General features: G+C 43.2%; 62 protein-coding genes and 2 riboswitches (2 of these 64 running past the window's edge). All 62 genes read left to right on the plus strand.

All coding sequences use genetic code 11. The annotated features are described in order from the left end of the window. Nucleotides 1–431: the 3' portion of a type I methionyl aminopeptidase gene (gene map, locus PHG87_01100; GenBank protein MDD5476798.1), read on the plus strand. 313 nt of this gene lie to the left of the window's left edge; the window shows 431 of its 744 coding nt (coding positions 314–744); its start codon lies beyond the left edge, outside the window; its stop codon occupies nucleotides 429–431. Between the two features lies 1 nt (nucleotide 432). Beyond that, complete coding sequence (gene infA / locus PHG87_01105) at nucleotides 433–651, plus strand: translation initiation factor IF-1 (GenBank protein ID MDD5476799.1); 219 nt, start codon at nucleotides 433–435, stop codon at nucleotides 649–651. After that, entirely contained in the window at nucleotides 652–765 is a 114-nt protein-coding gene (gene rpmJ, locus PHG87_01110) for a 50S ribosomal protein L36 (protein MDD5476800.1), read from the plus strand. It begins immediately after the preceding gene. Nucleotides 766–813: 48 nt separating this feature from the next. Continuing rightward, nucleotides 814–1224, plus strand: a complete 411-nt coding sequence (gene rpsM, locus PHG87_01115; GenBank protein ID MDD5476801.1) for a 30S ribosomal protein S13 — start codon at nucleotides 814–816, stop codon at nucleotides 1222–1224. A 14-nt stretch (nucleotides 1225–1238) separates the two neighbouring features. Then, entirely contained in the window at nucleotides 1239–1628 is a 390-nt protein-coding gene (gene rpsK / locus PHG87_01120; protein MDD5476802.1) for a 30S ribosomal protein S11, read from the plus strand. A gap of 3 nt (nucleotides 1629–1631) precedes the next feature. Continuing rightward, complete coding sequence (gene rpsD / locus PHG87_01125; GenBank protein ID MDD5476803.1) at nucleotides 1632–2261, plus strand: 30S ribosomal protein S4; 630 nt, start codon at nucleotides 1632–1634, stop codon at nucleotides 2259–2261. A 47-nt stretch (nucleotides 2262–2308) separates the two neighbouring features. Further along, complete coding sequence (locus tag PHG87_01130; protein MDD5476804.1) at nucleotides 2309–3301, plus strand: DNA-directed RNA polymerase subunit alpha; 993 nt, start codon at nucleotides 2309–2311, stop codon at nucleotides 3299–3301. Between the two features lie 5 nt (nucleotides 3302–3306). Beyond that, nucleotides 3307–3879, plus strand: coding sequence for a 50S ribosomal protein L17 (rplQ, locus tag PHG87_01135; protein ID MDD5476805.1), 573 nt, complete (start codon nucleotides 3307–3309; stop codon nucleotides 3877–3879). Between the two features lie 17 nt (nucleotides 3880–3896). Then, nucleotides 3897–5072: a pyridoxal phosphate-dependent aminotransferase gene (locus PHG87_01140; GenBank protein ID MDD5476806.1), complete on the plus strand. Its 1176-nt coding sequence runs from the start codon at nucleotides 3897–3899 to the stop codon at nucleotides 5070–5072. After that, on the plus strand, nucleotides 5069–6325 hold the full coding sequence (locus tag PHG87_01145; protein MDD5476807.1) for a 3-isopropylmalate dehydratase large subunit: 1257 nt from the start codon (nucleotides 5069–5071) through the stop codon (nucleotides 6323–6325). Before PHG87_01140 ends, PHG87_01145 begins: the two co-directional genes overlap by 4 nt. A 105-nt stretch (nucleotides 6326–6430) precedes the next feature. After that, a complete protein-coding gene (locus PHG87_01150) occupies nucleotides 6431–7477 on the plus strand; it encodes a type IV pilus twitching motility protein PilT (protein MDD5476808.1) in 1047 nt (348 codons plus the stop codon). Next, nucleotides 7474–7974 (plus strand): 3-isopropylmalate dehydratase small subunit, encoded by a 501-nt coding sequence (locus PHG87_01155; protein MDD5476809.1) that lies wholly within the window; start codon nucleotides 7474–7476, stop codon nucleotides 7972–7974. Before PHG87_01150 ends, PHG87_01155 begins: the two co-directional genes overlap by 4 nt. Further along, nucleotides 7975–9057: an isocitrate/isopropylmalate dehydrogenase family protein gene (locus tag PHG87_01160; protein MDD5476810.1), complete on the plus strand. Its 1083-nt coding sequence runs from the start codon at nucleotides 7975–7977 to the stop codon at nucleotides 9055–9057. 10 nt (nucleotides 9058–9067) lie between these two features. Then, entirely contained in the window at nucleotides 9068–9988 is a 921-nt protein-coding gene (locus PHG87_01165) for a malate dehydrogenase (protein MDD5476811.1), read from the plus strand. 9 nt (nucleotides 9989–9997) lie between these two features. Then, on the plus strand, nucleotides 9998–11281 hold the full coding sequence (lpdA, locus tag PHG87_01170; protein MDD5476812.1) for a dihydrolipoyl dehydrogenase: 1284 nt from the start codon (nucleotides 9998–10000) through the stop codon (nucleotides 11279–11281). A gap of 15 nt (nucleotides 11282–11296) precedes the next feature. Further along, nucleotides 11297–11533, plus strand: coding sequence for a lipoyl domain-containing protein (locus PHG87_01175; protein MDD5476813.1), 237 nt, complete (start codon nucleotides 11297–11299; stop codon nucleotides 11531–11533). 74 nt (nucleotides 11534–11607) lie between these two features. Then, nucleotides 11608–12774, plus strand: a complete 1167-nt coding sequence (locus tag PHG87_01180; GenBank protein MDD5476814.1) for an HD domain-containing protein — start codon at nucleotides 11608–11610, stop codon at nucleotides 12772–12774. Nucleotides 12775–12781: 7 nt separating this feature from the next. Continuing rightward, entirely contained in the window at nucleotides 12782–13897 is a 1116-nt protein-coding gene (locus tag PHG87_01185) for a glycosyltransferase (protein MDD5476815.1), read from the plus strand. Between the two features lie 2 nt (nucleotides 13898–13899). Then, on the plus strand, nucleotides 13900–14757 hold the full coding sequence (locus tag PHG87_01190; GenBank protein ID MDD5476816.1) for a lysophospholipid acyltransferase family protein: 858 nt from the start codon (nucleotides 13900–13902) through the stop codon (nucleotides 14755–14757). A gap of 2 nt (nucleotides 14758–14759) precedes the next feature. Continuing rightward, the gene (locus PHG87_01195; protein MDD5476817.1) at nucleotides 14760–15416 is read left to right on the plus strand and encodes a glycosyltransferase family 2 protein; all 657 of its coding nucleotides are present in this window, start codon (nucleotides 14760–14762) and stop codon (nucleotides 15414–15416) included. A 10-nt stretch (nucleotides 15417–15426) separates the two neighbouring features. Beyond that, nucleotides 15427–15930, plus strand: coding sequence for a cob(I)yrinic acid a,c-diamide adenosyltransferase (locus tag PHG87_01200; GenBank protein MDD5476818.1), 504 nt, complete (start codon nucleotides 15427–15429; stop codon nucleotides 15928–15930). Between the two features lie 2 nt (nucleotides 15931–15932). Further along, nucleotides 15933–16598: a diphthine--ammonia ligase gene (locus PHG87_01205; GenBank protein MDD5476819.1), complete on the plus strand. Its 666-nt coding sequence runs from the start codon at nucleotides 15933–15935 to the stop codon at nucleotides 16596–16598. Nucleotides 16599–16680: 82 nt separating this feature from the next. After that, nucleotides 16681–17181, plus strand: a complete 501-nt coding sequence (locus PHG87_01210) for a hypothetical protein (protein ID MDD5476820.1) — start codon at nucleotides 16681–16683, stop codon at nucleotides 17179–17181. After that, nucleotides 17165–17364: riboswitch (cobalamin riboswitch) on the plus strand. Its footprint overlaps the gene before it by 17 nt. A 119-nt stretch (nucleotides 17365–17483) precedes the next feature. Then, nucleotides 17484–19541 (plus strand): TonB-dependent receptor, encoded by a 2058-nt coding sequence (locus PHG87_01215; protein ID MDD5476821.1) that lies wholly within the window; start codon nucleotides 17484–17486, stop codon nucleotides 19539–19541. Nucleotides 19542–19674: 133 nt separating this feature from the next. Further along, the gene (locus PHG87_01220) at nucleotides 19675–21774 is read left to right on the plus strand and encodes a sodium-translocating pyrophosphatase (protein MDD5476822.1); all 2100 of its coding nucleotides are present in this window, start codon (nucleotides 19675–19677) and stop codon (nucleotides 21772–21774) included. Between the two features lie 94 nt (nucleotides 21775–21868). Continuing rightward, entirely contained in the window at nucleotides 21869–22468 is a 600-nt protein-coding gene (locus tag PHG87_01225; protein ID MDD5476823.1) for a sigma-70 family RNA polymerase sigma factor, read from the plus strand. A gap of 41 nt (nucleotides 22469–22509) precedes the next feature. Beyond that, a complete protein-coding gene (locus PHG87_01230) occupies nucleotides 22510–23217 on the plus strand; it encodes a hypothetical protein (GenBank protein MDD5476824.1) in 708 nt (235 codons plus the stop codon). A gap of 4 nt (nucleotides 23218–23221) precedes the next feature. Then, on the plus strand, nucleotides 23222–25417 hold the full coding sequence (locus tag PHG87_01235) for a tetratricopeptide repeat protein (GenBank protein MDD5476825.1): 2196 nt from the start codon (nucleotides 23222–23224) through the stop codon (nucleotides 25415–25417). 152 nt (nucleotides 25418–25569) lie between these two features. Further along, the gene (locus tag PHG87_01240) at nucleotides 25570–26010 is read left to right on the plus strand and encodes an Rrf2 family transcriptional regulator (GenBank protein ID MDD5476826.1); all 441 of its coding nucleotides are present in this window, start codon (nucleotides 25570–25572) and stop codon (nucleotides 26008–26010) included. Between the two features lie 10 nt (nucleotides 26011–26020). Then, nucleotides 26021–26206, plus strand: coding sequence for a YezD family protein (locus tag PHG87_01245; protein ID MDD5476827.1), 186 nt, complete (start codon nucleotides 26021–26023; stop codon nucleotides 26204–26206). Nucleotides 26207–26321: 115 nt separating this feature from the next. Then, nucleotides 26322–27026, plus strand: coding sequence for a phosphoadenylyl-sulfate reductase (locus tag PHG87_01250; protein MDD5476828.1), 705 nt, complete (start codon nucleotides 26322–26324; stop codon nucleotides 27024–27026). 122 nt (nucleotides 27027–27148) lie between these two features. Further along, nucleotides 27149–28429, plus strand: a complete 1281-nt coding sequence (locus PHG87_01255) for a putative porin (protein ID MDD5476829.1) — start codon at nucleotides 27149–27151, stop codon at nucleotides 28427–28429. A 10-nt stretch (nucleotides 28430–28439) separates the two neighbouring features. Continuing rightward, nucleotides 28440–29378, plus strand: coding sequence for a substrate-binding domain-containing protein (locus PHG87_01260; GenBank protein MDD5476830.1), 939 nt, complete (start codon nucleotides 28440–28442; stop codon nucleotides 29376–29378). A gap of 12 nt (nucleotides 29379–29390) precedes the next feature. Continuing rightward, a complete protein-coding gene (gene pstC / locus PHG87_01265; protein ID MDD5476831.1) occupies nucleotides 29391–30317 on the plus strand; it encodes a phosphate ABC transporter permease subunit PstC in 927 nt (308 codons plus the stop codon). A gap of 43 nt (nucleotides 30318–30360) precedes the next feature. Further along, nucleotides 30361–31170 (plus strand): ABC transporter permease subunit, encoded by an 810-nt coding sequence (locus PHG87_01270; protein ID MDD5476832.1) that lies wholly within the window; start codon nucleotides 30361–30363, stop codon nucleotides 31168–31170. A 2-nt stretch (nucleotides 31171–31172) separates the two neighbouring features. Then, nucleotides 31173–31994 carry a phosphate ABC transporter ATP-binding protein PstB gene (pstB, locus tag PHG87_01275; protein MDD5476833.1) on the plus strand — a complete coding sequence of 274 codons (822 nt, stop codon included), beginning with the start codon at nucleotides 31173–31175 and terminating at the stop codon, nucleotides 31992–31994. Between the two features lie 8 nt (nucleotides 31995–32002). Continuing rightward, nucleotides 32003–32968, plus strand: a complete 966-nt coding sequence (locus PHG87_01280; GenBank protein ID MDD5476834.1) for a hypothetical protein — start codon at nucleotides 32003–32005, stop codon at nucleotides 32966–32968. Then, on the plus strand, nucleotides 32910–33584 hold the full coding sequence (gene hemC, locus PHG87_01285; GenBank protein MDD5476835.1) for a hydroxymethylbilane synthase: 675 nt from the start codon (nucleotides 32910–32912) through the stop codon (nucleotides 33582–33584). Before PHG87_01280 ends, hemC begins: the two co-directional genes overlap by 59 nt. Next, nucleotides 33574–35013, plus strand: a complete 1440-nt coding sequence (gene thiS, locus PHG87_01290; GenBank protein MDD5476836.1) for a sulfur carrier protein ThiS — start codon at nucleotides 33574–33576, stop codon at nucleotides 35011–35013. Before hemC ends, thiS (PHG87_01290) begins: the two co-directional genes overlap by 11 nt. Then, nucleotides 35013–35819 (plus strand): molybdopterin-synthase adenylyltransferase MoeB, encoded by an 807-nt coding sequence (moeB, locus tag PHG87_01295; protein ID MDD5476837.1) that lies wholly within the window; start codon nucleotides 35013–35015, stop codon nucleotides 35817–35819. The genes thiS (PHG87_01290) and moeB overlap by 1 nt, the downstream gene beginning before the upstream one ends. Continuing rightward, nucleotides 35816–36214 (plus strand): M67 family metallopeptidase, encoded by a 399-nt coding sequence (locus PHG87_01300; protein MDD5476838.1) that lies wholly within the window; start codon nucleotides 35816–35818, stop codon nucleotides 36212–36214. Before moeB ends, PHG87_01300 begins: the two co-directional genes overlap by 4 nt. Then, nucleotides 36207–38585: a sulfurtransferase TusA family protein gene (locus PHG87_01305; protein ID MDD5476839.1), complete on the plus strand. Its 2379-nt coding sequence runs from the start codon at nucleotides 36207–36209 to the stop codon at nucleotides 38583–38585. The genes PHG87_01300 and PHG87_01305 overlap by 8 nt, the downstream gene beginning before the upstream one ends. Beyond that, nucleotides 38582–39985 (plus strand): uroporphyrinogen-III C-methyltransferase, encoded by a 1404-nt coding sequence (cobA, locus tag PHG87_01310; protein ID MDD5476840.1) that lies wholly within the window; start codon nucleotides 38582–38584, stop codon nucleotides 39983–39985. The genes PHG87_01305 and cobA overlap by 4 nt, the downstream gene beginning before the upstream one ends. 2 nt (nucleotides 39986–39987) lie before the next feature. Then, a complete protein-coding gene (hemB, locus tag PHG87_01315) occupies nucleotides 39988–40920 on the plus strand; it encodes a porphobilinogen synthase (GenBank protein ID MDD5476841.1) in 933 nt (310 codons plus the stop codon). Continuing rightward, nucleotides 40890–42131, plus strand: a complete 1242-nt coding sequence (locus PHG87_01320) for a glutamate-1-semialdehyde 2,1-aminomutase (protein ID MDD5476842.1) — start codon at nucleotides 40890–40892, stop codon at nucleotides 42129–42131. The genes hemB and PHG87_01320 overlap by 31 nt, the downstream gene beginning before the upstream one ends. Before the next feature lie 110 nt (nucleotides 42132–42241). Beyond that, nucleotides 42242–43534: an O-acetylhomoserine aminocarboxypropyltransferase/cysteine synthase gene (locus PHG87_01325; GenBank protein ID MDD5476843.1), complete on the plus strand. Its 1293-nt coding sequence runs from the start codon at nucleotides 42242–42244 to the stop codon at nucleotides 43532–43534. Nucleotides 43535–43597: 63 nt separating this feature from the next. Beyond that, on the plus strand, nucleotides 43598–44533 hold the full coding sequence (gene cysK, locus PHG87_01330; GenBank protein MDD5476844.1) for a cysteine synthase A: 936 nt from the start codon (nucleotides 43598–43600) through the stop codon (nucleotides 44531–44533). Then, on the plus strand, nucleotides 44530–45687 hold the full coding sequence (locus PHG87_01335; protein MDD5476845.1) for a homoserine O-acetyltransferase: 1158 nt from the start codon (nucleotides 44530–44532) through the stop codon (nucleotides 45685–45687). The genes cysK and PHG87_01335 overlap by 4 nt, the downstream gene beginning before the upstream one ends. After that, a complete protein-coding gene (metW, locus tag PHG87_01340; protein ID MDD5476846.1) occupies nucleotides 45671–46270 on the plus strand; it encodes a methionine biosynthesis protein MetW in 600 nt (199 codons plus the stop codon). The genes PHG87_01335 and metW overlap by 17 nt, the downstream gene beginning before the upstream one ends. A 19-nt stretch (nucleotides 46271–46289) precedes the next feature. Further along, nucleotides 46290–46469 carry a 4-oxalocrotonate tautomerase family protein gene (locus PHG87_01345; GenBank protein MDD5476847.1) on the plus strand — a complete coding sequence of 60 codons (180 nt, stop codon included), beginning with the start codon at nucleotides 46290–46292 and terminating at the stop codon, nucleotides 46467–46469. Next, nucleotides 46470–46579, plus strand: a riboswitch (TPP riboswitch). 39 nt (nucleotides 46580–46618) lie between these two features. Next, nucleotides 46619–46819, plus strand: a complete 201-nt coding sequence (gene thiS, locus PHG87_01350; protein MDD5476848.1) for a sulfur carrier protein ThiS — start codon at nucleotides 46619–46621, stop codon at nucleotides 46817–46819. A 1-nt stretch (nucleotide 46820) separates the two neighbouring features. Then, entirely contained in the window at nucleotides 46821–47648 is an 828-nt protein-coding gene (locus PHG87_01355) for a thiazole synthase (GenBank protein ID MDD5476849.1), read from the plus strand. Continuing rightward, complete coding sequence (gene thiH, locus PHG87_01360; protein MDD5476850.1) at nucleotides 47645–48772, plus strand: 2-iminoacetate synthase ThiH; 1128 nt, start codon at nucleotides 47645–47647, stop codon at nucleotides 48770–48772. The genes PHG87_01355 and thiH overlap by 4 nt, the downstream gene beginning before the upstream one ends. 57 nt (nucleotides 48773–48829) lie before the next feature. Next, nucleotides 48830–50401, plus strand: coding sequence for a hypothetical protein (locus PHG87_01365; protein ID MDD5476851.1), 1572 nt, complete (start codon nucleotides 48830–48832; stop codon nucleotides 50399–50401). 345 nt (nucleotides 50402–50746) lie between these two features. Continuing rightward, the gene (gene trxA, locus PHG87_01370; protein ID MDD5476852.1) at nucleotides 50747–51067 is read left to right on the plus strand and encodes a thioredoxin; all 321 of its coding nucleotides are present in this window, start codon (nucleotides 50747–50749) and stop codon (nucleotides 51065–51067) included. Beyond that, nucleotides 51067–52155, plus strand: a complete 1089-nt coding sequence (locus PHG87_01375; protein MDD5476853.1) for an AAA family ATPase — start codon at nucleotides 51067–51069, stop codon at nucleotides 52153–52155. The genes trxA and PHG87_01375 overlap by 1 nt, the downstream gene beginning before the upstream one ends. A gap of 1 nt (nucleotide 52156) precedes the next feature. After that, entirely contained in the window at nucleotides 52157–53086 is a 930-nt protein-coding gene (locus tag PHG87_01380; GenBank protein ID MDD5476854.1) for a phosphate acyltransferase, read from the plus strand. Beyond that, complete coding sequence (locus PHG87_01385; protein MDD5476855.1) at nucleotides 53086–54144, plus strand: acetate kinase; 1059 nt, start codon at nucleotides 53086–53088, stop codon at nucleotides 54142–54144. The genes PHG87_01380 and PHG87_01385 overlap by 1 nt, the downstream gene beginning before the upstream one ends. A gap of 1 nt (nucleotide 54145) precedes the next feature. Next, nucleotides 54146–54496: an aspartate 1-decarboxylase gene (locus PHG87_01390; GenBank protein ID MDD5476856.1), complete on the plus strand. Its 351-nt coding sequence runs from the start codon at nucleotides 54146–54148 to the stop codon at nucleotides 54494–54496. Next, a complete protein-coding gene (gene def, locus PHG87_01395; GenBank protein MDD5476857.1) occupies nucleotides 54471–54989 on the plus strand; it encodes a peptide deformylase in 519 nt (172 codons plus the stop codon). The genes PHG87_01390 and def overlap by 26 nt, the downstream gene beginning before the upstream one ends. Before the next feature lie 20 nt (nucleotides 54990–55009). Beyond that, on the plus strand, nucleotides 55010–55921 hold the full coding sequence (gene trxB / locus PHG87_01400; protein MDD5476858.1) for a thioredoxin-disulfide reductase: 912 nt from the start codon (nucleotides 55010–55012) through the stop codon (nucleotides 55919–55921). Beyond that, on the plus strand, nucleotides 55922–57671 hold the 5' portion of the coding sequence (locus PHG87_01405) for a phosphoenolpyruvate carboxykinase (GTP) (protein MDD5476859.1). Its footprint extends 47 nt past the window's final position; the window shows 1750 of its 1797 coding nt (coding positions 1–1750); its start codon is at nucleotides 55922–55924; its stop codon lies off the right edge, out of view.

The raw sequence follows: 57671 nt of genomic DNA on the forward strand, positions 1-57671 counted from the left end.
ATATGGCGGTAACTTTGGTAGTCGGTAAAATAGATGAAGGCAAGAAAAAGTTAATCGCGGTAACAAAGCAGTCGCTTGATATAGGCATCAAACAAGCGCGGGTAGGAAACAATTTAACTGATATTTCTCATAGTATTCAAAGTTTTGTTGAGGCGCAGGGATTCTCGGTGGTCAGGCAATTTGTCGGCCATGGCATCGGAACTGCTTTGCATGAGGATCCTGAAATTCCTAATTTTGGACAGCCGCACTCAGGCCCGCTTTTAAAAAGCGGGATGGTCTTGGCTATTGAGCCGATGATTAATATGGGCGGCTGGGAGTGCCTTATTCTTGATAATGGTTGGACAGCAGTAACTAAAGATGGCGCTGCATCCGCGCATTTCGAACACACTGTAGCCGTTACCGATAAAGGGCCGTTAATACTGACAGAATAGTATGCCAAAAGAAGAACTGATTGAGACAGAAGGAAAAATTATCGAAGCGCTGCCCAATGCCATGTTTAAAGTTGAACTTGAGAATGGGCATGTGGTTTTAGCGCATGTCTCAGGAAAAATGCGGATGAATTTTATCAGGATCCTTCCGGGTGATAAAGTCAAGTTAGAGCTTTCTCCTTATGATTTAAGCCGGGGGAGAATTACTTTTAGGGTGAGGTAGATGAAAGTTAAAGCGTCGATCCGTAAAATTTGCGATAAGTGTAAAATAATAAAAAGAAGAGGGGTAGTGCGGGTTATTTGCGTAACTACTAAACATAAACAGAGGCAAGGATAACACCCCGCGCTAGGCAGCGCAGTGTGCACTTGTGATCAAGGAGTAGATATGCCAAGAATTATCGGTGTGGATATACCTAAAGAAAAAAGAATTGAGATTGCCCTTACTTATTTATATGGTATAGGCCGGGCGCTTTCAAATGTTGTGCTTAAAGAAGCCGGGATCAATCCGGATAAGCGGGCCAAGGATTTGAGCGAAGAGGAGGTCTCCCGGATTACCAATATCCTGCAAAAGGGGTCATTAAGAGTCGAAGGGGATTTACGGCGCGATATATCGCAGAATATTAAGCGTCTTATGGATATCGGTTCTTGGAGGGGCATGCGCCATAAGAAAGGCCTTCCGGTTAGAGGGCAGCGCACGCGTACTAACGCGCGCACCAGAAAAGGCAAGAAGAGAGTAAATCTTGCTCCGATAAGAAAAGCCGAACCGGCAAAAGCTGCTAAACCTGCCGCTAAATAAGGAGTATAAATAAAATGGCGACAAAAGATAACGCAAAGAAGAAAAAAATCGCACGGGGCATAACCAGCGGTATTGCCCATATTCAGGCAAGTTTTAACAATACGATTATTTCAATAACCGACAAGCAGGGAAATGTTTTGGCTTGGAGCGCTCCCGGAACCGTTGGTTACAGCGGTTCTAAGAAGTCTACTCCGTTTGCCGCCCAGGTTGCGGCAACGGATGTTGCCCGCAAGGCCAAAGAAGTCGGTGTCAAGGAATTGGAAGTTTATGTGAAGGGTCCGGGGTTCGGCAGAGAGTCGGCAATCCGGGCGCTTCAGGCAGCAGGTTTGGTGGTAACTTTGATTAAGGATGTAACTCCTATTCCTCATAATGGTTGCCGTCCCAAGAAGAAAAGGAGAGTCTAACTTATGGGCCGTTATACTGGTGCAGTTTGCAGGTTATGTCGCAGGCAGGGAGAAAAACTGTTTTTAAAGGGGACCCGGTGTCAGACTGAAAAGTGTGCCGCCAGCAAAAGAGCGTATCCGCCGGGCCAGCATGGGCAGGGCAGAAGGCAGAAGCTTTCTAACTACGGAGTGCAGCTGAAAGAGAAACAGAAGGTTAAAAGGATTTACGGGGTTTTGGAAAGGCAGTTTCGTAAATATTTCAAGATTGCCTCAAAGACTAAAGGGGTAACCGGTAAGGTGCTTTTGCAATTGTTAGAGCGCAGGCTGGATAACGTGATCTTCCGTATGGGCCTGGGTATTTCCCGTTCACAGGCGCGCCAGATTGTCAGGCACAATTTAGTGGCGGTTAATTCCCGCAGGGTAAATATTCCGTCATATTTAGTGGATAAGGATGATCTGGTTGAAATTAAAGCTAAGGATAAAGCTAAAATTAAGATTAAAGATAATCTGGAGCTTTCTAAAGACAGGACTGTTCCCGGCTGGCTTGAATTCAACGCAGCGCAGATGAGAGCAAAAGTTGTCAAGCTTCCTGAGAAAACCGATATTCAACAGCCGATACAAGAGCAGTTGATCGTTGAGTTGTATTCCAAGTAAAAATAGAATCAATCTGTAGTTTTATTAAATACAATTGGGGGGATAATATGGGAATAAAATGGAGAGATTTTCAGTTTCCTAAGAAACTTGAATGTGATGAGTCGACATATACTGAGACATATGGAAAATTTCAGGCGGCTCCTTTTGAAAGAGGATACGGGGTAACCCTGGGTAACTCTTTAAGAAGGGTCTTGCTTTCATCCATCGAAGGCAGCGCGGTTACGGCAATTAAAATTGCCGGAGTCTCCCATGAGTTTTCCACTATACCCGGGGTACTTGAGGATGTGCCGGAGATTATCTTAAATATCAAAAGCCTGGTTTTGAATTCCCACTCCAAGATCCCCAAAACAATTTATTTGAAAGCGGATAAAAAGGGGGAGGTTAAGGCCAAGGATATCCAGGCGGATGAGACAATCGAGATCATTAATCCCGAGCTGCATATCGCCACCCTTACCAAGGATACCAAGCTTTATATCGAAATGGAAGTCTCCCGCGGCAGAGGTTATGTTGCGGCTGAATTGAATAAAAAAGAAGATAAAGTCGCCGGTTTCATTGCCGTGGATTCAATATTCACGCCGATTAAGAAGATCAACTATTATGTCGAAAATACCCGCGTAGGCCAGCGCACGGATTACGATAAGCTGATCCTTGAGATCTGGACCAATGGCAGCATTAGCCCTAAAGATGCCCTGCTCTATGCTTCCAATATTTTACAAAGGCATTTGGATATTTTTGTAAGTTTTGGCCAGCTTCCCGAGGATGTCGCTGAAGAGGAACCGGAGATGACCAAGGAAGATACGGCTTTGTATGAAAAATTAAGGCTGCCGATTTCTGAGCTTGAGCTTTCCGTGAGAAGCTCCAATTGCTTAAGAGAAGCCGGAATAAAAACTATCGCTGATCTGGTTAAGAGAACTGAAGATGAGATGCTCAACTTTAAGAATTTCGGCAAGAAGTCGCTTACCGAGATTCAGGAGCTGCTTATGGGTATGGGGGTTAGTTTAGGGATGCAGGTCGATCCCAAGAAAATGAAGAAGGGCTAAATAAAATGAGACACGCAAAGAAAAGGCTGCAGCTCGGACGTTTTACCAGCTGGCATGATGCGACAATAAGAAGCTTAGCCAGGAATATGATCATTTGTCAGAGTATTAAAACTACTTTGACCAGGGCCAAAGCCAGCAAACAAATGGTCGATAAGCTGATAACCTTGGCTAGGAGAAACACGCTTTTTGCCCGCAGGCAGGCGCAAAGAGTGCTCGGTGAACATAAATTAGTCAACCTGCTTTTTAATGAAATTGGGCCGCGTTTCGCTAACCGTAACAGTGGTTTTACCAGGATCATCAGCATCGGCAAACGCCGCGGCGATAATGCGGAGATGGTTATTTTTGAACTTACGGAATTAAAGAAAAAAGAACCTAAAAAAACTAAATTGGCCAAAGAAGCCAAACCGCAGGCAACCCAAGAAGTGGAAGAGGTTAGCGAAGAGAAAATCGCCCAGGAAGAGAAAAAGCAGGCGCCCAAGGCGGTAACTAAAGAAGCTCCGGTTGACCAGAAAAAGCCGCAGAAGAAGTTTATGGGAGGCTTGCGGACCATATTTAGAAAGAAAAGTGATTCTTTGTAAATTGAAGAAAAACTTTTATGAAAATAGATACTCGGCTTGCTGAGCGCCTAAAAAAAATACATCCTTCCTCGACATTAGCGATAACCTCTAAAGCTAAAAAGCTTAAAAGCGAAGGCAAGGATATTGTTAATTTTGCCGCCGGTGAGCCGGATTTTGACACGCCGGATTTTATAAAGGACGCGGCAATTGCGGCAATTACTTCCGGATTCACCAAATATACCCCCACCACCGGTATCCCCGAACTAAAAAAGCTCATTTGCCAGAAATTCAAAAAAGATAATTCATTAGAATATTCTCCGGACCAGATTATAGTTTCTAACGGGGCAAAGCATAGTATTTATAACGCCCTGATGGTGCTTTTAAATCGCGCTGACGAAGTGCTTATCCCTTTGCCCTATTGGGTTAGTTATCCTGAAATGACCAGCCTTTGTGAGGCAAGCGCCCGTTTCATCAAGATATCCGCGGCAAGCAATTTTAAAATTTCCGCAAAGGAACTCCTTAAGCATATTAGCCCTAAAACCAAAGTACTTATTCTTAACAACCCGTCAAATCCTACCGGTTCAGTTTATGATAGGCAGGAGCTTGAGGAGATAGCTAAAATCTGCGTGGATAAGAATATTTTTGTAATTAGCGATGAGATTTATGAAAAGATTACTTTTGACGGCCTAAAACATAATTCAATTGCCAGCTTCAATAAAGATATTTATAACCTGACCATTACGGTTAACGGCCTGTCCAAAAGCCATTCCATGACCGGCTGGCGTATCGGTTATCTGGGCGCGCCAGGCGATATTGCCAATGCCATTTCAAACTTACAGGATCACTCAACCTCTAATCCTAATTCCATCGCCCAGAAAGCAGCGGTAGCCGCCTTAAGCGCCCCGGAAGATTTTACGCATAAATTGTGCCAGGAGTTTTCTAAAAGAAGGGATTACCTGGCTTTAAGGTTAAAGGGAATTAAGAATTTAAGTTTTTCTCTGCCGCAAGGCGCGTTTTATGTGTTTTGCGATATTTCTAAAACCGGCCTTGATTCTTTGACTTTTTCCAAGCGCCTGCTTGATGAAGAATATGTCAGCCTTATTCCCGGAATCAGTTTTGGCATGGATGACCATATCAGGATAAGTTTTGCCACAAGTATGGAAGAATTGCAGAAAGGCATGGATAGGTTGGAAAAGTGGGTAACAAAATTATGAACCAAGCGACTATAGCTGAAAAAATATTAAGCCGGCATGCGGGCAAAACTTTGCGCGCGGGAGATTTTGCGGTCTGCAAAATTGATTTTGCTTTTGGCCAGGATGGAACATCCTCGATAATCATCGACCGGATTAAAGATTTGGGGGTAAAAAAATTAAGAACTAAGTTTTGTATGGTAATTGACCATAGCGCCCCCAGCCCCAGCGAAGGGGTATCCCGGGTGCATCAGAAGATGCGCGATTTTTCGCAGGATTTTAACACGGAAATTTTCGATATCGGCTGCGGGGTTTGCCATCAGGTCATCCCTGAATCGGGAAATGTTTTGCCCGGAGATTTAGTTTTAGGGGCAGATTCCCATACTTGTACTTACGGGGCCCTGGGAGCATTCTCCACGGGTGTGGGGTCTACGGACTTGGCGATAGCTTTAGCTACGGGAAAAAATTGGTTTAAAGTCCCGGCAACCGTAAAAATTATCGTTACGGGAAAACTTCCCAAAGGAGTTTTTGCTAAGGATATAATTTTGTATATAATCGGCAAATTAAAAAGTGACGGGGCTACGTATAAAGCAGTTGAATTTTACGGCCCGGTGATTAATAATATGGGTATGGATGGCCGGTTCACTATTGCCAACATGCTGGTTGAGATGGGGGCAAAAACAGGTTTTTTGCCGGTCGATGCTAAAACTATTAGCTGGTTAAAATCGCGGGTTTCCGGCAAGAGGCGCATTGAAAATATTACCGCAGATAATGGCGCTCTTTATGAGAGTGTTTATGAGTTTGATATCTCTAAACTCAAGCCGATGGTTTCGATGCCGCATAGCGTAGATAATACTACGGAGGCAGAAACTTTGAAGAAGGTAAAAATAAACGAAGCTTTTTTGGGCACCTGTACTAACGGCCGGATTGATGACCTTAAGGTAGCGGCAAAAATTTTAAATAAACGCAAGGTTTCTCCGGAAGTTAAGTTGATCATTGCTCCGAGTTCCCGCAGTGTCTATCTGGAGGCTTTAAAACTTGGTTTGGTTGAGGTATTTATCAAATCCGGCGCAGTCATTGTCGCTCCGGGCTGCGGCCCTTGCGTGGGTACGCATAACGGTATTCCCAGCGATGGAGAAGTAGTGATTTCAACCGCAAACCGTAATTTTAAAGGCAGGATGGGCAACCCTTCGGCTTTTATTTATTTGGCTTCTCCGGCTACGGTGGCAGCTTCTGCGCTTAAGGGCCATATCAGTGATCCCAGAGATTATTTCTAGCTACCCCGCGCTTAGCGAGGCACCCGACGCTAATAGGTATTGCGTCGGTGTGCGCTAGGTAGCGCAAATTGCGCGGGTGTTGTCTATGTAGACAAGGAGGTATTAATGGAAATTCGCGATTTGCTTTTAATGTGTATTGAAAAGGGCGCTTCGGATTTACATATTACGGAAAATGAACCGCCGATCTTACGCATTGACGGCAGGTTATTGCGCACAGATCTGGAGAAATTAGATAAGCCGAATTTAAAGAAAATGATCCATAGTGTTCTTTCTAATTCCCAGAAAGAGGTTTTTGAGCGTGAGTTAGAACTTGATTTTTCGCTTGCCCTGCCGGGTATGGATCGTTTTCGCGTAAATGTCCATTTGCAGAAAGGCGCGGTAGAAGCGGCTTTTCGCCGTATCCCGATAGAGATACCCACCGTGGCAAAATTAGGCCTGCCGAAGATTATAAGCGATTTAGCGCGTAAGCCAAACGGTTTAGTTTTGGTAACCGGGCCTACAGGCATGGGCAAGACCACTACCTTAGCGGCAATGATTGACCTTATCAATACCGAACGGGAATGTTTGATTACCTGTATCGAAGACCCGATCGAATTCATCTATAACAATAAAAAGAGCGTCGTTAAACAGCGCGAGGTTTATTCGGATACGCATTCTTTTGCCGAAGCCTTGCGCCACGCCCTGCGCCAGGATCCCAATGTTATTGTAGTCGGGGAAATGCGCGACTTAGAAACTATATCCACTGCTTTAACTGCGGCGGAAACCGGGCACCTTGTTTTAGCCACCTTGCACACGCCGGATGCCCCGCAAACCATTTCCAGGATTATCGATGTTTTCCCGCCGCATCAGCAGACCCAGGTTAAATTGCAGCTTTCGGATTGTTTGCAGGGAGTAATCTCGCAGCTTTTGCTTCCGCACGCATCAGGCAAAGGAAGGGTGCTGGCTACGGAGATTATGGTGGCAACATCCAGTATCCGCAATCTTATCCGCGAGCAGCAGATAGAGCAGATCCCGACAATGATGCAAACAGGTTTACAGTATGGCATGAATACTATGGACAGCTGCCTGAAAGATTTGACGCAAAGAGGATTGATCACTTTGGATGTGGCCATGTCTAAAGTAAAGAATAGGGAAGAGTTTAAACAACTATGAGTATTGAAGGCAAAAGCGTAAAACTCGGGGATAATATAAATACGGATTTTATTATTTCCGGAAGGTATAAGTTTGCCATTACCGATATAAAGGAACTGGCCAAACACATCATGGAGGATATTGATCCGAATTTTCCGCAAAAGATTGTTCCGGGTAAAACCATTATTGTCGCCGGCAATAACTTTGGCATGGGCTCAAGCCGCGAACAGGCCCCGCTGGTAATCAAAGAGGCCGGGATTGTGGCGGTCCTATCCCCCCAATTCGCGCGCATATTTTTCCGCAATAGTTTTAATATCGGTCTGCCTTTAATTGAAACTGATACCAGCAAAATCGAGGAGGCCGACCAGCTGCAAATCGATTTAGATAAAGGCTTGGTAAAAAATCTAACCAAAGGCATTGATTTAGAAATTAAACCCCTGCCTAAATTCATGCAGGACCTTTTAAGCGAAGGCGGCATAATTAATTATTATAAAAAACACGGAGAACTTAAACTTTAAATGCAGCATAAGATAACCCTGATTCCCGGCGATGGTATTGGATATGAAGTTTCTCTTGCGGCGACTCGCTGCATCGAGGCGACAGGGGTTAATATCAAGTGGGATAATGTGCTTGCTGGTTCCGATGCCCTTGACAAAACCGGGGAGCTTCTGCCGCAGAGCGCGCTGGATTCAATTAAGAAAAATAAGGTTGCCCTTAAAGGGCCGATTACCACGCCCATTGGCACCGGATTTCGTTCGGTCAATGTGGCGATCAGGCAGGCCCTGGATCTTTATGCCTGCTTGCGCCCGGCCAAAAGTTATTTGGGGGTAAATAGCCGTTTTAAAGATATTGACCTGGTTATTGTCCGGGAAAACAGCGAAGATCTTTACGCCGGAATAGAGTTTGAAGAGGGCAAACCTGAAACTAAAAACCTGATCGCCCAGATACAAAAAGACACCAAAAGGCTGATCCGCCCGGATTCCGGGATAAGCATCAAACCAATATCTAAATTTGCCTCAGAGAGGATTGTAAGATTTGCCTTTGAGTATGCTTTAAAAAATAAACGCAAAAAAGTTACTTGCGTGCATAAGGCAAATATTATGAAATTTACCGACGGCCTGTTTTTAAAGGTTGCCCGGGAAGTTGCCCAAAAGTATACCGGAAAAATAATTTTTGAGGAAGCAATTGTAGATAATATGTGTATGCAGCTAGTCCAGAAGCCGCATAATTATGATGTTTTGGTGTTGCCTAATCTTTACGGGGATATTATTTCTGATCTTTGCGCCGGGCTTATCGGCGGCCTAGGAATTGCGCCCGGGGCAAATATCGGTACGGATCTGGCGGTTTTTGAGGCTGTGCATGGTTCTGCTCCAAAATATAAAGGGAAGAATAAAGTCAATCCCACTGCGATGATCTTATCAGGAGTTTTAATGCTGCGCTATATTAATGAAGAAGAAGCGGCAGACAGATTAGAAGAAGCGGTAAAACAGGTGATTGTCGAAGGAAAATTTGTAACCTATGATTTAAAAGCTGACCCGCTTGATCCGGGCGCTGTTGGTACCGCGCAGATGGCCGAGGCTATCATTGGCAAGTTAAAATAAACATAAACTTATGAAAATTACGATAATTGGCGCAGGAAACGTGGGGAGCCTGACGGCAATGCGCATCGCCCAGGATGGATTGGGCGATGTTTTGCTTATTGATATCGTAAAGGGGCTGGCGCATGGGAAGGCTCTGGATTTAGAGGATGCCCGGCCGCTTCTAAAATATAATTATAATATTAAAGGCAGCGATGATATCGCTCAACTTAAGGATTCGGATATCGTGGTGGTTACCGCGGGCCTGGCGCGTAAACCCGGGATGAGCCGTGAAGAATTATTGGCAAAGAATGCCCAGATTTTAAAAGGGGTATGCTTGAATATAAAAGAGCTGGCCAAGAAGGCGATTGTTGTAATCGTCACCAATCCTTTGGATATTATGACTTTTTATGCCCTAAAAATTACCGGTTTTAAGCCCGGTAAGCTTTTTGGCATGGGGATTAGTTTAGATACTGCTCGATTTGTCAATTTGATCGCTGGCGAATTAAATTTACCGGCTACGGACATCGAGGCGTTAGTGATTGGCGCCCACGGTGAAGGCATGCTTCCTTTGCCGGGATTGGCCAAAGTCAAGGGTGTGGGGTTAGATGAATTTATCAGCGACGATAAAATTGAATCGTTAGTCAGCCGCACAATCGGCAGGGGCGCGGAGATTGTTGCCAATCTTGGTACAGGGAGCGCGTTTTTTGCTCCGTCAGCGGCAATCGCGGCAATCGTTAAAACAATAGTCAAGGATGAAAAACGCACCATTGGATTGTGCAGCTATCTAAACGGAGAATACGGTATCAAGGACAGCTGTATAGGAGTACCTTGCCGCCTAGGCAAGGATGGTATCGAACAGGTTATTCAACTGGATCTTTCGCCGGAAGAAAAAAGCAGGCTGGGTAAATCCGCGCAGCTTGTAGCCGCGGCCGCAGCGCAATTATTGGCTTAAACCATACCTATGTATGATCTGGCTGTCATTGGAGCAGGCTGGGCAGGTTTTAACGCTGCCCTAAGAGCAAAAGAGCTGGGCCTAAAAGTTTGCCTTATTGAATCCGGCCAGATTGGCGGAACCTGCCTTAATTACGGATGTATTCCTACCAAAGCATTAATCGCTTGCGCGAAAATATTCCAGCTGGCTAAAAAAGCACCGGGTTTTGGGGTAGAGCTGGATAATCCGCGGTTTAATTTCATAAAAATCCAGGAAAGAAAAAATAAAATCGTCTGGGACCTTGCCCAGGGGATGCGCAGCAGGCTTGCCGGGATTGATTTTATCGAATCATCCGCCCGGATTAATTCTCCCGATGAAATAAAAACCGATGGCCGCCTGATTAACAGTAAGTTTATACTTATTTCAACCGGCAGCCGCTGTACCCAGTTGCCCGGGTTAAAATTTGATCAAGAGAAAATAATTTCCAGCGACCAAGCCTTGGTTTTATCGGAAGTTCCGCAGTCTTTATTAATTGTTGGAGGAGGAGTGATTGGCTGTGAATTCGCCAATCTTTTCTCTATTTTAGGCAGTAAGGTGGCCATTGTTGAAAAGATGCCGCTTCTTTTACCGGGAGAGGACCGGGATATAGCCAGGAAGATAGAGGTTATTTTTAAGAAAAGAGGAATTGAGGTAACTACCGGCGCGGATATCGCTAATTTCAATTTAGAAGATTATTCCCGGGTTTTGGTTTGCGTAGGCAGGGCTGCTAACACCGGTGGCTTAGGTTTGGGGGAGTTAGGCGTAAAATTAGAGAATAACCGGATAATGGTTGATGATTATCTAAGGAGCAGTGTTTCCAATATCTACGCGGCAGGAGATTGCGCCTCCAAGATAATGCTTGCTCATTACGCGGCTTATCAGGGGAGAATAGCGGTTGAAAATATGGTTTCAAATAACAAACATAAGGCGGACAATAAGGTTGTGCCGGCCTGCATATTTAGCGAACCCCAGATTGCCAGCGTCGGCTTAAATGAAGAGAAGGCCCTGGCCGCGGGCTTGTTGGTTAAGGTCCATAAGTTTGATTTTCGCGCCAGCGCCATGGCCCGTATCATCGATGAGGCCGAAGGATTTATTAAGGTCATTAGCAATCAAGAAACCCAAGAGGTGCTCGGCGCCAGCATAATTGGGCCGCTTGCCAGCGAGTTAATTGCCATTCTCTCTATGGCAATTTCGGCACATTTAACTGTTGCCCAGATCCGCGCGATGATCTTCGCGCACCCGACTCTCTCTGAATCAATACATGAAACTGTTTAAACCCTGGAGGTTACCATGATGAAAGTGGTGCTGCCTGAATTAGGGGAAGGTATTACTAAAGCTACCGTCTCGTATTGGTTTTTTAAGGACGGGGAAAGAGTCAGCCAGAACGATGATCTGGTGGAATTAACTACCGATAAAACTACCTTTAATCTGCCCAGCCCCTGTACCGGAGTAATCTGTGAAATAATGTATAGCGAAGGCGAAAGCGTCAATGTGGGCCAGACATTGGCAGTAATTAACGAAGCCTAACCATTCTTATTGACAAGGCAGTACTTCTTTAGTATATATAATTATTATGGATAAGCTAAGGTATGGATAAATAAATGGCAATCGATTATAAGAAAGAATTAGAAAATACGGCCAGAAACATGATTTTTGTGCATGATCCGGATTCTTTGATTAAATTGATCGTGCGCATGATTGCTAGTAAAGCCAAGATTACCCACGCCAGTTTTTTCTTGTATAACCGCGACAAGCAGGGTTATCTGCTTACTGTTTCTAAGGGGTCGCTGGGTAAAAAGATACCCTTGGATTTGATCTGCATTGATAAAGATGACGTATTGATCCGTTTTTTTAAAGAGCGCAAGAGCACCCTTGTTTTCGGCAGGGAGGCCTTGGTTTACAGCCAAGCAGAAAATGCCCTAAAAAACGCAAGGTTAAAACCGGAAATCAAGCGCCAGCTGGCGCAAGTCCTTTATCAAATGGAGCTTTTAGATGCCGCGGTTTGCATCCCGGGTTATTTCAGGGATGAACTGCTGGGCTTCCTGCTATTAGGCAAGAAGCAGGCGGGTAAGGGATTTATCGACGAGGAATTGGATTTTTTCGCCGCTCTTAATTCTAATGTGGCAATGGCGATCAAAAACGCCCAGCTTTTTAAAGAGTTGGAATATGAGTTAGAGCGTAAACATCATTTGTTTGTGCGCACGACCATCGCCTTTGCCGCGGCTATTGAAGCCAAGGATCATTACACCCACAGCCATACCAGCCGGGTAACTAATATGAGTATTGAAATCGCCCATAGAATCAGCCAAAAATCAAAGAGAAACCTTGATGGAAAATTTTTCGAAAATCTCCATATCGCCAGCCTCTTGCATGATATCGGCAAGATCGGCGTGCCGGAGTATATTTTAAACAAAAGAAGCGGGTTGACTATCGGGGAGCGTAACCGCATTAAAGAGCATCCGATGATCGGAGTAGGTATTTTAAAACCGATTAAAGAGCTGGAAGGATCTTTGCTGGGGGTCAGGTACCACCACGAGCGATTTGACGGCAAGGGTTATCCTGAAGGCTTAAAAGGAGAACAGATTCCTTTGGTTGCTTCAATAATCTCCGTAGCCGATTCTTTTGATGCCATGACTACTGATCGGCCATACCGCGCGGCCCTTAATAAGGCTGACGCGATTAATGAGATCAGGCAGTTAGGCGGCCAACAGTTCTGCCCCCGCGTTACCGATACTTTCCTGGAGCTCTGCAAGGAAGGAAAAATCTAACTTTTCTATGCGGCCTAAACGTATAATTTTAATGTATATTTCGGAAGTTTCCGGCCACCGCAGCGCCACACTGGCTATTGAAAAAGCGATTAAAGAGCTGCGCCCGGATACGGAGATCTTAAGCATTAATGCCTTTAATTATACTAACCCCATATCGGAAAAGGTAATTAACCGGATTTATATGGAGGTAATTAAGCGCACCCCCAAGCTCTGGGATTACCTTTATGATAATCCCAGCGTGGTCAAGGGGCTGGAAAATATTAAACGCCGTATCCATAAATCAAATTCGCCGAAACTTAAAAAACTTTTTGATCGTTTTAATCCCGATTTAGTGGTCTGCACTCAGGCATTTCCCTGCGGCATGGTTGCCGATTATAAAAAAGCTTATGGGCTAAATTTACCGCTTGTAGCGGTACTTACGGATTATATTCCGCATTCTTATTGGGTTTATGAGAAGGTGGATTACTATATAACCCCTTCGGAAGATGTCTCCGCGCGCTTGGAAAAAAAAGGAGTTCCTTCTTCTAAAATTAAGGCCCTGGGGATTCCCTTTGATCATAAGTTCAACCAGAAAATAGATAAGGAAAGCGTCTTCCACAAATTAAAATTAAATCCACAGAAGCCGGTAATCTTAATTATGGGCGGCGGCCAGGGGCTGGGGCCGATTAAAACCATCGTTAAATCATTAGAGAAAAGCCAAAATAATATCCAGGAATTGATCGTTGCCGGGACCAATAAGAAGCTATTTAATTCGCTGAAACGAAAAATTAAGCATTATAAAAAAGATATCCATCTGTTTGGTTTTATCCAGAATATCCATGAGTTAATGCGTATCTCCAACCTGATTATATCTAAGCCGGGGGGAGTTACTACCGCCGAAGTCCTGAGTATGGGCCTGCCGATGATCATTGTCAAACCTATCCCCGGGCAGGAAATCAATAATACCAATTTTTTAACGCATAAGGGAGCGGCAATCAAAGTAGACAAACCTGAAGAGGTGCATCAGATTATTGATGACTTATTAAATAACCGAACAAGGTTAGAGCAGCTTAAGCTGGCGGCTTTAAGGATCGCCAAGCCCGGGGCAAGTATGGATATCGCCAAACTTCTTTTGAGTTTATAATCGTGCTAAATTATTATATTTATCGTTTCGGACAATTTATCGCGCTAATCTTGCCAATAAGGGTGGTTTACGCGATCGCGGTTTTTTTAGCCGACCTGCATTATTTTTTTGCCTTCCGCGACCGCAGGTTTGTAAAAGCTAATTTACGGGCTATTTTTCCGGAGAAACCGGATAGAGAGCTGCGCAAGATAAACAAGCAGGTTTTTCGGAATTTCGCCAAATACCTTGTGGATTTTTTCCGTTTTGAAAAGTTAGACCTTGGCTACCTGGAAAAAAACATAAAATTAGAAAATATGCATTATTTTGATGAAGCTTTAGCCAGGGGTAAAGGCGTGGTTGTTTTGACCGCCCACCTTGGTAATTGGGAGTTGGGGGGAGTGGCTATCGCGCTTTTAGGCTATCCCTTCTGGGTGGTGGCCCTGCCGCATAAAAACAAAAAAGTTGATGCTTTCTTTAATACCCAGAGGAATAGAAAAGGGGTTAAGGTTGTGAGTATGGGCAAGGCGGTGAGAAGCTGCCTTGCTGAAATCAGGAATAATCATATGGTCGCTTTAGTCGGTGACCGGGATTTTACCGAAAAAGGGATTGTCATTGATTTTTTTGGGTTACCAACGCATTTCCCTGAAGGCCCGGCGGCTTTAAGCCTGATGACCGGCTCAAGCATTGTCCCGGGTTTTATGCTCAGGAATCCGGATGATAGTTTTACATTAAGGATCGAGAAACCGGTGGAGTTTTCTCCCACCGGGGATAAAGCCAAAGATTTAGCCGGTTTGGTTACGGTTTATAAAAATATTTTTGAGGATTACATCCGTAGGTATCCTGAACAATGGTATGTCTTTCGCAGGTTTTGGATTAAATAAATATGCGCACTTGTGTAATTATTCCGACTTATAATGAAACAAAAGCGATCGCCGGGCTAATTGGGCAAATACGCCGATTAGGGCTGGAGGTAATTATCATCGATGATGGCTCAAGCGATGATACGGCAAAAATTGCCCAAGCCTGCGGGGCCACAGTCTTACGCAATGAGTCCAATCTTGGCAAAGGGGCTTCTTTAATCAAAGGATATAATTATGCCATTGCTCAAGGATTTGAAGCGGTGATCAGCATGGATGGGGATGGGCAGCATTCCTGCGATGATATCAAAGCGTTTATTCAGAAAGCGCAAACTTCCCAAAGCGCGGTTATCGTCGGTAATCGGATGGAGACGACTAAAAATATGCCGGTTGTGCGTATTCTGACCAACCGTTTAGTTTCAAAATTAATTTCAATTATGATCAAACAAAATGTTCCTGATACGCAATGCGGTTTTCGCCTGCTGAAAAAAGAGGCGCTGGCCAAATTGGATTTATCGGCATCTAAATACGAGATAGACTCTGAAATTTTGATAAAAGCAGCGCGTTTAGGCTTTAAGATCGAATCCATCCCGATCCAGACTATTTATTCGGGGCAAAAAAGCCAGATCAATCCTTTTATAGATACCTTAAGGTTTTTTCGTTTCATAATCCGGAATTTATGAGTGGTCCCAGATGATTCAGGTTTATACGGGTAATGGTAAGGGAAAAACTACCGCGGCAATGGGGTTGGCTTTACGAGCTGCCGGAGCGGGTTTCAATGTTTATATCTGCCAGTTTGCCAAAGGCCGCTGTTATAATGAAATTAAGGCGCTCAAGAAAATCGATAATATTAAGGTAGAGCAGTTTGGCCGTCGCTGTTTTATAAAAAAATCACCTGAAAAAATTGATAAGCAAATGGCGCTTGCCGGACTTAAGAGATTAAATGAAATTATCGGTAAGAGGATATATCAGATGGTTATCTTGGATGAAATTAATATTGCTGTAAAATTAGGGTTAATACCTTTGGGCGATTTACTTAAACTAATAAATGATACTCCTAAGAACGTAGAGTTGGTGTTTACCGGCCGTTATGCCCATCCTGAAATTATTAAGTTAGCGGATTTAGTCAGCCAGGTCAAAGAGAGAAAGCATTATTACACTAAAGGTATCAAAGCCAGAAGAGGCATTGAATTTTGACAATGAAAAAAATACTTTTTACCTGGAGCGGAGGCAAGGATAGCGCCATGGCTCTTTATGAATTACAAAAAGTTTATAATTATAAGATTTGGGCTTTATTAACAACCATCACAGATGGCTACGATAGGATTAGTATGCATGGTGTCCGTAACGCACTGCTTGAACAACAAATTGAATCTTTAGGTTTTCCGCTTGAGAAGATTCATATCAGCAAGGATGCATCTAACGAGGAATACGAACTAAAAATGAAAAATGCACTTTTGCGCTACCGGACTCAAGGTGTTTGCTTGGTAGCTTTCGGAGATATTTTTTTAGAAGATCTGCGTACATATAGAGAGGAAAATCTATCAAGAATAGGATTGAAGGGGATCTTTCCTTTATGGAAGAGGGATACTACTGCGCTTGCGCATACATTTATCGATTTGGGTTTTAAAGCAGTTATCAGTTGTATTGATTCAAAATGTCTGGATAAATCGTTTGCCGGCAGGGTGTTTGATAAACAATTTTTATCCGAACTTCCTTTAAATGTTGACCCCTGCGGTGAAAATGGAGAGTTTCATTCTTTTGTTTATGGGGGGCCAATATTTAAAAGTGAGATAGCTTACGAAAAAGGAGAAGTTGTTTTGAGAGATAACCGTTTTTATTATTGTGATTTAATGCCCATTTGATAAAACTCGGATTAATCCTAAATTTTAGCTTGACATAAAAAGTAATTTACATTAACATTACAGATAATAAAAGGAGGCTTAAATGTTGGCAATCAGTCTAATTATTATCGGAATATTATTAAGGTTTATCCCGCATACCGCTAACTTTACTCCGGTGGCAGCTATCGCTATATTTGCCGGAGTATATTTAAATAAAAAACAGGCTTTGATTGTGCCGCTTTTACTTATGGCCTTAAGCGATATATTTTTAGGTATGCATAATGTGATCCTCTTTACCTGGGGAAGTTTTGTTTTGGTTACTTTCTTGGGGATTTGGGCCAAAAATCATAAGACATTTAGGGGCATCGCCTCCACTGCCGTAGTTTCTTCAGTTTTGTTTTACGTCATTACTAATTTCGGTGTTTGGGCTATGGGTTGGTATCCGCACACCGCCAAAGGCCTGCTGGATTGCTATATTTTAGGCCTGCCATTTTTACGTAATTTTGGAGTAGCTACGCTTGTATATACGGCAGTATTTTTTGGCGCTTATGAGCTTATCGCGCGCAGAGTGGCTGATACAAAGTTAGCAAAAGTTCTTTTATAAGGTTACAAGGTTAACGTTACTGGTCCAGGGAAGGCCGTGTGAATCGGTCGCAGTTCCCGCTGCTGTAAAAGAGGTCGAAATTCTCTTGAATATTTGCCACTGGTTTAACCAAAGCCGGGAAGGCAGGAGAAGAGTAGGATAAACTCTTAAGTCAGAAGACCTGACCAGGAACAGATGTCCAACAATTACTTTTAAACCCGCGGACAGGTTTAAAAGGGTTAGAAAACAGGGATAACCCTTAATGCTTTTAGTTAAAGCGTTAAGGGTTTTTTGTTTTAGGCAGGTCCGGGAATGGAGAAAAAATGTTTTGCAATAGGTCGGCAGCAAGATTTTTAGTTGCGCTATCAGTTGTTTTGGGAACTTTTGTTTTTTCTTATGCAGATGATGTGGATTTGGAAAAAATTGTGGTAACTCCGTATCGTTATGGCGAAAGTTTAGCTAAAACAGCGGCGGATGTTACTGTAGTGACAAAAGGAGATATAGAAGGATCAAATTCTCACAATGTGGTTGATGTATTTAGGTCAATACCCGGGGTTACAGTGCGGGATTATTTTGGCAACGGAACTCAAGCAACAGTAGATATAGGAGGCTTTGGAGAGCAGGGGCCACTTAACGTATTAGTATTAGTTGACGGCCGGCGCGCAAACAATGTTGACTTAAGCGGCGTTAACTGGAATCAAATTCCGCTTGATGAAGTAGAGCGTATCGAAGTTGTTCGCGGAGGTTCTGGCGCAGTGCTATACGGTGATAATGCATCTAGTGGCGTAGTCAATATTATTACCAAAAAGGGTTCAGGAAAACCAAAAGTAGAACTAGAAACTGAATACGGCAGCTATGATATGAACAAAGAAAAATTATCTCTAGGTGGTAAAGTTAACAATAAGCTTTCTTATTGGTTTAGCCTTGGACGCGATTCTACTAATGGCTATCGCAATAACAGCTTTAACAAAGATAGTGATTTTGCTTCTAAAATCGCTTATGATTTTAATGATATGCTGTCTGCACATTTTGACTCGGGATTTCATGCTTCAACTTATGGTCTGCCTGGGGCATTGTTTCAAAGTGATATAGATCAGCATAGCAGGAGGTATGCCAGATTCGGCAATGATCATGCTAATGGTAAAGACTACTATTTTGTTCTTGGGCCAAAACTCCAATTTCTAGGATTGGGAAATCTTAATTTGGATTTTAGTTACCGTCAGAATGATGTTGATTCATATTATCTGACCTCAAACCATCTTGCTTACAGGAATAGTATTGAAACTTTTGGGATGACGCCGAAGTATACGTTAGACAATAGCATTTTTAATCACGATAATAAATTCATCGCCGGGCTCGATTTTTACCGTTCTCTATATAGTTCAAGATCCTGCCCTATGTCTGATGATAGTACAGTAAATCAATATACGGATATTCATAAGAATTCATTAGGAAGCTACCTGCAGGATGAGTTTTCTATTCTTAAACAGTTAACTCTAGTAGGTGGCTACCGCCATGAATTTGCTGATTACACATTTGCTTATCATGATAATACCGGATTTAACCCCGACCAAGATACTAAAGTAAAATTTAATATGGATTCTTTTAACAGCGGCCTTACCTATACTTATAAAGATGATTCAAATGTTTTTTTAAATGTGAACAGAAGCTTCCGTTTTCCCGAAGTAGATGAGTTTACCTATATGGATGCAACGTCTTTTCAAACGCTGCTTAATACTGATCTTAAGCCGCAATCTTCGATAGATTACCAAATTGGTTTGCGGCATAAATTTTCTGACCGTTTTAAGGGTAACTTATCATTATTTAGAATGAATGTTAAAAATGAGTTGTATCTTAATGCCACGGATACTTGGGATGGCTTCGAGTGGAATAGTAAGAATGAAAATTATGATAGAACTGTTCATGAAGGCCTGGAATCATCATTGGATGCCAAGCTTAATGATTGGGTAACATTATTCGGAAATTATACTTTTACCAATGCCTATTTTGATGGTGGACAATATAGCGGGAGCCAGATACCTTTGGTATCTAAGCATAAAGGAAGCGTTGGATTAAAATTCGCATTACCAATGGATATATCCTTAAATATTATTGGTACTTATCTAGGTCCTAGATATTATTTAAACGATCAGGCAAACGCTTATTCTAAGTTAAATGGGTATATGGTTGCCGACACCAATTTGTCTTGGCATTGTAAGGATTTTAAAGTCACATTTGGAATTAATAATCTTTTTGATAAGCAATATTCGGAATATGCCGGAGTGTTGCAAGGATTTTCTGTGGGGCATGCCGTAGGTGATAAATTCTATTATCCTAATCCGGGAAGAAATTTTAGTTTAAAAGTTAACTATACTTTTTAATCTGAAGAAATAAGGGGTGTTTCCCTAGCTTTCCTATTGACAAATAACGCAGTTGTGCTATAGTTTTTCCTAATTTTCCAAAACTACAAAGTTGTAGTGAATTCCATGTATTTTTGAAAGGAGCGGAGTAAAGATGGGTTTTGATCTGTTGTTATTGGCGCCGGTTGGTTCGATATTAGCGTTAAGTTTTGCTTTTTATCTGGCCTTGAGTATTTTAAAAATGGATGAGGGTACGGATAAAATGAAGGAGATCGCCCACGCGGTGCGCGTTGGCGCCCAGGCCTATTTAAAAAGGCAGTATCTGGGTATTTCGATGTTTTTTATTGTGGTATTTTTTATCCTTCTGGCCATGGCCCTGAAGAATTATTTGGTAATTTTTGTGCCGTTTGCTTTTTTAACCGGAGGTTTCTTTTCAGGTTTGTCCGGTTTTATCGGGATGACTATTGCCACCCAGTCCTCTAACCGCACTGCCCAAGCCGCGTCTAAGAGTTTGAATTCCGGCCTGCGGGTTGCTTTTTCAAGCGGAGCAGTCATGGGTCTTACCGTTGTCGGTTTAGGGCTATTGGATTTAAGTATCTGGTATTATTTCCTAAATTGGTATTATTCTTGCCATCCCATCCCGTTGGGAACGGATAAAATCGCGGCAATTACTTCCACGATGCTTTGTTTTGGCATGGGGGCCAGTTCGATGGCGCTTTTTGCCAGGGTGGGTGGAGGTATTTTTACTAAAGCCTCGGATGTCGGAGCGGATTTAGTCGGTAAGGTTGAAGCAGGAATTCCTGAGGATGATCCGCGTAACCCGGCAGTTATCGCTGATAATGTCGGTGATAATGTCGGCGATGTCGCGGGTATGGGCGCTGACCTTTATGAATCTTATGTTGGTTCAATTGTTGCCACTTCAGCTTTAGGTGTTGCTGCCGGCCTTGGTGTTGCCGGGGTAACCGTGCCGATGGTTATGGCCGCGGTAGGAGTTGTTTCATCGGTTATCGGGACTTTCTTTGTAAAAAGCGGAGAGCAGGCCAGCCAAAAAGTTCTCTTAGCCGCTTTACGTAAAGGGGTCTTTACCAGTTCATTTCTGGTTGCGATAATCTCATTTTTTCTGGTTAAGGCAACATTAGGCGCGCAGCATTTAGGCGTTTATTGGTCAGTCTTGGCAGGTTTAGTTGCCGGAGTATTGATCGGCCTGTGCACGGAATATTATACTTCCAGCGGCTTTAAGCCGACCAAATCTATTGCTGATGCCTCTTTAACCGGCCCGGCAACTGTAATTATCGGGGGTATTGCGGTAGGGATGATGTCTACCGCCATTCCGGTAATTATCGTATGCATTGCTATTTTAATAAGTTTTTATTTATCCGGCGGGGCCGCGAATTTTAACGCCGGCCTTTACGGTATCGCCATTTCAGCCGTGGGCATGCTTTCGACTTTAGGTATAACTTTGGCTACTGATGCTTATGGGCCGGTTGCGGATAATGCCGGAGGAAACGCGGAGATGTCAAAACTGCCTCCTGAGGTAAGAAAAAGAACCGATGCCTTGGATGCTTTAGGTAATACGACTGCGGCAACCGGTAAAGGTTTTGCCATTGGTTCGGCAGCCTTAACCGCATTAGCCTTGATTGCCGCGTATAAAGATCAGGTTTTGCTTTTTGGTAAAGATATTAATGCCAGTATGATGAATCCTACGGTATTAGTAGGTTTGTTTTTAGGAGGAATGCTGCCATTTTTATTCTGTTCTATGACCATGCGCGCAGTGGGAAGAGCAGCGGGTAAGATTGTCGTGGAAGTACGCCGGCAGTTTAAGGAGATTATTGGCCTGATGGAAGGCACAGCTAAACCTGATTACGCGCGCTGTGTAAATATTGCCACTGCGGCAGCACAAAAAGAAATGATCGCTCCTTCACTTTTGGCAATCGTGGCCCCCATAGGCGTAGGACTGTTTATAGGTATTGATGCGGTTGCCGGGCTTCTGGTAGGGGCAACTGTTACCGGCTTTGTTTTAGCGGTGATGATGGCTAATTCCGGTGGCGCCTGGGATAATGCCAAGAAGTTTGTGGAAGAAGGGCATCATGGCGGTAAAGGGTCGCTAGCGCATAAAGCCACAGTGGTTGGCGATACAGTGGGTGATCCGTTTAAAGATACTTCCGGGCCGAGCTTAAATATTTTAATCAAGCTGATGTCCATGGTTTCTATTGTTTTTGCCTCATTTATTATTAAAAATACCTTATTTAAGTAATCAAAAGACCCTGTTTCCAGGCTAATCGGGAAACAGGGTCTTTTTTATGTTAATTTTTTGTTGCCAAGGTGTTTTTAGTGCTATAATTATAGCCATGGATGATTTGGAGTTTGTCCAAGGCTGCCTCAAAGGGAACAAGCAATCCTGGTCTGAATTCATCTCGCGTTATTCCCGCCTAATCTATAACTATATCTATAGTGTTTTAGCTGTCAGAGGACATACTGCTCCTTTGGAACAGGTCGAGGATATTTTCCAAGAAATATTTCATGCCTTAATCAAGGATAACTATAAAAAATTATCCACTTATCAAGCTAAAAATGGCTGTTCTTTAGCCAGTTGGCTCAGGCAGGTCACCATTAACTTTACCATTGATTATTTACGCAAACTTAAGCCTGCTGTATCTCTTGATGCGGAGAATGAGGATGGTTTTGCTTTAGGGGATACCCTCAAAGATCTAACGGCCGGGGCAATTGAATTCCTTAATGATCAGGATCGCCGTAAGACCCTCCAGGAGTGTATCAGCTTGCTTGAGTCCGATGAACAGTTTTTTCTCGAACTATTTTTGAATCAGGGGCTAAGCCTGGAGGAGATCAAGGGTTATTATAAAATTAACCGTGGAGCAGTGGATATGCGCAAGAGCAGGATATTCCAGAAACTGCAGGATTGTTTTAAAAAGAAAGGTTTTTTAGGTTAGATTTCTTAAGATTCTACGTCTATTGAGTCAGGAGAGGAGCAATGCTTAACTATTTAGAGAAAATAACAAAAATTATTTACCGGCAGTGGAAAAAAGGTAGGAGTTTTAAGGCAAAGGGGCATCCCAGCGAAGAGGATCTGGCTTGTTTTCTTGAGGGTAAGTTTTCCGTTCAAGATAAAGAAGCTGTCCAGAAACACCTGCTTAGTTGTGATATTTGCGCCGAATATTTAAGTGTCCCGCTTAAGATACAGCCGCATTTAGGCGTGGATGTCCCGGCGCAACTGCTAGAGAAGGTTAAAAAACTGCTTGGGCTGGAAACCAGTGAAAATTTATTAGAGATATTTCTTAAGCTTAAAGATAAAGCTATGGAGATTATTCAGACTACCGGAGACGTGTTGGTTGGCCAGGAGTTGATTCCGGCTCCGGTTTTACGCAGCCGGAAAATCGATGAATTTAAGGAAGAGGTAAGTATTTTAAAGGATTTGCAGCAGATTAGAATATTGGCTAAGATTCAGAATAGGGACACTAAGAGTTTTAATCTTACAATTACCGTTAAGGATAAAAAAAGCCAGAAGGTGAGTAAAAATTTACGGATTACTCTTATAAGAGACGGAGTTGAGTTAGAATCATATATTACTGATTCAGCCGGAAGCAGTTTTTTTGAAAATATCCTGCCGGGTAACTATTCGGTAGAAGTCAGCCGGGAAGACCAAAAGGAAGCGGTAATTGATTTAAAAGTTCAAGCCTAAGCTTATGCCTTATGCGCAAGCCCTAATCTTAGAAGTTTTTAAGCAGGATAACGCGCTTAAGATGGGCTTATTTGACCAGAGCCAAACCACCCCCACTTTACGCCATTACAGCCAAGTGGGGGTTTCTTTTTCAGAATTAAGGCAATTAAGCACGGAGATGGTGGGTATTTTAAACTGCCTGCCTAAAGATCAATCATCTAAACATGATCAGCTAAGAAGCCTGCAAAAGATCGGCCGCCTGCTTTGGGACCATCTGCTTAGCCGTTCGATTAAGGAGAAACTAAAAAATACCGGTTCTTGCATATTAACCCTTTCTTTGGATGAAGAACTGATTTATATACCATGGGAATTGGTTTTTGACGGGGTGGATTTTTTCTGCTTGAAATTCAGCTTAGGCAGGTTAGTGCGCAGTAAAGGAGATTCCACATTGCTACAGTATCGTAATTTATCGGATAGTTTAAGGATGTTGATTTTGGCCAATCCGAACAACGATTTAAAATCCGCTTATACCGAAGGTTTAAATATCAAAAACCAATTTAGCCATAAAACCAAAAAGGTGCAGGTTGATTTTAAATCCACCAATATTGACAAAAACTATGTGCGGAAGAATCTCTGTGATTATGATATTGTGCATTTTGCCGGCCACTGCGAGTTTGACCGCAAAGAGGATCAAGAGAACGGCTGGGTTTTAAGCGACGGAATTTTTAAGGTTGAGGATATTCTTCGGATGGGCCAGAGTTGCAGTTTACCGGCCCTGATATTCTCAAACACCTGCCATTCCGCCCAGGTAAGGCCTACTTTGATCGACTCGGAGTATCAAAGAGACAATTATGGGATGGCCAGCGCCTTTTTATTTGCCGGAGTAAGGCATTATATCGGATCCATCCGTAAAATTGAAGATAATGCCAGCCTGGTATTTGCCCGGGAATTTTACGCAAAACTTATTTCAGGGGTAAGCGTGGGAGAGTCTTTACGTTTATCTAAATTAAAGCTGGTAAAGGAATATAGTTTAAGCAGTTTACATTGGGTAAACTATTTACTTTATGGCGATCCTGGATTTAATTTTTTTAAAATCCCACGGCACAGAGAAACCAGGCGTAAAACAGGCGCTTTTTATAAAAAGCTTATAATTGGAATTGGTTTGCCTGTTTTTTTAATTTGCGCCAGTATCCTTCTGGCATTTTGGCTGCCTAAGATCAATCCGCAAAAGCTATACTTGTTTCTTAATTCCGAAGCCCAGTTCCGTAAAGGCAATAATCAGGCGGCCATTGTTTTAGGGGAGCAGGTAATTAAGAAGGACCAGGATTTTCTCGCGGTTTATCCGGTGATTGCCAATGCCTACCAGCGCCTTGGCAATAAAGATCAGGCGTTGAAATATTATTTTGATTATGTGCTTAAGAGTGAAAAGCTGAATGATAAAGCCCACCTTGCGCAGGCCTATATAAAATTGGGGTGGTTTTATCAGCTGGACGGACAGTATGTCCGCGCCCAAGAGTTATATGAGAAGGCGATCAATCTAAGCCGCCAACTAAAGGATAAGAAAAATGAAGCAGTGGCTTTAAGGAAATTAGCCGTCTGGCATATTGATAAGAAAAATTACGGGCAGGCCCTGGATCTGTTAACCAAGAGCGCTTCCATTAACCTGGAGAGCCCTGATAATTCGGGAAGCGCTAAGAACCTGGCAAGCGATTATTTTGATATCGGGCTGGTTTTTGCCAATAAAAATGATTATGCGGCAGCCAAGGATTTTTACGAGAAAAGCCTTAAGATATTTCAACGGCTAAAGCTAAATAATGAATTAAGCGATTGTTATTTTAATTTGGGGGAGATCTATTTTTACGAGAAACAGTATCAGAAGGCGCTGGATTATTACTTTAAAGGCTTGAAATTAGACCAGGAGCAAAATAATAGAGTTAATTTAGCCAGCGGCTATAATATGATCGGAGAACTTTATTTGGAAATTGATGATTCGACAAGAGCCCAGAGTTATTTTAAGCAAGCGGTTGAGTCATCCGAAGAAATCAACAGCCGGATGGATTTAGCCAATGCCAGTTATAATCTTGGGTTGTTATATAAGAAACAGGGAAGAAAGAATCTGGCCAGGGAATATTGGCGTAAGGCGCAGGAAATCTATCGCTTAGTCGACCCGGATAGATACCAGGAAACCAAAACCCAATTGTTGGAGTTGAATAGTTTATAATAGAAAATAAAGGGAACGTTTCTATTTTTTTTATAGCTTCAGCTCTTAAAAAATAGAAACGTTCCCTGGTTTTTATTCAAAAAAATACTTGACAATTATTATTTTTTAGTTATACTCTACTAAGTTGATAGAGTTAGTAGGGAAGGGGAAGTATGAATATAACTTATAAAGGTGATTACGCGTTAAAAGCGCTTTTGGATTTAGCGGTGCATTATGACTTAGGATTATCAACGATACACGATATTGCCAAGCGTATCAATGCCCCGGTTAAGTTTCTTGAACAGGTCCTTCTGGATTTAAAAAAGGGCGGTTTTGTGGAAAGCCGGCGCGGTAATGTCGGTGGTTATTTGCTCTCCCGGCCTCCGGCTAAAATAGTGTTGGGAGATGTGGTTAGATTTATTGACGGCCCGACAGAGCCGATTGCCTGTGTTGGAAGTGATTATTCAGGTTGTACCGATATATATAGGTGTAGTTTTCGCAGGATCTGGCAGGATGTAGCCAAAGCTACTTCGGGGATAATCGATAATATAACCTTTGAAGACTTGGTAAATAAGCTAGAAGTGAACAAAGAAGCGCTGGTTTATCAGATTTAAATAAGCGTTGATGAAAATGGAAAATATAAAAATAGGCAGTGATACGGTTATTAAAAACATTAAAGAGGCGGTTTTGGGCCTTGATTATGGTGACGTCCTGATCAAAGTGCATAATTCCAGGATTGTGCAGATTGAGGTGACTCAAAGGAAGCGTTTTGACGATGCCCATAAAATTGAAGGAGGTGGCGGAATATAGCTTTAGGTATTATTAGTAAGCTTAATAAGAGATGGTGAAATTATTATTAATTCAGTAGCACCCCGCGCTTATAAGGAATTGCGCGGGTGTGCCCTTGTGGGCAAGGAGGAATAAAATGAGTATTTTGGATAACAAGGATGATTTAAAGGAATTGGTGGAAACGCTGAATTTTAAGGAGAAGGTAGAAAGGTCAAAACAATTGATCAAGGAGGCATATAAGCGTTACGGAGATTCTTTGGTAGTCGCGAATAGTTTAGGCAAGGATTCAGTGGCAGTATGGGATTTGGCAAAAAAGGTAAACCCGAAGATCCGCGGATTTATCGTTACCACCAGGTTTAAGCCTGCGGAAACAATTAAATTTATGAAAGAAGAGGTAGCGCGGTATCCTGAATTAAAAGTGTATCAAAATGATTCAGAGATTCCCGAGAGGCTATATGAAACTGAGCCGGATAAATGTTGCGATATTTTAAAAGTTGAACCGGTGAAAAGATCCATTGAAGAGATGCATGTGAAATGCTGGGTTACGGGATTGCGCTGCACAGAGGGCCGTACGCGAACTGATTTTAAAGAAGTGGAAGAAAGGGATAAGGGCCTAATTAAGCTTAATCCGATTCTGATCTGGAAGGAGCGCGAAGTCTGGCAGTATTTAGCGCTTTATCGGGTTCCGGTGAATCCGCTCTATGGAGAAGGATACCGTTCACTGGGATGCGCGCCTTGCACCAAGATTACCAATGACGATAATGAACGCGCCGGACGTTGGATCGGCACCAGCAAATGCGGCGGAGAATGCGGGATACATACCCGGCCGCTTAAAAAGTAAAGGAGGTGAGAGGGAGCCAGTTGTAATTAAAAAGCTAAGCGGATAACCGTAAAGGCAATATATAAAAATAATTTTTGACCGACCAGTCAACTGGAAGAAGAAAGAAATAAAAGGAGCAAGAAATGAGAGTTCTTCTAGTTGTAGGTTGGTTGTTAGCAGCGCAGCTGGCTTCAGCAACCTTAGCATTTGCTGTTGAAACCGATGTTGATAAGTTGCTTGAATTTCTGATTAAGGAAAAAGTCCTGACTCAAGAAAAGGCAACGGAATTCAGGGCGGATTTAGCGATAAAGAAGCAGGAAGAAAAACAACCCGCAGCGGTTCCTGATTGGGTCCAGAACATTAAACTTAAAGGGGATGTCAGGACAAGATATGAATGGGATAAGAATAAAAACCAGCAGGATAATTCAAGAGCAAGGATTAGAGTTAGGATAGGAGTAGAAGCTAAGGTTAACAATAAACTAAAGGCGGGTATTGGTATTTCAACCGGAAACACTAATGATCCGCGTTCCAGGGATATTACGCTGGGTAATTCTTCTACGGCTAACACGCCAGGCTCGCCCAAAGGTATTATCCTGGATTATGCATATGGGCAATATACGCCATTCAACTGGTTAACCTTAACTGCCGGTAAGTTCCAGAACGTTTTGTGGCAGCCCTTTGATGCGTTATGGGATAATGATATTACTCCGGAAGGATTCGGTGTTAACTTAAGCCATAAGTTTAACTCAAAGCTGGATTTCTTCTTGAATAATTTATTTTACATTTTAAAGAATGATTCCAGGCTCGATAAACAGGCTTTTCTGGAAGCTTTACAATCCGGGATAAATTGGGCTGTAAATGGTAAAGTCAAACTGAAGAGCGCTCTTACTTACTATCTTTTTCAAGGCGTAAAGGGCGCGCAGAAGTTTAGCGATAGTAAAAGCGGCACAGCTCCTTACGCATCAAGCGGCAATACCTTGGTTGGCGGAACATATAGGTATAATTATAACTCCATTCAACCGACCGTTGAACTCTCATTTAAAGATCCATTCCAAGGATTTTTGCCTTACGCGGCTATTTTCGGAGACTACATTTATAATGTCTCTAGCGTAGGAAACGGAGCAGGTGGTTTTGATCTGGGTTTGAAATTCGGAGCGGAAAAAGTCAGTGACTGGAAACAATGGCAGGGCAAACTGGTATATTCAAAATTAGGCAGAGATAGCCGGCTGGATATATTAACCGATAATAATCGGTATGGTGGAAACACCAATTCCCAGGCTATTGAGGGTATTTTGGAGTTTGGATTAGGTAAGAATACGACTCTAGTACTGGATTATTATTCTTCACAGAGTCTCACTAAGGCCAGCTCAACCGGTTATGCTCCAGAGCAGCTTTTTCAGGCTGACTGGAATTTGAAATTTTAAGGGAGGAAAAATGAAAAAATTAATTATTATCGCGTTAGCATTAAGTCTTTTGAAGATTTCAAGTAATAATGTTTTTGCTCAAGGAAGTGAACTCCAGGGTACCCTGACACTGTCAGGCGCCTGGGCAATTTATCCTACGGCAGTGGCTTGGGCAGAGGGTTTTCAGAAGAAATACCCTAAAGTAAAAATCGATGTTTCAGCCGGAGGCGCAGGGAAAGGCGCTACTGATGCCATTACCGGTTTAGTTGATATCGGAATGGTTTCACGCGAGCCGGATCCCGCAGAGATTAAAAAAGGAATAACGCCGGTTTATATTCTTCATGACGCGGTTTTTGCTGTAATTAATGAAAAAAATCCCGCACTTGAGAGTATCCTTAAAAAGGGGGTTAATAAAGAAAACTTTATTGATTCCTGGGTTAATGGATCAATCGCTACCTGGGATAAGGTAGCAGCTAGCAAAGTGAATAAACCGATTCATCTTTTTACGCGCTCTGATTCCTGCGGAGCTGCCCAAAGTTGGGCGGGATACTTGGGTAAAAAGCAGGAGGATTTAAAAGGGATCGGAGTTTATGGCGATCCGGGGATTTTGGAAGCGGTAAAAAAAGATCCAATCGGCATAGGCTACAATAATTTCAGTTATGTATTCTCCCGTGATGGCGCATTAGCTAACGGTATAAGATTAGTTCCGATAGATTCAAATGAGAATGGTAAAGCCGATGCCGATGAAATATATACAAACCGTGATGAGGCAGTAAAGGCGATAAGAGCGGGTAGGTATCCGGCGACACGAAGGAATTATTTTTTTGTAAAAGGCAAACCTGCCGGTTTAGTCAGGGAATTTATTCTATTTGCTCTTTCTGAAGAAGGGGTTAAAATAGTAGATGAAGTTGGGGCAAGCCTCTCTTTAGCTACGCAGGAGCGGGAAAAGGTCTTAAAAAGCTTAGAGTAAAAGGGATAGGGGATGTATCAAAAAAGGACAATTAAAGATATAACCGCCAAGCACATTATGTTTACCCTGACTCTTCTGGTAAGCTTGCTGGTTGTAGTTATTGCTTGGGGATTATTTACAAGATCCCGGCCTATTCTTAGTGAAAATAGCCTTACGGCGCTTTTGTTTTCAGTAAAATGGCACCCCACCCAGGGACAATTTGGGTTCGCGCCATTTATTCTGGGAACAATTTATGTGACGCTGGTGGCCATTGTTTTAGCCGTCCCATTAGCCATATTTAGCGCTGTATTTCTCGCGGAGTATGCGCCGAAGGCCTTAAGAAATAGTTTTAAACCTGTGCTTGACCTATTGGCGGGGATTTCTCCGGTAATCTTCGGGGCCTTCGGCGTTTTAGTAATCGTTCCTCTTGTGCAAAAATATTTATTACCTGTCGTTGCGCATCTGGCAAAGTTTGTTCCGTTTTTAGCGACTAACAATTTTACCGGTTTTGGCGTATTTTCCGCCGGAATTATCCTGGCGATGATGATATTCCCGATTATGACCCAAGTTGCCGAGGAAGTAATCCACAGCATCCCTAAAGAAGTCAGGGATTCTTCGCTGGCTCTTGGGGCAACGCATTGGGAAACAATTAAATATGTGGTTTTAAAAAAGTCCCGGCCGGGTATCATTGCCGCGGTTATTCTTGGTTTAGCCAGGGCCTTTGGAGAGACAATAGCAGTGCTGATGGTGGTCGGTAATGTGGTGCAGATCCCCAAATCTTTATTTGATGCCGCCTATACGCTGCCGGCCCTGATTGCCAATAATTACGGCGAAATGATGTCTATCCCGTTATATGATTCCGCGTTATTATTGGCCGCTTTAATTTTACTGGTAGTTACTGTATTTTTTAATATATTAGCCTGGTTAATTCTTGCCAGAGTTGAAAAAGCATATGTCTAATATCCAAAATAGAATCTTAGAAGAAAAAATTTTTAAAACTATTATGTTGGTTTCGTTTATTTTTGTAATTTTTATTTTTTTAAGCATGATCGCGGTTATTGTTATCAAGGGGCTGCCGGGGCTAAACTGGAAAATGCTAACTCAGACTCCTAAAAGCGGTTATTACATTGGCGGGGAGGGTGGTATTCTTAATGCGATCCTAGGTTCACTTTACCTTGCTGTAGGAGCTACTTTACTGGCAGCGTTGATCAGTGTTCCGGTTGTTCTCTTTATTAATGTGTACCTTAAAAAAGATTCCTGGTTTGCCATGTTGGTCAGATTTTCCTTTGATGTATTATGGGGAATTCCTTCAATTGTCTACGGCGCGTTTGGTTTCGCGGTAATGATATTTTTTCATGTGCGCGCTTCATTATTGGGGGCAATTATAACTGTCGCTATCTTAGAATTCCCGATAATCTCGCGCGTAGCCGACGGAATCCTTAAATTGGTTCCTGTGGAATTAAAAGAGGTATCTTTAAGTTTGGGCGCGACACGCTTTGAAACCTCTTTTAAAGTTATTTTAAAACAAGCCGCTCCCGGAATCCTTACGGCGCTACTAATCGGTTTTGGCAGGGGCGTCAGCGATGCCGCATCGGTTTTATTTACCGCAGGATATACCGATTCTCTTCCGACTTCATTATTAAGGCCGGTGGCAACCCTGCCCTTAGCCATATTTTTTCAGCTGGGGACGCCTTTTGCCGAAGTGCAACAGAGAGGATATACGGCTGCTTTGATCCTTATTTTAATTATTTTTGCGATCAGCGGATTAAGCCGGATTTTAAGTAAACGGTTCCACGAACATATATTGAGGTAAACATGAATAAGGGAAATATTCGTACCGATTCTTTGAATGTTTTTTACGCCAGCCACCAGGCGCTAAATGAAGTTACTCTGGATATCCCGACCAGGAAGATAACGGCAATTATCGGGCCTTCCGGCTGCGGTAAATCCACCCTGTTAAAAAGCTTTAACCGCCTCATTGAGTTAAGCGATGAAGTCAGGATATCGGGAAAAGTTTTTTTCGATGGTGAAAATATTTATGATAAGTCGGTAGATGTTTATTCGTTACGTAAAAAAATGGGGTTATTGGCTCAGCGGCCATATCCGCTGCCTATGTCTATCTATGAGAATGTGGCCTACGGGCTTAAGATCCATAATTCCATTGATAAGAATAAGCTAGGGGCGATAGTGGAGCATTATTTAAAGGTGGCTAATCTCTGGGATGAAGTCAAGACGCGCCTGCACGCTTCGGCAACAAAGCTTTCTATTGGCCAGCAACAGCGTTTATGCCTTGCCCGCGGCCTGGCGATCGAGCCGGAAATAATTCTCTGCGATGAACCAACCTCAGCGCTGGATCCTTTTTCTTCGGAGCGCATCGAAAAAAAACTTATCGAACTTAAAGAAAAATACACGATTGTTATCGTAACGCACAATATTCAGCAGGCAATGAAGCTTGCCGATTATGTTGTTTTTCTTTATAACGGAGTTGTTGTTGAGGCAGAGGCAGCCGATAAGATTTTTAAAAAGCCCCGGGAGCTCCTTACCCAGGCATATCTTAAGGGAGAATTTTTAGATGAGATCTGGGTGCAGAAAGAAGCGCATTCCAGCAGAAAAATTGGAGAAGGTGAAGGGATATAGGGGTGGGCGTGAATTTTTATCTTATCGGGACAGATTATCAAAGTGTTGATTTAATCGGGCGCGAGGAGATCAACGCAAGGCGCCGCCAGATTGGCGCCTATTGGGCGGAGTTTTTTTCTCAAACGGCGGTGCTGTCTACATGCAATCGTTTTGAGCTTTATGGAATTGCCGCTGAATCAGTAAAATTTCCCCGGATTGAAGAAGGCTGGTATTTTATGGAGGGCAGGGTAAATGTTTTTGCCCACGCTTTGAGGGTAGCGGTTGGCCTTGAGTCGCAGCTAAAAGGGGAATTACAAATTTTAGAGCAGATAAATTCCTGGTCTAATAAAATTCCCGCCGGTTTAACCGGCCTTTGGAGTAGGGTTTACTCCGATGCCCTTCTTATACGCAGGGAATCCGGGCTCAATGGCCAGGATAATATTGCTACTCTTGTATTTGATGATATGAAAAAAAATTTAGTTTGGCCGAATGAATTAAAAATTGTGGTAATCGGGACAGGTAAGATCGCCGGGCTTTTGGCAAGACACCGGCCTATTAATGCGCGTTTGATTTTTGCGGCTCATAAAAATAAATTGGCTGCCCAGAGTCTGGCGGAATCAGCTTGCGGTAAGACAGTTTTTTTAAGCAACCTGCCGGATGTTTTAGCTGAAGCGGATTTTTTAGTGAGTGCCACCGCAAGCCCCCATCTTATTCTTAAGGCAGAAGAATTAGAAAGGATAGCTTTACGGCGGAAGAAGCCGTTGTATATCTATGATTTAGCCATGCCTAGGGATATCGAGCCGGTGGCAGGCCAAATAAGGGGTGTAATTTTAAAGAACCTCGATGATCTATTCTTTGTTTTTAAAGAGCATAATGATAGAATAAAAAACAATTTGTCTTTGGCAGAATACTTTGTTGAGGAAAAGGTTAAAGAATATGAAAGAAACTCTAAGGCTGGGTGCCCGGTCAAGCCCGCTTTCCTTAAAACAGGCTGATGAAATAAAAGGTATTTTTCCTTCTATTGATTTTGAGGTTATTACTTATCAAACGCAAGGGGATAGGGATAAACATACGCCTTTTGCGCGGTTTGAAGGCAGTGATTTTTTTACCCGTCAACTTGAAGAGGCGTTATTGAAGAGGGAGATAGATGTTGCGGTGCATAGCGCTAAAGATCTGGAAGAAAATCCGCCCCGTGGATTGACAATTGCCGCAATCACCGCTTCAATAAGCCCTTATGAATGCTTGGTTTCCCGCGGGAACAAACTTTTGGGAGGGCTTAAGCCTGGCAGCCGGATTGCTACCAGCAGTTCCAAACGCAAAAACGCGCTTTTACGCTATCGCCGCGACCTTGAAATTTACGATGTGCGCGGGAATATTGAAGAACGCCTGTATCAATTGGATAAGGGGAAGTTTGACGCCCTTATTGTGGCGCATGCCGCTCTAATCAGGCTTGGGCTTGAAAATAGGATCACAGAAATTATCCCTAAGTGGGTTATTCCTGCGCATCCTTTGCAAGGATCTTTGGCCCTGCAGGTACGCAGCGATAATCAGCGCTTGATAGATTTATTCAGTGTAGTAGATACATATAAGGAGAAAAACAATGAAGATTAAGGTAAACGGCAAAGAACAATTGATTGATGATCGGGATTCATCGATTACCGGATTGCTAAAGATAGCTAATGTGGAAAATCCCCAGATGGTTTCTGTCCAGCTTAACGGGGAATTTGTTGACCGGTCAAAATTTGATAAGCTACGCTTAAACGAGGGTGACCAGCTGGATTTTCTCTATTTTATGGGCGGAGGAAGCGGATTAAGGTTTATCACTAAAATTTTGCATACTAAATTTTCAAAAGAAGATCCGCATGGGTCTTTGCATATGCCGGTATATGACAATGTGGCCTTTGAGTTCAAGACCGCTGAGGATTTGGAGCTTGCATTCCAGGGTAAGAAACCTTCGCATATGTACAGCCGCATAAGTAATCCCACGGTGGAACATTTTGAGCAAAAAATAAAGGCCATCACCGATGCCGCCGGAGTAATCGCGCTTTCTTCCGGAATGGCAGCTATCTCAAATACCATTTTAACCATTGCCAGGTCTAAAGATAATATTATCACTTCTAAACACCTTTTCGGTAATACCTATTCTTTATTTGAAAATACGCTTAAAGATTGGGGTTTGGAAACCCGCTATGCTGATTTGATCAGGCCGGAAAAAGTAAACCAGCTTATTGATGGGAAAACCAAAGCGATATTTCTTGAGACAATCACTAATCCTCAACTTGAGGTTGTAGATATAAAGGCCATCTCTGAAATAGCCAGAAGAAAAAATATCCTGCTTATTGCCGATACTACCATGACCCCGCCGTATATTTTTTCAGCCAAGGAATTCGGGGTAGATATCGAAGTCATTTCAAGCACTAAGTGGATTTCCGGAGGCGCAACCAGTGTCGGAGGCATAATTATCGACCACGGGCTCTATGACTGGAAGAAGAATGATAAATTGCATAGTGACGCGGTCAAATTCGGCCCCTTTGCTTTTATCGGCCGGCTCAGGCATGAGGTATACAGGAATATAGGAGCATGTATTTCCGCGCATAACGCTTATCTTCAAGGTTTAGGGCTAGAAACATTGCCGCTTAGGCTTGATATTGCCTGTGCCAATACGCTTAAGATCGCGGAGTTTTTAAAACAGTCAGCCCGGGTGAAATCCGTGAATTACCCGGGGCTTAAAGATTCTGCTTACTATGAAACTGCCCGTAAACAATTCGGGGATAAGCCGGGGGCGGTTTTAACTTTTGACCTGGTGTCAAAAAAAGAGTGTTTTTGTTTCCTGAATAATTTAAAACTTATCCGCAGGGCTACGAATTTGCATGATAACCGCTCCTTGATTTTGCATCCGGGATCAACGATTTTTTGCGAATATGACGCTGCGCTTAAAAATGAGATGGGGGTAAGGGATACTTTAATCAGGCTTGCCGTAGGTATTGAGGATTACCGGGATTTAATTTCCGATATACAACAGGCCCTGGAGGGCTTATGATAAATTTTAGCGAACAACAGATAGAGCGTTATAGCCGCCATATCATTCTTGGCGATGTCGGGGTTGAGGGGCAGGAGAAGATTTCAAACGGAAAGGTGCTGATTATTGGGACCGGGGGCCTTGGCGCGCCGGCTGCTTTATATTTAGCAGCCGCAGGGGTCGGCACGATTGGTTTGGTTGATGGGGATAATGTTGAGTTATCAAACCTGCAGCGCCAGGTTATCCACTTTACTCCTGATGTCGGTAAGCCCAAAGTCTTATCGGCGCAAGAGAAAATTACCCTTATTAATCCCGAGGTGAAAGTCGTTACCTATCAGAGCAGGGTATATTCAGGTAATATCGCCGGAATTATCAAGGATTATGATTTTATTATCGATGGGACGGATAATTTTGCCGCTAAATTCCTGATTAACGATGCCTGTGTCTTCGGCGCTAAAGCGTTTTCCCACGGCGGAATTTTACGCTTTGACGGGCAAGCAATGACCTATCTTCCGGGCCAGGCATGTTACCGGTGTATATTCACCGGCCCTCCTCCGAAAGGCGCGGTGCCCACTTGTTCGCAAGCCGGTATCTTAGGGGCGGTTGCCGGTATGCTGGGTACGATCCAGGCAGCTGAGGCCTTGAAATTTCTTATTGGGAAAGGAGAGCTTCTTCTGAACCGGCTGTTAATCTTTAATGCTTTGGATATGAAGTTCCGCCAGGCGGAATTTAAAAAAAATCCGGATTGTCCTGTCTGCGGCAATAATCCAACAATTAAAGAATTGATTGATGAAGAACTGCCGGCTTGTGATTTAAAAAAGAAATGAAAATAACCAAGAAAGTAATTAAAGAAATGGTGGAATATGCTAAGAAAGAGGCGCCGCTTGAGGCCTGTGGGTATCTTGGCGCCAAAGACGGCATCATTACAAAAATATATGCGTTGACCAATATTGATAAAAGCAATGAGCATTTTTCTTTTGAGCCAAAAGAGCAATTCCTGGCAGTTAAAGATGCCCGTGTTCAAGGATTGGAGATTTGCGCTGTCTACCATAGCCATCCAGCCAGCCCGGCCCTCCCGTCACAGGAGGATGTAAAATTGGCGTATGATCCGGATATGAGTTATTTTATTATTTCCCTGGCAGGCTGCAATGGACAGGTGCGGGCATTTTCAATAAAGAGCGGTGAAGTGAGTGAAATTAATCTGGAGGTTGTTGATGATTAAAGGGTATGATTTACCTGTTGGCTTGGATGCGGAGATCACCCAGCTTGAAGAGTTGATCCGCAAGCATAGGGCAGGTGAGGTTTCGGCAACCGAACTTAAGGCTCATCGCGTGCCTTTTGGGGTATATGAACAGCGTCAAGCCGATACCTACATGGTGAGGATCAGGTGCGCCGGAGGTTTTGTTACTCCTCAGCAGCTGGAAAGTGTCTCTGCCATCGCTCAGGAATACGGAGTAAGCGACCTGCATATTACCTCCCGGCAGGAGCTGCAAATTCATTACGTGGAATTGGATGATATTATTACTGTGATGCGGCGCTTGAAAGAGATTGGCCTTTCTACAAGGGGAGGCGGCGGCAATACTGTGCGCAATATTGCCGTTTGCGATGATGCCGGGATTGACCCGCAGGAAGCCTTCGATGTGTCTTTGTATGCCGCAGCCCTAACCACAAGGATGATTGCCGAGGGGGATTCCTGGAATTTACCGAGAAAATTTAAAATTGCTTTTTCCGGCTCCGCAGAAGATAAGGGATATGCCACTCTTTCTGACCTGGGTTTTATTGCGCAAATAAAAAATAAGTTGGAGAACAATGGTTTGGTTTCCAATAGCCAAAGCCGCGGGATAAAAGGATTTAGGGTTTATGCGGCCGGAGGCCTGGGCGCTAAATCAGCCGAAGGAAAACTTCTGTTTGATTTTATCCAGGCAAATGAAGTTTATCCTGTTGCCGAGGCGTTGAAAAGTGTTTTTTTTAAATACGGTAACCGCAGGAATAAGCATGCTGCCCGCCTGCGCTTCTTATGGCAGAACCTCGGTGCAGAGGAGTTTAAGCAAAAATTTTACCAAGAGTATGACCGGATTAAGGTTGATGGTTTTGAGCCGTTAGATATCATTGATTATGGGCAGAGTTTATCTTCTCCCGGTTTGCCCAAAGCTAAGCCTTTAGATGCGCGGGGGTTTTCGTTATGGAAAACGCGTTTTGTAAGGCAGCAAAAACAGGAAGGGTTATTTTCGGTATTAATTCCTATAGAGCTGGGTTTTATTCCTTGCGCGCAGGCCGCTAAATTGGGCCGGTTCCTGAAATCCTTTGGTGCTGATGTAATAAGGATGACCCGGGATCAGAATTTTCTGATACGCAATATTCCTTTGGATTATTTGGGCGCTGCCTATAATTTTTTTAAAGAGACAATACCTGAATCAAGCCAGCCTGCTCTTTACGGCAAAATATTATCTTGCGCCGGAGCGGCTACCTGCCAGCTTGGGATTTGCCTTTCCCGTCAGGCAGCAGGCGCCCTGATCGATGAGCTTAAAAAAAGCGGTTTGGATTTGGATAAAATAGGAGACATTAAAATTAATATCTCCGGATGTCCTAATTCCTGTGGCCACCATCCGGCGGCTGATTTGGGTTTTTCCGGTAAGGCATTGAGGAATGCCGACAGGTTATATCCGGCATATAATGTGTTTGCCGGAGCTGTTATTGGTGATGGTAAAACTAAACTCGCAGAATATACCGGAGAGATTCCTGCTAAGGCGCTGGTTCTGTTGGTAAAGGATCTTCTAAAGGCTTATATATCCAAAACCGGACAGTTTAGTAATTTTCGGGAGTATATTAATGGTGAAGGAAAAGTGGATTTAAGAGAAATTATTCTACGTTATTCTAAGGCGCCTGATTTTGATAAAGATAAAAATTATTATTTTGACTGGGGAGCGGATAAACTTTTTTCTTTAGCCGAGCGTAAGGCAGGGGAATGTTCCGCCGGATTTTTCGATCTTCTTGAAATGGATCTAAATAATATAAAAAATACTCAGGCGGTACTTGCAACAGGCGCGCAGGATGAAAGGGAGAAGCTGCTCGGTGAGCTGGTATATTATGCCAGCAGGGCGCTTTTGATTACCCGCGGGCTTGACGCAAAAAACCAGGAGGAGGTATATGCGGGATTTCTTAAATATTTCATCGAAACAGGATTGATTGATGGGGCGTTCAGGGAGATCATTACTATTGCTCAGCATGGTGATCTTAAAGAGATTTTAGCAAAGCAAGCTCAGGCATTTGAACTGGCTAAGGCAGTGCAGGCGCTGTATGAAACTATGGATAATAGTTTTAATTTTAAAACAACCGTTTCTGCGCAAGAATCCCGTCAGGAACAAATATCCGCAGCAATAATCAAAGATCTGCGGGGAGTTGTCTGCCCGCTTAATTTTGTAAAAACCAAGATTGAGCTGGCTAAGCTAAAATCCGGAGATACCTTGGAAATTTGGCTTGATGACGGCGCTCCAATTGAAAATGTCCCCGGGTCAGTCAAAGCCGAAGGCCATAAGATTATTTCGCAGAAAAGAATCGCCAATTACTGGTCAGTGGTAATCAATAAAAAATGAAAACGGGAAAAGGTAAGGTATATTTAGTTGGCGCCGGCCCCGGAGCTAAGGATTTGATTAGCTTAAGAGGCCAGCAGGTGCTGCAGCAAGCAGAAGTTGTAATCTACGACTATCTTGTGGATAGCCAAATGCTTGAGGATGTAAATCCGCAGGCAAGATTGATCAGCTGCGATAAATTTGGTAAGAGGCTGCCGCAAGAAGAATTTTTTGATTCTCAGGCTAAAGTCAACTCCGCGATGGTAAAATTTGCAAAAAAAGGCAAATTAGTGGTGCGTTTAAAAAACGGGGATCCTTTTATCTTTGGCCGGGCTCAGGAGGAAATAGAAGCGCTTTTAAAAAATCGTATAGAGTTTGAAGTTGTTCCGGGAATTACCGCCTCCCAGGCAGCATCTTGTTTTTCCGGTATACCTTTGACCAGCCGTAAAATTTCATCCAGCGTCATATTTATCAGCGGCCGGCAGGCAAAAGGAGAAAAACCGGCTATTGATTGGAGCTCTATTTCTAAAAATGAAACTATCGTGTTGTATATGGCGGTAAAAAATATCCGCCAAATAGCCAAACAATTGATTAAAAATGGTAAACCTGCGGATACCCCGGTGGCTGCGATTTCCCAGGCAGGAAAGATTAACCAAAAAGTTGCCATCGCTAAACTTGAGAATATCGATAGGATAGTTAAGAAAAATAAAATTACTGCCCCTGCTATTTTTATCATTGGTCAGGTTGTGCGTTTGGGTGAAAAGTTGAATTGGTTTAAAAAAAATAAGCGTGTTTTGTTTACAGGGCTTTCGGCAAAAAGGTTTTTTTTAAAAGGAAATTATTTCCATCTGCCGATGATCAAGATCGAACCCCTTGACAATTATGCGGATTTTGACAGGCATATTAAGCTAATCCGAAGTTTTAACTGGTTAGTTTTTACGAGCCGTTATGCTGTGCAGTATTTTTTCCAGCGCCTGGGTAAAATTGGCCTGGATACGCGTTCACTGCAGAATATAAAAATTGCGGCAATCGGCTCTTCCACAGCCGCAAGCCTTAGGAACCTGGGGATTATTGCGGATTTAATTCCTAAAGTTGAAACATCAAAAGGCCTGCTCAGTGCCTTAAAGAGGATCTCCTTAAAAGGCAGAAGGATTTTTTTGCCTCATTCTGATATTTCGGACAAAGGGTTGACAAAAGGGCTGGAGAGTTTTGGTGCTAAGGTTACCGGCTGTGCTGCCTATAGAAATATTATGCCCGAAAATCTTCCTAGTTTCGATCTGAATAAGTTTGATGAAATAATTTTTACCAGCCCATCGTGTGTCCGTAATTTTATTAAGCATTATGGGAAACCGCCAAAAAAAACGGCTATAAGGTGCGTCGGGGATGTTACTCTGGCCCAAGCTAAAAAGTTACGTTTATTATAAAAATGCAAAACATATCTGCTAAAGACCTGATTATGCCCTATTTTGTTATTGAGGGGCGCAACAAGAAAGAACCTGTTGCGAATATGCCTGGTATTTTTAGATTGACTATTGATAATCTCTTGGAGGAAATATCAGAGGCAAAACGGCTGGGTATATCTAGAGTGCTTCTTTTCGGAGCCTGCCCCCGGCAATATAAGAATGAGTCGGCAAGTTATGCCTACGCCAAAAATAATATTGTACCCCGGGCAGTAGCAGGATTAAAGCGTAAAATTAAAGGCGTGTCTGTTATTACCGACGTATGCCTCTGCGCTTATACTTCGCACGGCCACTGCGGCATCCTTAATAAAAAAAATAAAATAGATAACCGAAAAACTCTGGAGGCACTTTCTAAAATTGCCTTTGTGCATGCTGATAGCGGAGCAGATTGGGTTGCCCCTTCGGCAATGGCAAAAAAACAAGTATCCGCAATAAGAAGCGCGTTGGATAAAAACGGATTTTCTAAGGTAAAAATTATGGGCTATTCTGCTAAATTCGCGTCGAATTTTTACGGCCCATTCCGCGATGCAGTAGATTCCGCCCCTAAATTCGGAAACAGGAAGGCTTATCAATTGGATTATACTGATGCAAAAAAGGCGCTAAGGGAGATAAGGGATGATATCCGGGAAGGCGCGGATATGGTAATGGTCAAACCGGCTTTAAGTTACCTGGATATCATTAAAGAAGCAAAACAGAAATTTAATTATCCGTTAGCTGTTTATAATGTTAGCGGAGAGTTTGCGTTGGTAAAAATGGGGGCTAATATCGGTCTTTGGCAGGAGAAGGAGGTTGTTTTTGAGATCATTACTTCCCTAAAACGCGCCGGCGCCGATTATATTATTACCTATCACGCAAAAGATATTGCGCAATGGATAAAACAGAAAAATTATTTAATCTAGCCAAGCGATACTTAGTCGGCGGAGTAGACAGCCCGGTGCGCAGCTTTAACTATGTAGGCGGCCGTCCGGTATTGATCAGGGCTGGAAGGGGCGTTAAGGTATTTGATTATAATAATAAAGAATACCTTGATTATGTTCTTTCCTGGGGAGCGGCAATCTTAGGGCATGCTCATCCGGCCGTGCTCAAAATTATTAAACAAAAATTAGAATCAGGTTTAAGTTTTGGCACAACTAATCAAACTGAAATTGAGTTAGCGCAGGAAATCACCCGCGCAATCCCCTTTATTAAGAAAATACGCTTTGTTAATTCCGGGACTGAAGCGGTGATGGCAGCAGTAAGGCTGGGCCGGGCGTATACAGGAAGAGATAAAATCGTAAAATTCACGAATTCTTACCATGGCCACGCGGATTATCTTTTGGTTAAGGCCGGTTCCGGGTTAGCAACTCTGCAGATCCCGGAAAGCGCCGGCGTGCCGAAAGATTTTATTAAACACACACTGATAGTTCCTTTTGGCGACAAAGAAGCGCTTGAAGCGGTATTTAAAAAATATAAAAATGAAATTGCCGCGGTTTTGGTTGAACCGGTAGGCGGTAATTACGGTGTTTTGCCGGTGAATATTGGATTTCTGAAGGCAGTAAGGAGTTTGACTAAGAAATATGGATCCCTGCTGATCTGCGATGAAATAATTAACGCATTTCGTTTTCGATACGGGGCAGCTTCTCAAAGGTTCGGGATTGCTCCGGATTTAATCTGTTTAGGGAAAATTATCGGGGGTGGCTTGCCTATTGGTGCTTATGCGGGAAGCGCAAAGATCATGAATAAATTAGCTCCATTAGGAAAGGTTTATCAGGCTTCTACTTTTTCCGGTAATCCTATTGTTATGCAGGCAGGTTTGGCTACGCTCAAAATACTCAAAGGATCAAACTATAAGCGCCTTAAGAATTTGAATGAATATTTGTGTAGTAATCTAAAAAAAGAGGCGTTGATTTGCGGTATAAAATTAGAAATAAGCCATTATGAAAGTATGTTTAGCTTACGATTTAAATCTAAAAATGAGTTTGCCAGATTTTATAAATTAATGCTTGATCAAGGAATATTTTTGGCCCCCTCGGAATTTGAAGTAAACTTTTTATCCTTTGCGCATACGCAAAAAGAAATAAATAAAACTTTATTTGCTGTAAAATTGGTTTTTAAAAGAATGGAGAATTAATTTGTTTTTTCTGATAAGTTTGAAAATCAGTGTTAATAAAACGCTTTTAAACAAGAATAGTAGTAGTATAATATAAATCATTCAAGAAGAAATAACTTGGGAGGAAGGAAATGAGCAAAATCGACGCAAAGTTAAAAACAGAGAGCGTGCTTTTACATGGGGGACAGGAGCCTGATCCGACAACCGGCTCGCGCGCCGTACCGATATACCAGACTACCTCATACCAGTTTAAAAGCACCGAACATGCTGCCAATCTTTTCGGCTTGAAGGAGTTTGGGAATATTTATACGCGTTTAATGAATCCCACTACCGATGTTTTGGAAAAAAGGGTGGCTTTATTAGACGCTGGCGTGGGGGCATTGGGTGTATCCAGCGGCCAATCCGCGATCACGCTGTCCCTGCTTAATATTGCCCAGGCAGGAGATGAGATTGTGTCGGCGGATAATCTTTACGGCGGCACTTATAACCTTTTCCATTATACCTTTGCGCGCTTAGGGATTAAAGTTAAGTTTGTCAAATCAAATGATTTGGATGCGGTCCAGAAGGCCATTACTTCTAAAACTAAAGCTATTTATGCCGAATCGATCGGAAATCCAAAATTGGATGTTGCGGATTTAGAGGGTATTTCCAAAGTAGCGCATAAGAATGGCATACCTTTTGTCCTGGATAATACAGTATCCCCGTATCTGCTGCGGCCGATTGACCACGGCGTGGATATCGTAGTTTATTCAGCCACCAAGTTTATCGGCGGCCATGGCACGAGTTTAGGGGGCATCATCGTTGATTCCGGAAAATTTGACTGGACTAATGGCAAGTTTCCTTTAATTGCCGAACCTGAACCCAGTTATCACGGGATCAACTTTGTAGAAGCGCTCAAGCCTTTAGGCAACATCGCTTACATTATTAAAGCGCGGGTTACTTTGTTACGTGATTTAGGCCCGGCGCTATCCCCTTTTAATTCTTTCCTCTTTTTGCAAGGCCTGGAAACATTGCATTTAAGGATGCCCAGGCATTCTGAAAACGCCTTAGCTGTGGCGAAATATCTAAAGAAGCATGGTAAGGTAAGCTGGGTAAATTACCCGGGTTTGGATGATAGCCCTGAAAAGGAAAGGGTCAAGAAATATCTGCAAAAAGGCCAGGGCGCGATTTTAGGTTTTGGAATTAAAGGGGGCCTTGAGGCAGGCAAAAAGTTTATCGATTCGCTGGAATTAATATCGCATCTTGCCAATGTCGGAGACGCAAAAAGCCTGGCTATCCATCCGGCAACTACCACGCATCAACAGTTATCCAGCCAGGAGCAATTGGCAACCGGGGTTACTCCTGATTTTATCCGCTTATCCATCGGTATTGAACATATCGATGATATTATCGCGGATATTGAGCAGGCTTTGAAAAAGGCATAGAATATAACACCCCGCGCTTATAAGGAATTGCGCGGGTGTGCCTTTATGGCAAGGAGGTGTCTGATGGGAAAAATATTTTCTGATATTACTCAAACAGTTGGGAAAACCCCGTTAGTCAAGCTCAATCGTATCGGAGAAGGTTTGGGGGCAACCATACTGGCTAAATTAGAATCTTTTAACCCGCTCTCCAGTGTAAAAGACAGGATTGGAACGGCGATGATCGAAGACGCGGAGAAAAGAGGCGTGCTTAAAAAAAATACCACGATTATTGAGCCCACCAGCGGTAATACCGGGATTGCCTTGGCATTTGTCGCCGCTGCTAAAGGTTATAAATTAATCCTGACTATGCCTGATACGATGAGCATAGAGAGAAGGCAGCTTTTGGCGATTTTTGGCGCGCAGTTAGTTCTGACTCCGGGCGCCGAAGGGATGAAGGGGGCGGTAAAAAAAGCCGAGGAGTTAGCTAAAGAGATTCCGGATGCGATTATTTTGCAACAGTTTAATAATCCGGCTAATCCGCAGATTCACCGTAAAACTACTGCCGAAGAGATTTGGGATGATACTGACGGTAAAATTGATATTCTTGTATCCGGAGTCGGCACCGGCGGGACAATTACTGGAGTATCTGAAGTGATCAAGAAAAGAAAACCAAGCTTTAAGGCGATTGCGGTTGAACCCGATGCTTCGCCGGTTTTATCCGGAGGCGCTGCCGGCCCGCATAAGATCCAGGGTATTGGCGCCGGATTTATCCCGCAGGTTTTAAACCGGGAAATTATTGATGAGGTTATCCGGGTTACTAACGATAATTCCGGAGAAACCGCTCGGCGCCTGGCAAAGTCGGAAGGGATATTAGCCGGGATTTCAAGCGGGGCGGCATTGTGGGCGGCGTTAGAAGTGGCTAAACGTAAGGAAAATAAAGGGAAGGTCATCGTGGTTATTCTTCCGGATACCGGCGAGCGGTATCTGAGCACCTGGCTTTTTCAAGAGGTAAAAGTATGATTAAAGAAAAAATAAACCCGGCCAATAGTGTGGGAGTGGTTAAAACTCAAAGTTTTACTTTTGAATCTTTAAAACTTGAGAGCGGGGAGAAGTTTGGCCCGGTTACTTTGGCTTATGAAACATATGGCGTTTTAAATAAAGAGAAATCCAATGCTATTCTTATTGTGCATGCCCTTTCAGGCGATGCCCATGCTGCCGGTCTGCATGAGGGAACTGATGATTTAGGCTGGTGGGATTCTTTTATCGGCCCGGGTAAAGCTTTTGATACGGAAAAATACTTTGTGGTTTGTTCAAATATACTCGGCGGCTGTAAGGGGTCAACCGGCCCTTCAAGCGTAAATCCTAAAACCAATAAGCCGTACGCTTTGGATTTTCCGTTAATTAGCATTAACGATATAGTAAATGCCCAGAGGCGTTTAATTGGCCATTTAGGCATCGAAAAGTTACTTTCTGTGGTCGGCGGCTCAATGGGCGGACAGCAGGTTTTATCGTGGTTAGCTAACCATGCGGATATAATTCATAGCGCAATTCCGATTGCCACCACGATCAAACATTCTCCTCAACAAATAGCATTTAATGAGGTAGGCCGCCAAGCGATTATGGCCGACGCCCATTGGAAATCCGGCAATTATTATGACGGCCCGTTTCCTTTAAAAGGATTGGCCGTAGCCAGGATGATCGGCCATATAACCTATATGAGCGACAGCTCGATGGCTGAGAAATTCGGCCGCCAAAAAAAAGACAGCGCCGAAGCGTTTAAATTTACGGCTGATTTTGAAGTCGAGGGGTATTTACGTTATCGCGGCGATAATTTTGTCAAGCGCTTTGACGCAAATTCCTATCTTTATATAACCAAGGCAATGGATAATTTTGACGCCTCAGGCGCCAGGCCATTTTGTGAAGTTTTAGCCGGCATCAAGGCCAAGGTTTTGGTCATATCTTTCAAATCCGATTGGCTGTATCCGGCTTATCAATCAAAGGAGATAGTTAAGGCCTGCAAGCTTGCCGGCATTGCGACAACCTATTGTGAGATTGATTCAAATTATGGCCACGACGCGTTTCTTTTGGAAGTGGAAGAGGAGACGCATTTGATCAAACATTTCCTTAAAAAAATATTTTATGCTTATGAGGTGACCGGTGTCTACGGAGAGTAAAGGGATTCAATTGGACCACCAAGTCATACTGGACTTAGTTGATCAGCAATCCAGCGTTTTAGACTTAGGCTGCGGCGCGGGGGATCTTTTGTATCTTCTGATTAAAGAGAAAAAAGTGAGCGGCCAGGGTATTGAGATCGATGACCAGGCAATTTATAAATGCGTCGCTAAGGGCTTAAATGTTTTTCACGGAGATATCGACAGCGGACTTGCCGAATTCAGCGATAAATCTTTTGACTATGTGGTGCTTAATCAAAGCATGCAGCAGATTTTGCATGTTGATAAGGTGCTCACCGATGCCTTACGGGTGGGTAAAAAGGTAATCGTAGGATTTCCCAATTTTGCCTATTATAAGTCCAGGCTGCAGATGTTCTTTCAGGGCAGGTCTCCGGTAACCCCCAGCCTTCCTTATCAATGGTATGAAACTCCGAACCTGCATTTTTTGAGCATAACTGATTTTAAGGATTATTGCCGTTTGAAAAAGATCAATATTGAGCGCAGTGTTTGTGTCGGGGAAAGAAGGGAAACTCCGTTTTTACCCAATTTATTTGGCCAGACCGGAATATTTTTGATCTCAAAATAGGAGAAAGGGGAAAAGATAAATGCCTTATATAAATTTAAAATTAGTCGGTAAACTCACTAAGGACCAAAAAGAAAAGATCGCTAAAGAGTTTTCCGATACGCTTTTGAAAGTAGCCGGGAAACCCAAAGAGAGCCTTTATTTGGTTATTGATGAGGTTAATGGTGAAAACTGGGCCAAAGGCGATAAGTTTTTTGGGTAAAATAGTCTGACGGGGAAGCCGCTATAGCGGTTTGAGAGTTCTGCGTTATAAGCAGATTACCCTTGTACCTGATCTGGATAATGCCAGCGTAGGAAAGAATCAAAACCCTTATGCATTGGCATAAGGGTTTTGATTTTACAAAATAAATTATGCGTATAACCTTAAACGGTAAAGTCGAGGATGTTGATGCCCAACTAAACCTTAGTGAGCTTGTTTTAGCTAAGGGCCTGCGCGTTGAAAATGTGGTTATTGAATATAACTTTCGTATTCTGCCTAAGGGAGAGTGGTTTGATACACTTTTAGGCGAGAATGATTCTATTGAGATCATAAGTTTTATTGGGGGCGGCTAATATGGAAGATTTTTTAGAGATAGCGGGAGAAAAATTAAGTAACCGGCTTTTTATCGGAACAGGGAAGTTCTCTAGCTATCCGATAATGAAGCAAGCTTTAGAAGAGGCGAAGGCCCAGGTTGCTACGGTGGCTTTGAGAAGGGTTGACGAGAGCTCTAAAACAGAGAATATCATGGATTATATTCCGCAGAAATGTAAAGTTATGATCAATACTTCCGGAGCCAGAGACGCACAAGAAGCGCTGCGTATTGGCCGCCTGGCAAAAGCAGCCGGAGCCGGGAACTGGATAAAAATTGAAGTTATCCGTGATAATAAATACTTGCTTCCCGATAGTATTGAGACTTTTAAGGCAGTTGAAGTTTTAGCCAAAGAAGGCTTTGTTGTTTTTCCTTATATGAGCCCGGATTTATCCATTGGCAGAAGAATGGTTGATGCCGGAGCCAGCGCAATTATGCCTTTGGGTTCTCCGATAGGCAGCAATCGCGGGGTAAAAACCCGTGAGCTTATCGAAATAATGGTTAATGAAATTAAGCTGCCGATTATTGTTGACGCGGGCCTTGGAAAACCTTCAGAAGCTTGTGAATGTATGGAGTTAGGTTGCGCGGCAGTATTGGTTAATACCGCCATTGCCGTTTCCGAAGATCCGGTAAAGATGGCCAAGGCTTTTAGTCAGGCAGTTTATGCCGGCAGGCTTGCCTATTTGTCAGGAATCCCGGCAATGGGAAAAACAGCCCGCGCTTCCAGCCCCTTGACTGGATTTTTAAGAGAAGATAAACCACAAGGCGATGGTTTGGCTTCCGATAGCCAAAGCCATAATAAACCGCAATGAGTTTTTATGGTGTCTATTCCCAAAATAAAGATTTAGACCTAAAGAAAGCTTTTAGTTTTATTTCACCTGCCTCCATTCAGGAATCCTTAGAAAAAAATAATCTGGATACAAAACAATTCCTTGGATTGCTTTCTCCGCAAGCCGAAAATAATCTTGAAAGTATGGCTCAGAAAGCGCAGGCGATAACCAGGAATTATTTTGGCAATACCATCCAGCTTTATGCTCCGATGTATCTATCCAATTATTGCGATAATTCCTGCCTTTATTGTGGTTTTAACCTGAACAATGACATCCAAAGGAGACAGCTTACTCTGGAAGAAGTGGAAAAAGAGGCGCAATTTATTTCCTCTTCGGGGTTAAAGCACATTCTTATTTTAACCGGGGAATCAAGGCTTAAGAGCCCGGTCAGCTACATTCAGGATTGTGTCAATGTTCTAAAAAAATATTTTACTTCAATATCTATTGAAGTATATCCTTTGGCTGAAAATGAATACGCCCGGTTAGTTGTCGGCGGGGTGGACGGCTTGACAATCTATCAGGAAGTATATGATGAACAGCTTTACGCAAAAATACATATTTGCGGCCCTAAAAAAGATTATAAATTCCGTCTGGATGCTCCGGAAAGAGGCGCAAAAGCCAGAATGAGAAGCGTTTCTATCGGGGCCTTGCTTGGTTTAGGAAACTGGAGAAGGGAAGCATTCTTTCTGGGGTTGCACGCAAAATACCTGCTTGATAAGTTTCCGGATGTTGAAATCGGGATATCTGTCCCCAGAATTCGGCCGCAAAACCACCAGCCGCAAGTCGGCGATTTTAAACCAATTTGCCAGGTAAGCGACAGAAATGTCATCCAGATAATTTTGGCTTTCAGGATTTTTTTGCCCCGGCTTGGTATTGCAATCTCAACGCGGGAAAATCCGGAATTCAGGGAAAATCTTTTATCTCTTGGTATTACCAGGATGTCAGCCGGTTCAGCGACTAATGTTGGCGGCCATACTCTTTACAAGGAAGAAAAAGAGCAGTCTTCTCAGTTTGAGATTCAGGATCAAAGAACCGTGGGCCAGATCAAAGCTGTCCTTGAAGGAAAGGGATACCAGCCGGTTTTTAAGGATTGGCTGTATTTGTAGCAGATTTTTTTGTTAGATTTTTCGCCTCCTTGCGTCAATTGGGTAGGAGGTGACAAAATGCAGAGAATAGTTATTGGTTTTACCGTGGTTTGGTTAGGAATAATGACTGGTGTCCTTCGGGCGCAGGATTTGGATTGGGATGACCTAAGCAGGGGTAACCATAATGCCCAGGCGATTTTAGTTAATCCAAATGACAGTAAAATTATCTTTACCGGGATAGCCGGGAATATATTAAAGAGTGAGGATGCCGGTAATAGCTGGCGCATTGTATTATCCATAAGAAGCACAACGCGCAATATCAATGCTTTGGCAATGAATTTGTCCAATTACAATGTAGTTTATGCGGCCACAGATAATGGCTTATACCGCAGTAATAATTTAGGCGGGCGATGGGATAGAATATTTAGAGGCAAGAATAATTTAGAGAATCGATGCGCCGCTGTGTTGAATACTCCGGTTGCTCTATTTGTCGGCACAAGCGCCGGCCTTTTTATAAGCAGGGATAACGGCCGCAGCTGGGATAAAGAAAATAAAATAATCGGCAATACGGCCATTTTTAATCTTGATGCATTCACTCCGCATTCGATTATTTATTTAGCCGCCACCAGCGGTATATTTAAATCTTTAGATGACGGTAAAAACTGGGAGAGGATTTTTTTGAGTTATTCCCGGGAAGATAATAAGAATGAACCTGATGATGGAGAAACAAATGTTCCGGAAAAGTTATCTGACATCCGTTTTGTAAAAGCAGGTGTTAATAACGTAAACTTGGTATATTTTTCATGCAGCAAAGGAGTTTATCGGAGCCTGGATCAAGGCAGAAGCTGGGATAAATTATCCGAGTATGGTTTGTTAAACCGGGATGTGAAAATTCTTTGTTTATCGGGTAATTCCGAAATTTTTGCGCTTAGCCCATCGGGTATTTTTCTTTATGCAGATGAGCGTTGGAGAGAAGTTTCTTTCGGCTTATCCGGAGGTAAATTAAATTATTTTACGTTAGATAATCTGAATAATATTTATGTTGCCGCAGAGGCAGGAATATTTAGGGCTAATCAACATAACCAGCCAGCCTTTATGCGCCAGGCTTTAATTCAGGAGTGTCTTTTAGATGAGCCAAAAATAAAAGACGTGCAGGAGGCAGCGATAAAATACGCGGAAGTGGGCCCTGAAAAAATATCTCAGTGGAGGAAAAAAGCGGCAAAAAAAGCGTTATTGCCGCAGGTGAGCGTCGGCCTTGACCGCAACACAACTGATTTGTGGCATTGGGAGAGCGGTTCAACCACTAAAACCGACGATGATGTTTTACGGCGGGGCAGGGATAGCCTTGATTGGGATGTTTCTTTAAGCTGGGATTTAGGCAATTTGATCTGGAATGACGCCCAGACAAGCATTGATGTGCGGTCAAAGCTGATGGTCGAGCTGCGTGATGATATCTTAGATCAGGTAAACAAGCTTTATTTTGAGCGCTTGAGGATAAAATCTGAACTAAATAATTTAGCCATCGAAGATAGGAATAAAAGATTTGATAAACAGTTAAAACTTGAGGAATTAACCGCTTCCTTGGATGCGCTTACATCGGGATATTATTCAGAACAGCTGCGCAAGTTAACTCCTAAAGAACAGAGTTAACTCTTGATTTTCGTCTTTTGCTTCCGTCGCTGAAATTTTTCGCCGTGTGCTGCGGCTTACGGCTCCTTTCGGCAGCACAGTGTTCCTTACGTATAAAGGTATTGCCTGCACTCGCCGTAATTCCTTGCACACGTTTGCCGAAAAATTTCTAATGCGCCTCCAGCAAAAGCCGGAAATCTTATAGCGGGTGACGATGGCTGGATTTGAGGCCACTTCAGGTGGCCGAAAAACAGTCATCGGCAGGACCCGCCTAAGTCTGATTTTCCTTGCAATTGTCAAATCTTTGTGATAATTTAAATAAACCTGCCAATTTTATTAACCCTTTTAATGCGAAGGATCAAAGTTATGAGTACGTTACATTTTACGGACGCCAATTTCAAGAAAGAGGTACTGGAGTCGGATCTGCCGGTTTTAGTTGATTTTTGGGCTGCTTGGTGCGGCCCGTGTAAGATGGTTGCTCCTTTTATCGATGCCTTGGCCAAGGAATATTCCGGAAAAATGAAAATCGGTAAACTGGATGTTGATTCCAATTCTAAAGTGGTGACTCAATACGGGGTAATGTCAATACCGACGATAATATTTTTTAAAAACGGTAAAGTTATGAGCCAGCTGGTTGGGGCGGTAAGCAAGCTTGATTTGAAGCATAAAATAGAAGAAAACCTTTAATGCGCAAGATTTTCATTGCCGCGACCAAACAAAATGACGGCAAGACTACGGTTTCCCTGGGAATAATCAGGAACCTGCAGCAGAAATTCGGTAAGGTCGGTTTTATCAAACCTATCGGCCAAAGGTATCTTGAGGAAGAAGGGCTAAAAATTGACGAAGATTCGATCCTTATCGAGGAGGTTTGCGGGATAAAATGCGGGCTTAAAGATATGAGCCCGATTGCGGTAGAAAAAGGTTTTACCGAAAAATATATCGCCAAGCCGGATAAAAATAATATTTCCAAACAGATTCAGGATTCTTTCCGCAGGATTTCTAAAAACCAGGAGTTGGTGGTAATCGAAGGGACAGGCCATGCCGGAGTGGGTTCGGTATTTGACCACTCTAATGCGACTGTCGCCAAGCTTTTGGGTTCCAAGGTAATTATTATTTCTTCCGGTGGAGTGGGCCGGCCGATAGATGAGATAATTTTAAATAAGGCACTTTTTGAAAAAGAAGGAGTTAAAGTTTTAGGGGTAATTATAAATAAGGTCCTTCCCGGAAAATTCGAAAAGATTAACCGCCTGGTAAGAAAGGGCTTAGAGAGAAAAGGGGTGGATGTGTTGGGGGTGCTTCCTTATGACCCGATGCTGGCAAGGCCCTCGATTGAGCAGATTTTGGAAGAAACAGATTTTGAAGTTCTCTGCGGAGAGCAATATTTAGAACGCTCGGTGGCAAAGGTGATTGTCGCGGCAATGGAGCCGCGCGATGCGGAGCGCTATATCAGCGAAGATAGCCTAATGATTACTCCCGGCGACCGGCAGGACATGATTAATATTGCCCTTAATTGTTTCCGTGATTCCAGCAATAAAAGATTAAAGATTTGCGGGATAGTTTTAACTTGCGGCATTACTCCGCAAGGGCCGATTATGGAACTTTTAGCAAAAGCCGAGATTCCGGTTTTATTGGCTAAATCTGACACCTATGATGTGGCTACTTGTGTGCATGATCTAACGGTAAAGATCAGGCCATGCGATACCGAAAAAGTTAATGCGGTAGTAAAATTAATGAAAGAGAATGTGGATTTCAATAAAATTTTGAAAGGGATTTAAGATGGATGCTGTCATGAGGATTAGGAAGCTGGCGAAAAGAAAAAGCAAAACGATAGTTTTGCCGGAATATGATGATGACCGGACGCTTGAGGCCGCCCGGATTATTGAAAAGGAGAAATTGGCCAAGCCTTTGGTTTTGACTCCGGAGATGGTCGATAAGAACGAATTAGAGCGTTATATCGAGGAGTATTATAAATTATATCAGTCAAAAGATATTGATCTGGAGACGGTTAAAAAACTTTTTTCAGACAATCTTTATTACGCGGCGATGATGACCCGGGAAGGGAAGGTTGATGGTTTGGTCGCCGGAGCAATCCATACTACCGCGGATATGGCCCGCGCTTGTATCCGCTGTATCGGTTTAGAGGAAAGGTTTACCATTGCTTCAAGTTGTTTCATTATGGATGTGCCTAACTGCCAGTATGGCGATAACGGCACATTTATTTTTGCCGATTGCGGAATTATTCCTGATCCTAATGCCCGCCAGCTATCCTGCATTGCTTTAACTGCCGCGGAATTGGCGGCTAAAGTTTTGGATCTTACTCCGCGCGTAGCTTTTTTAAGTTATTCCACCAAAGGATCGGCAAAAACAAAGTCCGCCGAAAAAATCAGCCAAGCTTTGGCTTTACTCAGAGAGTTATCGCCAAAGATATTAGCTGACGGAGAAATACAGGCGGATGCGGCAATTGTTCCGGAAGTGGCCAAGATAAAATGCCCGGATAGCCCGATTAACGGAGAGGCTAACGTGCTGATTTTTCCAAACTTAGAAGCCGGTAATATCGGCTATAAGCTTGTGCAACGGCTAAGCGGATGCCGGGCAATCGGGCCTTTATTTTTAGGTTTAAATAAACCGGCAAGCGACCTGTCGCGCGGCTGTTTTGTCGAAGATATCGTGGATAGCGTGGCAGTCACGGCAATCAGGGCGCAATAATGAAGATACTGGTAATTAATAGCGGAAGCTCATCGATTAAATATAAACTTTTTGATATGCCTTCCCAGCGCCTGATTACAAAGGGAATAATCGATCATATCGGTGAAGAAGGCTCAAAGTTTAGCAATCATTACTCAGGTTTAAAGATTATACTGGAGGAGATTAAGTCGGTGGATGCGGTGGGCCATCGCGTAGTTCATGGCGCGGAAAAATTTAAAAAGCCCGCACTGGTTGACCAAAACGTAATTAAGGGGATTAAAAAATGCTGCGCGATCGCTCCTCTGCACAATCCGGCTAATTTATCCGGGATACTTGCCTGCCAAAAACTTTTGCCCGGAATAAAACAGGTTGCGATTTTTGATACTGCGTTCCACCAAAGTATTCCGGAATATGCTTATATTTACGGGTTGCCGTATGAGTATTATCAAAGGTTAGGGGCCCGAAAATATGGTTTTCACGGTACCAGCCACGAATATGTTGCCGCCGAGGCCGGCCGCATTTTAAAGAAACCGCTGAATAAGTTAAAGTTGATTACCTGCCATCTGGGCAATGGTTGTAGCATCACTGCTGTTGATAATGGTAAATCCGTTGATACCAGTATGGGTTTTACTCCTTTAGAGGGGTTAGTGATGGGCACCCGCTGCGGCGATACGGATCCGGCCTTAATTACCCATATTATGCGCAAGAAAAAATTAGACACCAAACAAATGGATCGTATTTTGAACAAAGAAAGCGGCTTAAAAGGGATATCCGGTATTAGCAATGATATGCGTTTACTGGAGGAAAAAGCAGGCGCCGGGAACAAGCGGGCTAAACTGGCTTTGGATATATTCGTTTACCGCATCCGCAAATATATCGGCGCCTACCTGTCGGTTTTAGGCGGGCTTGATGCTTTAATATTTACCGCAGGTATCGGTGAAAATCAGGCTAATATCCGGGATAATATTTGCCGCGGCTTGTTTAACTGCCTGGGGAAAAAACCAAAGATTATGGTAATCCCTACGAATGAAGAATTGATGATCGCCCGGCAGACCTTTAAATTAATAACGAAAGGATAAAATGTTAAGGACGATGTTAAAATCAAAGATTCACCGGGCAACCGTAACAGAGGCCAATCTTTATTACGAAGGCAGCATTACTATTGATGCCGATTTAATCCGGGCAGCCGATATCCTGGAGCATGAAAAAGTTGAGGTATTGAACCTTAATAACGGCCAGCGTATTGAAACTTATGTGATTAAAGGTAAGCCCGGAAGCGGGGTAATCTGCCTGAATGGGCCGGCAGCCCGCGCCTCCTGCCCCGGGGACATAGTGATTATTGTTTCGTATGCATCGGTAGAAGATAGGGAAACCAAATCCTTAAAGCCCAAGATTATTAAAGTAAATGCCAGAAACAAAATTAAAAATTAGAATATTCGGCGACCCTGTTTTACGAAAAAAGGCAAAGCCGCTCAACCGGGTTAGTGCTGAATACCGGGAGATTTTAAGCCAAATGGCCGGCTTCATGTACGAAGGAGCCGGTATTGGTTTGGCTGCTCCGCAAATTGGCATAAGCGTGCAATTAATTGTCGTAGACATCGGAGAAGGGCTTTATAAATTAGTTAATCCTAAGATTGTCAAGAGGCTGGGGTCGCAGGCTATTCAAGAAGGATGTTTGAGTGTGCCCGGAGTTTGCATAAAGGTCAAGCGCGCCCGCCAAGTCTGGGTGCAAGCCAAAGATGAAAATAATAATTCGGTAAAAATCCAGGCCAAGGATCTTTTTGCCTGTGTTTTACAGCATGAGATTGATCATTTGAAAGGCAAGCTGATAGTTGATTATGCGTCATTCCTAGAGAAGTTAAGGATCAAAAGAAAACTGGCGGCGTTAAAAACAAGTGTTAAAGCCTGCAAATTACAGCTTTAATAAAAGAGGGAATTTCATCAATGCATGATTTAATTATTATCGGAGGCGGGCCGGCGGGATTAACCGCGGCTATCTATGCCGGGCGCAGCCGGCTGGATACATTGTTGATTGAAAAGATGGCGCTCGGCGGCAGGATCCTGATGAGTGAAACTATCGAAAATTATCCGGGTTTTCCCGGAGGGATTTCTACGCATGAACTGACCGGGCGTATGGAAACCCAGGTTAAAGAGTTGGGGGTAAAAATCATAAACGATGAGGTGGTGGATCTAGATTGCCTTAAAAAAACAATCAAGGTCACAAACGGGGATTATCAAGCCTGCGCGATTATTATTGCCAGCGGAGCCAGGCCGCGTAAATTAAATATACCGGGTGAAGAAAAATATACCGGCAGGGGTGTCTCTTATTGCGCTACCTGCGATGGGCCTTTTTTTAAAAAAAAGAAGGTGGTCATTATTGGAGGAGGAAATGCGGTTGCCGAAGAAGCGATATATTTGAGCCGTTTTGCCAGTTCGGTGAGCGTGATTCACCGCCGCCAGGATCTGCGGGCTGCCCTGATACTTCAGGAAAAAATGCAGGAGAATAAAAAAATAAATTTTATTTTAAGCAGCGTAGTTACGCAGATCAAGGGATCGCAGAAGGTGGAGGCGGTTACAATCAAAGATGTTTTAAGCGGCAAAGAAAAGGATTTTGGCTGTGACGGAGTTTTTATCTACATTGGCTATGAGCCGGAAACGACTTTCTTAAAAGGCAAGTTAGAAATGGATGAAGCCGGATTTATGGTTACTGATGAAAATATGGCTACTTCTGTGGAAGGGGTATTTGCTTGCGGCGATTGCCGTAAAAAAGGGCTATATCAGGTGATCAATGCTTGTGCTGATGGGGCAGTGGCAGCTGACTCCGCCTATAAGTTTATTGCCGGCAGGGGTAAATAGATGGAAAAAATTCCTACAACCAATAAAAAACTCCTCGATTGGGTAAATAAAATGGCCAAGCTTTGCGGTCCGCAGGATATCGTCTGGATCGACGGCACCGAAGAGCAAAAATTAGCTTTGGAAAAACAATCGGTAAGCTCCGGTGACTTGATCCGTTTGAACCAGGAAAAGCTGCCGGGTTGTTTTTTGCACCGCACTGCCCATGATGATGTGGCCCGGACTGAACACCTGACTTTTATCTGTACTAAGAAAAAACACGATGCCGGGCCGAATAATAACTGGATGTCGCCTGCTTTGGCATATCGAAAAGCCAAGGCAATATTTAAAGGCGCTATGGCCGGCAGGACAATGTATGTCATTCCTTTCTCGATGGGGCCGGTGGGTTCTCCTTTTAGTAAGATCGGAGTAGAGCTGACTGATTCCCGGTACGTAGTCTTGAATATGTTAATTATGACCCGTTGCGGAGAGCCGGTTTTAAGGCAGCTTGAAAAAGACGACGGTTTTACCAAATGCCTTCACTCTAAAGCCCAATTAGATATCAAGAAGAGATTAATTTTACATTTTCCGGAGGATAATACTATTTGGAGCGTAGGTTCCGGTTACGGCGGAAATGTCCTTTTGGGCAAAAAATGCCTTTCGCTGCGGATTGCCAGTTTTATCGCCAGGAAAGAAAAGTGGATGGCTGAACATATGCTGATTATGGGTATTGAGGAGCCCAACGGCCATGTTGAATATATTGCCGCGGCTTTTCCCAGCGCTTGCGGAAAAACAAACATGGCGATGATGATTCCTCCGGAAGGGCTTAAAAATAAGGGTTACCGCATTTGGACCGTGGGCGATGATATTTCCTGGATGCGGGTTGATTCCGACGGTTCGCTTTGGGCGATTAATCCGGAAACAGGTTTTTTTGGAGTTGCTCCCGGGACAAACTCAAAAGCAAATCCAAATATGGTCGAGACTATAAAAAAAGATACTATTTATACAAACGTTCTTTTACGGCCGGATAATACGGTTTGGTGGGAGGGCGCTGACGGAGAAGTGCCCAGCCAAGGTATCGATTGGAAAGGCCATTCCTGGAAACCAAACACTTTGGATACCCAAGGCAAAGTGGTTAAAGGCGCCCATCCTAATTCGCGTTTTACCACCCCGATTACTAACTGTCCTTCGGCATCATTTCGCCTGGAGCAGCATCACGGTGTGCCGATTTCGGCGATTGTTTTTGGAGGAAGGCGGGAGCATGTCGCTCCGCTGGTTTATGAATCATTTAATTGGCAGCATGGTGTGTTTGTCGGCTCGACGATGGGTTCAGAGTTAACTGCCGCCCAAGTTGGTAAACTGGGGCAGGTACGCCGGGACCCGATGGCGATGCTTCCTTTCTGCGGCTATAATATGGCGGAATATTTTCAGCATTGGTTAAATATGGGTAAGCTGATGGCCAAGCAGCCAAAGATCTTCCATGTGAACTGGTTTCGCACGGATGGTCAGGGTAAGTTTTTATGGCCGGGATTCTGCGAAAATTTAAGGATCTTAGAATGGATATTGGACCGCTGTAATAATAAAGTAAACGCGATGCAAACTCCGATCGGGTATCTTCCTTACCCGTTTGATATTGACCTGACCGGCCTTAATCTTGCCGAGGGGGCGCTGGAGAAATTATTTAAGATCAATAAGGAGGAGTGGCTGGAGGAATTAAAAGGGGTGAATAAATTCTTTGGTGATTTTAAGAAGGACCTGCCCAAAGAGTTATGGA

This window comes from Candidatus Omnitrophota bacterium (assembly GCA_028716245.1).
GTDB lineage: Bacteria > Omnitrophota > Gorgyraeia > Gygaellales > Profunditerraquicolaceae > UBA6249.

Excerpts from the sequence above, each read along its gene's own strand:
- infA (MDD5476799.1), top strand. The coding sequence starts at position 433 with ATGCCAAAAGAAGAACTGATTGAGACAGAAGGAAAAATTATCGAAGCG.
- rpmJ (MDD5476800.1), top strand. The coding sequence starts at position 652 with ATGAAAGTTAAAGCGTCGATCCGTAAAATTTGCGATAAGTGTAAAATA.
- rpsM (MDD5476801.1), top strand. The coding sequence starts at position 814 with ATGCCAAGAATTATCGGTGTGGATATACCTAAAGAAAAAAGAATTGAG.
- rpsK (MDD5476802.1), top strand. The coding sequence starts at position 1,239 with ATGGCGACAAAAGATAACGCAAAGAAGAAAAAAATCGCACGGGGCATA.
- rpsD (MDD5476803.1), top strand. The coding sequence starts at position 1,632 with ATGGGCCGTTATACTGGTGCAGTTTGCAGGTTATGTCGCAGGCAGGGA.
- PHG87_01130 (MDD5476804.1), top strand. The coding sequence starts at position 2,309 with ATGGGAATAAAATGGAGAGATTTTCAGTTTCCTAAGAAACTTGAATGT.
- rplQ (MDD5476805.1), top strand. The coding sequence starts at position 3,307 with ATGAGACACGCAAAGAAAAGGCTGCAGCTCGGACGTTTTACCAGCTGG.
- PHG87_01140 (MDD5476806.1), top strand. The coding sequence starts at position 3,897 with ATGAAAATAGATACTCGGCTTGCTGAGCGCCTAAAAAAAATACATCCT.
- PHG87_01145 (MDD5476807.1), top strand. The coding sequence starts at position 5,069 with ATGAACCAAGCGACTATAGCTGAAAAAATATTAAGCCGGCATGCGGGC.
- PHG87_01150 (MDD5476808.1), top strand. The coding sequence starts at position 6,431 with ATGGAAATTCGCGATTTGCTTTTAATGTGTATTGAAAAGGGCGCTTCG.
- PHG87_01155 (MDD5476809.1), top strand. The coding sequence starts at position 7,474 with ATGAGTATTGAAGGCAAAAGCGTAAAACTCGGGGATAATATAAATACG.
- PHG87_01160 (MDD5476810.1), top strand. The coding sequence starts at position 7,975 with ATGCAGCATAAGATAACCCTGATTCCCGGCGATGGTATTGGATATGAA.
- PHG87_01165 (MDD5476811.1), top strand. The coding sequence starts at position 9,068 with ATGAAAATTACGATAATTGGCGCAGGAAACGTGGGGAGCCTGACGGCA.
- lpdA (MDD5476812.1), top strand. The coding sequence starts at position 9,998 with ATGTATGATCTGGCTGTCATTGGAGCAGGCTGGGCAGGTTTTAACGCT.
- PHG87_01175 (MDD5476813.1), top strand. The coding sequence starts at position 11,297 with ATGATGAAAGTGGTGCTGCCTGAATTAGGGGAAGGTATTACTAAAGCT.
- PHG87_01180 (MDD5476814.1), top strand. The coding sequence starts at position 11,608 with ATGGCAATCGATTATAAGAAAGAATTAGAAAATACGGCCAGAAACATG.
- PHG87_01185 (MDD5476815.1), top strand. The coding sequence starts at position 12,782 with ATGCGGCCTAAACGTATAATTTTAATGTATATTTCGGAAGTTTCCGGC.
- PHG87_01195 (MDD5476817.1), top strand. The coding sequence starts at position 14,760 with ATGCGCACTTGTGTAATTATTCCGACTTATAATGAAACAAAAGCGATC.
- PHG87_01200 (MDD5476818.1), top strand. The coding sequence starts at position 15,427 with ATGATTCAGGTTTATACGGGTAATGGTAAGGGAAAAACTACCGCGGCA.
- PHG87_01205 (MDD5476819.1), top strand. The coding sequence starts at position 15,933 with ATGAAAAAAATACTTTTTACCTGGAGCGGAGGCAAGGATAGCGCCATG.
- PHG87_01210 (MDD5476820.1), top strand. The coding sequence starts at position 16,681 with ATGTTGGCAATCAGTCTAATTATTATCGGAATATTATTAAGGTTTATC.
- PHG87_01215 (MDD5476821.1), top strand. The coding sequence starts at position 17,484 with ATGTTTTGCAATAGGTCGGCAGCAAGATTTTTAGTTGCGCTATCAGTT.
- PHG87_01220 (MDD5476822.1), top strand. The coding sequence starts at position 19,675 with ATGGGTTTTGATCTGTTGTTATTGGCGCCGGTTGGTTCGATATTAGCG.
- PHG87_01225 (MDD5476823.1), top strand. The coding sequence starts at position 21,869 with ATGGATGATTTGGAGTTTGTCCAAGGCTGCCTCAAAGGGAACAAGCAA.
- PHG87_01230 (MDD5476824.1), top strand. The coding sequence starts at position 22,510 with ATGCTTAACTATTTAGAGAAAATAACAAAAATTATTTACCGGCAGTGG.
- PHG87_01235 (MDD5476825.1), top strand. The coding sequence starts at position 23,222 with ATGCCTTATGCGCAAGCCCTAATCTTAGAAGTTTTTAAGCAGGATAAC.
- PHG87_01240 (MDD5476826.1), top strand. The coding sequence starts at position 25,570 with ATGAATATAACTTATAAAGGTGATTACGCGTTAAAAGCGCTTTTGGAT.
- PHG87_01245 (MDD5476827.1), top strand. The coding sequence starts at position 26,021 with ATGAAAATGGAAAATATAAAAATAGGCAGTGATACGGTTATTAAAAAC.
- PHG87_01250 (MDD5476828.1), top strand. The coding sequence starts at position 26,322 with ATGAGTATTTTGGATAACAAGGATGATTTAAAGGAATTGGTGGAAACG.
- PHG87_01255 (MDD5476829.1), top strand. The coding sequence starts at position 27,149 with ATGAGAGTTCTTCTAGTTGTAGGTTGGTTGTTAGCAGCGCAGCTGGCT.
- PHG87_01260 (MDD5476830.1), top strand. The coding sequence starts at position 28,440 with ATGAAAAAATTAATTATTATCGCGTTAGCATTAAGTCTTTTGAAGATT.
- pstC (MDD5476831.1), top strand. The coding sequence starts at position 29,391 with ATGTATCAAAAAAGGACAATTAAAGATATAACCGCCAAGCACATTATG.
- PHG87_01270 (MDD5476832.1), top strand. The coding sequence starts at position 30,361 with ATGTTGGTTTCGTTTATTTTTGTAATTTTTATTTTTTTAAGCATGATC.
- pstB (MDD5476833.1), top strand. The coding sequence starts at position 31,173 with ATGAATAAGGGAAATATTCGTACCGATTCTTTGAATGTTTTTTACGCC.
- hemC (MDD5476835.1), top strand. The coding sequence starts at position 32,910 with ATGAAAGAAACTCTAAGGCTGGGTGCCCGGTCAAGCCCGCTTTCCTTA.
- thiS (MDD5476836.1), top strand. The coding sequence starts at position 33,574 with ATGAAGATTAAGGTAAACGGCAAAGAACAATTGATTGATGATCGGGAT.
- PHG87_01300 (MDD5476838.1), top strand. The coding sequence starts at position 35,816 with ATGAAAATAACCAAGAAAGTAATTAAAGAAATGGTGGAATATGCTAAG.
- PHG87_01305 (MDD5476839.1), top strand. The coding sequence starts at position 36,207 with ATGATTAAAGGGTATGATTTACCTGTTGGCTTGGATGCGGAGATCACC.
- cobA (MDD5476840.1), top strand. The coding sequence starts at position 38,582 with ATGAAAACGGGAAAAGGTAAGGTATATTTAGTTGGCGCCGGCCCCGGA.
- hemB (MDD5476841.1), top strand. The coding sequence starts at position 39,988 with ATGCAAAACATATCTGCTAAAGACCTGATTATGCCCTATTTTGTTATT.
- PHG87_01320 (MDD5476842.1), top strand. The coding sequence starts at position 40,890 with ATGGATAAAACAGAAAAATTATTTAATCTAGCCAAGCGATACTTAGTC.
- PHG87_01325 (MDD5476843.1), top strand. The coding sequence starts at position 42,242 with ATGAGCAAAATCGACGCAAAGTTAAAAACAGAGAGCGTGCTTTTACAT.
- cysK (MDD5476844.1), top strand. The coding sequence starts at position 43,598 with ATGGGAAAAATATTTTCTGATATTACTCAAACAGTTGGGAAAACCCCG.
- PHG87_01335 (MDD5476845.1), top strand. The coding sequence starts at position 44,530 with ATGATTAAAGAAAAAATAAACCCGGCCAATAGTGTGGGAGTGGTTAAA.
- PHG87_01345 (MDD5476847.1), top strand. The coding sequence starts at position 46,290 with ATGCCTTATATAAATTTAAAATTAGTCGGTAAACTCACTAAGGACCAA.
- thiS (MDD5476848.1), top strand. The coding sequence starts at position 46,619 with ATGCGTATAACCTTAAACGGTAAAGTCGAGGATGTTGATGCCCAACTA.
- PHG87_01355 (MDD5476849.1), top strand. The coding sequence starts at position 46,821 with ATGGAAGATTTTTTAGAGATAGCGGGAGAAAAATTAAGTAACCGGCTT.
- thiH (MDD5476850.1), top strand. The coding sequence starts at position 47,645 with ATGAGTTTTTATGGTGTCTATTCCCAAAATAAAGATTTAGACCTAAAG.
- PHG87_01365 (MDD5476851.1), top strand. The coding sequence starts at position 48,830 with ATGCAGAGAATAGTTATTGGTTTTACCGTGGTTTGGTTAGGAATAATG.
- trxA (MDD5476852.1), top strand. The coding sequence starts at position 50,747 with ATGAGTACGTTACATTTTACGGACGCCAATTTCAAGAAAGAGGTACTG.
- PHG87_01375 (MDD5476853.1), top strand. The coding sequence starts at position 51,067 with ATGCGCAAGATTTTCATTGCCGCGACCAAACAAAATGACGGCAAGACT.
- PHG87_01380 (MDD5476854.1), top strand. The coding sequence starts at position 52,157 with ATGGATGCTGTCATGAGGATTAGGAAGCTGGCGAAAAGAAAAAGCAAA.
- PHG87_01385 (MDD5476855.1), top strand. The coding sequence starts at position 53,086 with ATGAAGATACTGGTAATTAATAGCGGAAGCTCATCGATTAAATATAAA.
- PHG87_01390 (MDD5476856.1), top strand. The coding sequence starts at position 54,146 with ATGTTAAGGACGATGTTAAAATCAAAGATTCACCGGGCAACCGTAACA.
- def (MDD5476857.1), top strand. The coding sequence starts at position 54,471 with ATGCCAGAAACAAAATTAAAAATTAGAATATTCGGCGACCCTGTTTTA.
- trxB (MDD5476858.1), top strand. The coding sequence starts at position 55,010 with ATGCATGATTTAATTATTATCGGAGGCGGGCCGGCGGGATTAACCGCG.